At 40.8% G+C, this 57,671-nt stretch carries 51 protein-coding genes, 1 pseudogene and 1 riboswitch (1 of these 53 only partly in view); of the genes and pseudogenes, 23 read left to right on the top strand and 29 right to left on the bottom strand.

Translation table 11 applies throughout. The features are described from left to right. The first annotated feature begins 262 nt into the window (after positions 1-262). The 3 genes and pseudogenes from FTU22_RS13450 (at position 263) to FTU22_RS13440 (ending at position 2,385) form a co-directional block, all read left to right on the top strand. Positions 263-898, top strand: a complete 636-nt coding sequence (locus FTU22_RS13450; protein ID WP_180094933.1) for a peroxiredoxin — start codon at positions 263-265, stop codon at positions 896-898. A 310-nt stretch (positions 899-1,208) separates the two neighbouring features. Continuing rightward, a pseudogene (locus FTU22_RS13445) lies at positions 1,209-1,802 on the top strand (MBL fold metallo-hydrolase); the annotation flags it as partial. Next, complete coding sequence (locus FTU22_RS13440; protein ID WP_180094928.1) at positions 1,792-2,385, top strand: dual specificity protein phosphatase family protein; 594 nt, start codon at positions 1,792-1,794, stop codon at positions 2,383-2,385. The pseudogene FTU22_RS13445 and the gene FTU22_RS13440, both read left to right, overlap by 11 nt. A 20-nt stretch (positions 2,386-2,405) precedes the next feature. Here FTU22_RS13440 and FTU22_RS13435 read toward each other — a convergent pair whose 3' ends face one another. From FTU22_RS13435 to trpA, 4 genes are read right to left on the bottom strand one after another with little or no spacing between them, the layout of a single operon-like run. Then, entirely contained in the window at positions 2,406-3,389 is a 984-nt protein-coding gene (locus tag FTU22_RS13435) for an SPOR domain-containing protein (RefSeq protein ID WP_180094926.1), read from the bottom strand. Continuing rightward, positions 3,386-4,669 carry a bifunctional tetrahydrofolate synthase/dihydrofolate synthase gene (gene folC, locus FTU22_RS13430; protein WP_180094925.1) on the bottom strand — a complete coding sequence of 428 codons (1,284 nt, stop codon included), beginning with the start codon at positions 4,667-4,669 and terminating at the stop codon, positions 3,386-3,388. Before folC ends, FTU22_RS13435 begins: the two co-directional genes overlap by 4 nt. After that, on the bottom strand, positions 4,666-5,562 hold the full coding sequence (gene accD, locus FTU22_RS13425) for an acetyl-CoA carboxylase, carboxyltransferase subunit beta (protein ID WP_111885388.1): 897 nt from the start codon (positions 5,560-5,562) through the stop codon (positions 4,666-4,668). Before accD ends, folC begins: the two co-directional genes overlap by 4 nt. Continuing rightward, positions 5,559-6,362, bottom strand: a complete 804-nt coding sequence (gene trpA, locus FTU22_RS13420; RefSeq protein ID WP_078191221.1) for a tryptophan synthase subunit alpha — start codon at positions 6,360-6,362, stop codon at positions 5,559-5,561. Before trpA ends, accD begins: the two co-directional genes overlap by 4 nt. A gap of 363 nt (positions 6,363-6,725) precedes the next feature. Here trpA and FTU22_RS13415 point away from each other — a divergent pair, with 363 nt between their 5' ends. Next, a complete protein-coding gene (locus tag FTU22_RS13415; RefSeq protein ID WP_180094923.1) occupies positions 6,726-8,060 on the top strand; it encodes a Na+/H+ antiporter NhaC family protein in 1,335 nt (444 codons plus the stop codon). A gap of 84 nt (positions 8,061-8,144) precedes the next feature. Here the strand turns inward: FTU22_RS13415 and FTU22_RS13410 are convergent, their stop codons facing one another. After that, positions 8,145-9,173 (bottom strand): AraC family transcriptional regulator, encoded by a 1,029-nt coding sequence (locus FTU22_RS13410; RefSeq protein ID WP_180094921.1) that lies wholly within the window; start codon positions 9,171-9,173, stop codon positions 8,145-8,147. A gap of 145 nt (positions 9,174-9,318) precedes the next feature. On the opposite strand from FTU22_RS13410, the gene FTU22_RS13405 reads away from it, so the two are divergent. Next, positions 9,319-10,194: a metal-dependent hydrolase gene (locus FTU22_RS13405; RefSeq protein WP_078191325.1), complete on the top strand. Its 876-nt coding sequence runs from the start codon at positions 9,319-9,321 to the stop codon at positions 10,192-10,194. Between the two features lie 51 nt (positions 10,195-10,245). On the opposite strand, the gene FTU22_RS13400 is transcribed toward FTU22_RS13405, so the two are convergent. From FTU22_RS13400 to FTU22_RS13375, 6 genes are all read right to left on the bottom strand, one after another. Then, complete coding sequence (locus FTU22_RS13400) at positions 10,246-11,238, bottom strand: DUF2804 domain-containing protein (protein ID WP_180094919.1); 993 nt, start codon at positions 11,236-11,238, stop codon at positions 10,246-10,248. Between the two features lie 145 nt (positions 11,239-11,383). Next, positions 11,384-11,902, bottom strand: coding sequence for a DUF1543 domain-containing protein (locus tag FTU22_RS13395; protein ID WP_078194137.1), 519 nt, complete (start codon positions 11,900-11,902; stop codon positions 11,384-11,386). 22 nt (positions 11,903-11,924) lie between these two features. Continuing rightward, a complete protein-coding gene (locus FTU22_RS13390) occupies positions 11,925-12,650 on the bottom strand; it encodes a CPBP family intramembrane glutamic endopeptidase (protein ID WP_078194138.1) in 726 nt (241 codons plus the stop codon). 194 nt (positions 12,651-12,844) lie between these two features. Further along, positions 12,845-14,071, bottom strand: coding sequence for a tryptophan synthase subunit beta (trpB, locus tag FTU22_RS13385; RefSeq protein ID WP_078194139.1), 1,227 nt, complete (start codon positions 14,069-14,071; stop codon positions 12,845-12,847). After that, complete coding sequence (locus FTU22_RS13380) at positions 14,055-14,696, bottom strand: phosphoribosylanthranilate isomerase (protein WP_180094917.1); 642 nt, start codon at positions 14,694-14,696, stop codon at positions 14,055-14,057. The genes trpB and FTU22_RS13380 overlap by 17 nt, the downstream gene beginning before the upstream one ends. A 159-nt stretch (positions 14,697-14,855) precedes the next feature. After that, a complete protein-coding gene (locus FTU22_RS13375) occupies positions 14,856-16,676 on the bottom strand; it encodes a TonB-dependent receptor domain-containing protein (protein ID WP_180094915.1) in 1,821 nt (606 codons plus the stop codon). A gap of 126 nt (positions 16,677-16,802) precedes the next feature. Continuing rightward, a riboswitch (cobalamin riboswitch) is annotated at positions 16,803-16,968 on the bottom strand. Positions 16,969-17,204: 236 nt separating this feature from the next. Here FTU22_RS13375 and FTU22_RS13370 point away from each other — a divergent pair. The 3 genes from FTU22_RS13370 to FTU22_RS13360 all read left to right on the top strand — a co-directional run bounded on the left by FTU22_RS13370 (position 17,205) and on the right by FTU22_RS13360 (position 20,589). Then, entirely contained in the window at positions 17,205-19,058 is a 1,854-nt protein-coding gene (locus FTU22_RS13370) for a TonB-dependent siderophore receptor (RefSeq protein WP_180094914.1), read from the top strand. Between the two features lie 47 nt (positions 19,059-19,105). Then, positions 19,106-19,690: a cob(I)yrinic acid a,c-diamide adenosyltransferase gene (locus FTU22_RS13365; protein ID WP_180094912.1), complete on the top strand. Its 585-nt coding sequence runs from the start codon at positions 19,106-19,108 to the stop codon at positions 19,688-19,690. A gap of 185 nt (positions 19,691-19,875) precedes the next feature. Then, positions 19,876-20,589, top strand: a complete 714-nt coding sequence (locus FTU22_RS13360) for a glycerophosphodiester phosphodiesterase (protein ID WP_180094910.1) — start codon at positions 19,876-19,878, stop codon at positions 20,587-20,589. A 66-nt stretch (positions 20,590-20,655) separates the two neighbouring features. On the opposite strand, the gene FTU22_RS13355 is transcribed toward FTU22_RS13360, so the two are convergent. After that, a complete protein-coding gene (locus FTU22_RS13355; RefSeq protein ID WP_180094908.1) occupies positions 20,656-21,189 on the bottom strand; it encodes an META domain-containing protein in 534 nt (177 codons plus the stop codon). Positions 21,190-21,379: 190 nt separating this feature from the next. Here FTU22_RS13355 and FTU22_RS13350 point away from each other — a divergent pair, with 190 nt between their 5' ends. The 5 genes from FTU22_RS13350 (at position 21,380) to FTU22_RS13330 (ending at position 25,818) form a co-directional block, all read left to right on the top strand. Then, positions 21,380-22,540, top strand: a complete 1,161-nt coding sequence (locus FTU22_RS13350; protein WP_180078779.1) for an acyl-CoA desaturase — start codon at positions 21,380-21,382, stop codon at positions 22,538-22,540. A gap of 121 nt (positions 22,541-22,661) precedes the next feature. Further along, positions 22,662-24,107, top strand: coding sequence for a YdiU family protein (locus tag FTU22_RS13345; RefSeq protein ID WP_180094906.1), 1,446 nt, complete (start codon positions 22,662-22,664; stop codon positions 24,105-24,107). Between the two features lie 111 nt (positions 24,108-24,218). Next, positions 24,219-24,824 carry a murein L,D-transpeptidase family protein gene (locus FTU22_RS13340; protein WP_180094904.1) on the top strand — a complete coding sequence of 202 codons (606 nt, stop codon included), beginning with the start codon at positions 24,219-24,221 and terminating at the stop codon, positions 24,822-24,824. Positions 24,825-24,860: 36 nt separating this feature from the next. Further along, the gene (locus FTU22_RS13335) at positions 24,861-25,232 is read left to right on the top strand and encodes an MmcQ/YjbR family DNA-binding protein (RefSeq protein ID WP_218955030.1); all 372 of its coding nucleotides are present in this window, start codon (positions 24,861-24,863) and stop codon (positions 25,230-25,232) included. Positions 25,233-25,374: 142 nt separating this feature from the next. Continuing rightward, positions 25,375-25,818 carry a hypothetical protein gene (locus FTU22_RS13330; RefSeq protein ID WP_218951584.1) on the top strand — a complete coding sequence of 148 codons (444 nt, stop codon included), beginning with the start codon at positions 25,375-25,377 and terminating at the stop codon, positions 25,816-25,818. Positions 25,819-26,108: 290 nt separating this feature from the next. Here FTU22_RS13330 and FTU22_RS13325 read toward each other — a convergent pair whose 3' ends face one another. The 4 genes from FTU22_RS13325 to baeS form a co-directional block, all read right to left on the bottom strand. Beyond that, a complete protein-coding gene (locus FTU22_RS13325) occupies positions 26,109-27,464 on the bottom strand; it encodes an amino acid permease (RefSeq protein ID WP_180094901.1) in 1,356 nt (451 codons plus the stop codon). Positions 27,465-28,112: 648 nt separating this feature from the next. Beyond that, positions 28,113-29,807, bottom strand: a complete 1,695-nt coding sequence (locus tag FTU22_RS13320) for a carboxypeptidase regulatory-like domain-containing protein (protein WP_180094900.1) — start codon at positions 29,805-29,807, stop codon at positions 28,113-28,115. Between the two features lie 244 nt (positions 29,808-30,051). After that, on the bottom strand, positions 30,052-30,738 hold the full coding sequence (locus tag FTU22_RS13315) for a response regulator (RefSeq protein ID WP_111885370.1): 687 nt from the start codon (positions 30,736-30,738) through the stop codon (positions 30,052-30,054). A gap of 12 nt (positions 30,739-30,750) precedes the next feature. Beyond that, a complete protein-coding gene (gene baeS / locus FTU22_RS13310; protein ID WP_180094898.1) occupies positions 30,751-32,421 on the bottom strand; it encodes a sensor histidine kinase efflux regulator BaeS in 1,671 nt (556 codons plus the stop codon). A 133-nt stretch (positions 32,422-32,554) separates the two neighbouring features. Here baeS and FTU22_RS13305 point away from each other — a divergent pair, with 133 nt between their 5' ends. The 3 genes from FTU22_RS13305 (at position 32,555) to FTU22_RS13295 (ending at position 37,278) form a co-directional block, all read left to right on the top strand. Next, positions 32,555-33,184: a hypothetical protein gene (locus FTU22_RS13305; protein WP_180094896.1), complete on the top strand. Its 630-nt coding sequence runs from the start codon at positions 32,555-32,557 to the stop codon at positions 33,182-33,184. Positions 33,185-33,500: 316 nt separating this feature from the next. Next, the gene (locus tag FTU22_RS13300; protein WP_078194152.1) at positions 33,501-35,303 is read left to right on the top strand and encodes an acyl-CoA dehydrogenase C-terminal domain-containing protein; all 1,803 of its coding nucleotides are present in this window, start codon (positions 33,501-33,503) and stop codon (positions 35,301-35,303) included. Between the two features lie 193 nt (positions 35,304-35,496). Beyond that, positions 35,497-37,278 (top strand): acyl-CoA dehydrogenase C-terminal domain-containing protein, encoded by a 1,782-nt coding sequence (locus tag FTU22_RS13295; protein ID WP_078194153.1) that lies wholly within the window; start codon positions 35,497-35,499, stop codon positions 37,276-37,278. A gap of 113 nt (positions 37,279-37,391) precedes the next feature. On the opposite strand, the gene FTU22_RS13290 is transcribed toward FTU22_RS13295, so the two are convergent. Continuing rightward, complete coding sequence (locus tag FTU22_RS13290; RefSeq protein ID WP_180094894.1) at positions 37,392-37,937, bottom strand: GNAT family N-acetyltransferase; 546 nt, start codon at positions 37,935-37,937, stop codon at positions 37,392-37,394. 14 nt (positions 37,938-37,951) lie between these two features. After that, positions 37,952-38,584, bottom strand: coding sequence for an FMN-binding negative transcriptional regulator (locus FTU22_RS13285; RefSeq protein ID WP_180094947.1), 633 nt, complete (start codon positions 38,582-38,584; stop codon positions 37,952-37,954). Between the two features lie 170 nt (positions 38,585-38,754). On the opposite strand from FTU22_RS13285, the gene FTU22_RS13280 reads away from it, so the two are divergent. Next, positions 38,755-39,252 (top strand): phosphate-starvation-inducible protein PsiE, encoded by a 498-nt coding sequence (locus FTU22_RS13280; RefSeq protein WP_180094892.1) that lies wholly within the window; start codon positions 38,755-38,757, stop codon positions 39,250-39,252. Positions 39,253-39,320: 68 nt separating this feature from the next. On the opposite strand, the gene FTU22_RS13275 is transcribed toward FTU22_RS13280, so the two are convergent. Next, positions 39,321-39,785, bottom strand: a complete 465-nt coding sequence (locus FTU22_RS13275) for an RcnB family protein (protein ID WP_373886258.1) — start codon at positions 39,783-39,785, stop codon at positions 39,321-39,323. A 183-nt stretch (positions 39,786-39,968) separates the two neighbouring features. On the opposite strand from FTU22_RS13275, the gene FTU22_RS13270 reads away from it, so the two are divergent. Beyond that, entirely contained in the window at positions 39,969-40,427 is a 459-nt protein-coding gene (locus FTU22_RS13270) for a hypothetical protein (RefSeq protein ID WP_078194213.1), read from the top strand. Between the two features lie 87 nt (positions 40,428-40,514). On the opposite strand, the gene FTU22_RS13265 is transcribed toward FTU22_RS13270, so the two are convergent. Next, the gene (locus FTU22_RS13265; protein WP_180094890.1) at positions 40,515-41,981 is read right to left on the bottom strand and encodes a phospholipase D family protein; all 1,467 of its coding nucleotides are present in this window, start codon (positions 41,979-41,981) and stop codon (positions 40,515-40,517) included. 109 nt (positions 41,982-42,090) lie between these two features. Next, positions 42,091-44,172: a zinc piracy TonB-dependent receptor ZnuD gene (znuD, locus tag FTU22_RS13260; RefSeq protein ID WP_180094888.1), complete on the bottom strand. Its 2,082-nt coding sequence runs from the start codon at positions 44,170-44,172 to the stop codon at positions 42,091-42,093. A gap of 146 nt (positions 44,173-44,318) precedes the next feature. Between znuD and FTU22_RS13255 the strand changes: the two genes are divergently transcribed. From FTU22_RS13255 to FTU22_RS13240, 4 genes are all read left to right on the top strand, one after another. After that, a complete protein-coding gene (locus FTU22_RS13255; RefSeq protein ID WP_180094886.1) occupies positions 44,319-45,098 on the top strand; it encodes a DUF4184 family protein in 780 nt (259 codons plus the stop codon). A 160-nt stretch (positions 45,099-45,258) separates the two neighbouring features. After that, positions 45,259-47,043, top strand: a complete 1,785-nt coding sequence (aspS, locus tag FTU22_RS13250) for an aspartate--tRNA ligase (protein WP_180094884.1) — start codon at positions 45,259-45,261, stop codon at positions 47,041-47,043. Positions 47,044-47,357: 314 nt separating this feature from the next. Then, positions 47,358-48,224: a lysophospholipid acyltransferase family protein gene (locus FTU22_RS13245; RefSeq protein ID WP_180024548.1), complete on the top strand. Its 867-nt coding sequence runs from the start codon at positions 47,358-47,360 to the stop codon at positions 48,222-48,224. 125 nt (positions 48,225-48,349) lie between these two features. Beyond that, positions 48,350-48,571, top strand: a complete 222-nt coding sequence (locus FTU22_RS13240) for a hypothetical protein (protein WP_180022426.1) — start codon at positions 48,350-48,352, stop codon at positions 48,569-48,571. A 154-nt stretch (positions 48,572-48,725) separates the two neighbouring features. On the opposite strand, the gene FTU22_RS13235 is transcribed toward FTU22_RS13240, so the two are convergent. Further along, on the bottom strand, positions 48,726-49,481 hold the full coding sequence (locus tag FTU22_RS13235) for a glycosyltransferase family 25 protein (RefSeq protein ID WP_180024549.1): 756 nt from the start codon (positions 49,479-49,481) through the stop codon (positions 48,726-48,728). A gap of 101 nt (positions 49,482-49,582) precedes the next feature. Between FTU22_RS13235 and FTU22_RS13230 the strand changes: the two genes are divergently transcribed. Then, positions 49,583-50,467 carry a hypothetical protein gene (locus tag FTU22_RS13230; protein WP_180024550.1) on the top strand — a complete coding sequence of 295 codons (885 nt, stop codon included), beginning with the start codon at positions 49,583-49,585 and terminating at the stop codon, positions 50,465-50,467. Position 50,468: 1 nt separating this feature from the next. Here the strand turns inward: FTU22_RS13230 and FTU22_RS13225 are convergent, their stop codons facing one another. The 7 genes from FTU22_RS13225 to glnE all read right to left on the bottom strand — a co-directional run. Then, positions 50,469-51,461 (bottom strand): glycosyltransferase, encoded by a 993-nt coding sequence (locus FTU22_RS13225; protein ID WP_180024551.1) that lies wholly within the window; start codon positions 51,459-51,461, stop codon positions 50,469-50,471. An 11-nt stretch (positions 51,462-51,472) separates the two neighbouring features. After that, entirely contained in the window at positions 51,473-52,117 is a 645-nt protein-coding gene (locus FTU22_RS13220) for a YrbL family protein (RefSeq protein ID WP_180024552.1), read from the bottom strand. Then, positions 52,101-53,120, bottom strand: coding sequence for a glycosyltransferase (locus FTU22_RS13215; protein ID WP_180094882.1), 1,020 nt, complete (start codon positions 53,118-53,120; stop codon positions 52,101-52,103). The genes FTU22_RS13220 and FTU22_RS13215 overlap by 17 nt, the downstream gene beginning before the upstream one ends. Positions 53,121-53,301: 181 nt before the next feature. After that, entirely contained in the window at positions 53,302-54,780 is a 1,479-nt protein-coding gene (locus tag FTU22_RS13210; RefSeq protein ID WP_180094880.1) for a phosphoethanolamine transferase, read from the bottom strand. Positions 54,781-54,867: 87 nt separating this feature from the next. Next, complete coding sequence (locus FTU22_RS13205) at positions 54,868-55,761, bottom strand: mitochondrial fission ELM1 family protein (RefSeq protein WP_180094878.1); 894 nt, start codon at positions 55,759-55,761, stop codon at positions 54,868-54,870. An 83-nt stretch (positions 55,762-55,844) separates the two neighbouring features. Next, positions 55,845-56,771, bottom strand: coding sequence for a branched-chain amino acid transaminase (locus FTU22_RS13200; protein ID WP_078191262.1), 927 nt, complete (start codon positions 56,769-56,771; stop codon positions 55,845-55,847). Positions 56,772-56,789: 18 nt separating this feature from the next. Then, a protein-coding gene (glnE, locus tag FTU22_RS13195) for a bifunctional [glutamate--ammonia ligase]-adenylyl-L-tyrosine phosphorylase/[glutamate--ammonia-ligase] adenylyltransferase (protein ID WP_180094876.1) crosses the window boundary here: on the bottom strand, positions 56,790-57,671 show its 3' end. Its footprint extends 1,878 nt past the window's final position; 882 of the gene's 2,760 nt are visible here — the last part of the coding sequence; the start codon falls outside the window, past its right edge; it ends in the stop codon at positions 56,790-56,792.

Raw genomic sequence — 57,671 nt, 5'->3', positions numbered from 1 at the left:
TACAAGGGTTTTGCACAAAAATCCCCTTAAATATTCTGCGCTCGGGTTCTAGCCCCGGAGACTTAAGGCAAGCTAATGTAACAAATTTTCTGCAGACAACATAGTGACTCTGTCCTGAGATATTTCGCATTTATCCCCCAATAAAACTGTTTTATATGAAATATATTCATAAAGAAATGAAAAAACACTATTTTTAATCATAAAAAAAATCCTTCATATTTATTTTTGAGTTAAACAAATTCAATAAATACGGGGATATTCCATGACGATTCGTTTAGGTGATACTGCACCAGACTTTACTCAAGACTCAAGCGAAGGCAGCATTCATTTTTATGACTTTTTAGGTGACAGTTGGGGCATTTTATTTTCGCATCCTGCCGATTACACCCCAGTCTGCACCACAGAACTTGGATTTACCGCAAAACTAAAAGATGAATTTATCAAACGTGGTGTCAAGGCCATTGCCCTGTCTGTTGACGATGTTGAGTCGCATCATGGTTGGATTAACGACATTAATAATACTCAAAATACCACGGTCAACTTCCCGATCATTGCAGACAAAGACCGTAAAGTGTCCGCCCTTTATGATTTCATTCACCCCAATGCAAGCGAAACATTAACTGTTCGCTCTTTGGTGATCATCGATCCACATAAAAAAGTCCGTTTAATCATTACTTATCCTGCATCTACAGGGCGTAACTTCCATGAAATTTTACGTGTCATTGACTCTTTGCAACTGACAGACAACCATAAAGTTGCAACACCGGCCAACTGGCAACAAGGTGAAGATGTGGTGATTGTGCCGTCATTAAAAGATGAAGAGGAAATCAAACAACGCTTTCCTCAAGGGTATAACGCAGTTACGCCTTACCTTCGTTTAACGCCTCAACCTAAGTGAGGATAAAACGGAGCATTACGCTGTCCGAGCGCAAGATAAGAAGCTCTGCTGTGAGTGACCAAAGCGAAGGTACAAATTTAACTATTTTTAAGTGCAGCACCTGACCCAACTCAGAATCATAACCATAGTTACTTATAGTTACTTATAGTTACTTATAGTTTTCCCCTCAGAACGAATGACGAGCCCGTTCTGGCATTCTCCAACCTGCTCATCTTCGGATGAGCTTTTTTTGATTACAAATTCCTCTCTGGGATTAGATTGGTTAAACATCACAATTCCGTTATAACTAAGAAAAACTTGAAAACAACAAACCGTGATTCATCAAATTCAAAAATTAGGCTTTAGGGCTCAAGATGTTAAACACATTTTGTTGTCACACTTAGATTTTGATCATGCTGGCGGGATCTCTGATTTTCCGCAGGCGACCGTGCATGTACTAGCCAGTGAATATAACGCCACTCAAAACCTTCATAGCTTAAAATCACGACTGCGCTATCGATCACAGCAATTCCAACTGCATCGTTATTGGAATTTTATCGAAAGCATCGGGACGCAAGCATGGTTTAACTTAGAACACACTGCCGGTCTGTCTATTTTTCAAGATGACATTTTAATGCTTCCACTTTTGGGACATACCGCGGGTCATGCCGGTATTGCGATTAAAAATAACCAGCGCTGGTTGTTATATTGTGGCGATGCTTATTACTCACAGCATCAATTAAATCCAAATTTTCATTCGCGGGCCTTAAATCAGCTTGAGCGTTTATTTGCCACCGACAATACACAGCGACTGCACTCCCTTCATAAGATTCAGCAGTTAGCGTAGCATCCAGACATCGATCTCATCTGTGTACATGACCCATTCGAATTCTCTCGCTATCAGAATACAAGCTATGACCGCTAAAATCCTACCAATGATCCTCCTTAGTGTTAGCTTCACGGGTTGCATGACATCAAATCCATTACCGTTAAATGAACGTCCTCAGCATTGGGGAAAAGTCGTTCATCAACAGCATAATTTTTATCAGATCAGCCCAACATTATTTCGCAGTGAACAACCTGATGCAGATCTCGCCCCTGTTCTACGAGAACAGCAAATCTATGTGATCATAAATTTACGTTCGCGGCATCATGATCCAGAACGCTTAAAAAATGCTATTGATATGCAAAAGATTAAATTTGTACATATTCCGATACACACGTGGCAAATCGTTCGTGAAGATTTACTGGCGGTGATGAAAACCATAAAAGAAGCTGAACAACAGCAGCAAAAAGTATTAATCCATTGCTACCACGGCTCAGACCGTACAGGAGCGAGTGTGGCCATGTACCGTATTATTTTTCAACATTGGTCCATTGAGGAAGCAAAACGTGAAATGAAACAAGGTGGCTATGGCTTCCACCCTATTTGGAAAAATATCGACCGATTATTCAGCCCTGAAAATGTAAAATGGATTCAGCAGCAACTACTGAATCCATCTTATTAAAGGTCATTCCTCAAATAAACTTAGCGTTTATCGAGTGGTACCCAATCAATCACCCACGCCGATTTCATATTCAAACTTGCATCTGAATTGATCTTTTTACGTGTTGCGTCCGCAGCATCACGGTCCTTCGAAGGGCCAACCATAATACGAATGCCTTTAGATGTCGGACTCTTTGTCACTTTATAGCCTTTTGCACGTAATTTTGCAGCGACGGCATCGGCATTGGCTTCATTGGCAGCCAGCGCAACTTGTACCATCCATTGCTTATCGCCATTTTCCAACAGATCACGTGCTTTTTCAGCTTCAGCTTTTTTCTTGGCTTCGGCTTTACGCTTTTCTTCTGCCTTGTGTTTTTCTTCAGCTTTACGCTTTTCTTCAGCTTGTTGCTTAGCTTCGGCTGCTTTCTTATCCGCTGCTTTTTTCTCAGCTTCAGCATGTGCTTTAGCTTTACGTTCAGCTTCTTTTTGAGCATCCGCTTTACGTTTTGCTTCGGCTTTTTGTTTATCTGCTGCGATACGTGCCTGATCAGCCTTTTGCTGCGCCGACTGAGTCTCTAACTTTTTTTGAGCCGCCAACTTATCCTCAGCTAAACGCTTTTGCTTGGCTTTTTCATCTTCAACCAATTCGGGCGGAATATTATCCGAACTTTGTTGAGCTGAACGATGTGCGTTTAATGCCGCATATTCTTCTGCTGCTTTACGTGCTGCATCAGCTTCCGCTTGTTGTTGCATCGCTAAAAATTCTGCTGCGCGTGCTTCTTGCTCCGCAACCGATTTTTCACGGGTACGTCGTTGTTCTTCGAGCAGACGCTTTTCAGTTTCAACATCAACAGTCAATGATGACATTTTACCCGCACCCTGACCTTGTTGCTCAACTTGAGCCATTTCAGGGGTTTGGCTTTGATTTTGATGTATTTCTTCTTTGCCTTTAAGTAAAAGTGCGGCCAGCAGTACACCACCACCTAATAAAACAACACCACCCATCCAGCGTTGTTTGTTATTCATTGACATTCTTCCAGATACTCCCATACCGCTTCTAAGGTATGAAATGAACCACATACCAGAATCAGCTGATTATTCTTTGTTTCTTCCAGCGCGGACTTAAAAGCTAATTGCACATTGTCATAATGTTCTACGACTTGATGCTGCAGTGCGCTACCCAATTGTGTGATAGATGCCGCACGTGGCACATTTAATTGTGCAATTTTCCACATTCTTACCGTATCTTTCAATAAGTTAACGACAGAATTTATGTCTTTATCAGTCAGCATGGAGAAAACGCTGATCACTTCTGTGTATTGTTTATTGTACTGGAGAAAATTTCGCAATTGCTTTAACAAAAATTCAACACCATGCGGGTTATGTCCCGCATCGAAAATCACCGTTTTTCCTGCAATTTCTCTAACTTCAAAACGGCCTTGTAACTTGGCATTGATAATCCCCTGAGCGATCGACTGCTGAGAGACCACCAAACCACTGGCCAATATTGCTGCTACAGCCGTAGAGATATTTTCGAGTGCCAAAGAACCCACGGGGAGTTTTAAGGTTGAACCTGATGAGGCAAACATCCAAGATTGTCCATTATCACTGTACTGATAAAAATAATCACGATTGAGTACATGTAAAGCGGCTTGGCAATCTTCTGCTTTTTGACGAATGGCTTCAGGCAAAACTTGCTGCCCACCAAAAATTACGGGAATATTCGGACGAATAATTCCTGCTTTCTCAAAAGCAATTTTTTCAATGGTGTCGCCCAACCAATCGGTATGGTCTAAACCAATATTGGTAATCACTGCAACATCTGGATCGACAACATTGACTACATCAAGTCGACCACCTAGGCCTACTTCAAGTACCCATACATCACAATGTTGTTGTTTAAAAATAACAAAAGCGGCCAAAGTGGTCGCTTCAAAAAAAGATAAACTTAATTCACATTCACGACGCGCCTGATCAACAGCTACAAAAGCATCAATCAGGGTTTGGTCGGCTACTTCAACACCTTGAAGCTTTACACGTTCATTGAATCGATAGATATGCGGTGATTGGTATAGCCCCACGTTATAACCTTGGGCATTTAAAATCGCAGCCAAAGTGGTCGTGGTTGAACCTTTACCGTTTGTTCCCGCGACCGTCAGCACTTTCGCATCAGGCTGGGTTACACCGAGTCGTTCCGCAACAGGAATTACCCGCTCCAGTCCTAAATCAATACCCGTAACATGAACATGGCTCCAATAATCGAGCCATGTGTTTAAAGAATCAGTTGCAAGTGGTGCTGTGTTCAAGGCAAGTTCATCAATTTCGCTACAATACGATAAACTGTATCACGTAATGCATGACGGTGGACAATTTGATCGACTACACCATGATCAAGCAAATATTCCGCACGTTGGAACGGTTCTTCCAATTTTTCACGTACAGTTTGCTCAATTACACGCTTACCAGCAAAACCAATCATGGCTTTCGGCTCAGCCAAATGAACATCACCGAGCATTGCCAATGATGCAGTCACACCACCATAGACTGGATGTGTCAACACCACTAGATAAGGCAAGCCTGCATCTTTCATTTTTTGGATGGCAGCTGAAGTACGCGCCATTTGCATGAGTGACAACATGCCTTCTTGCATACGCGCACCACCAGAGGCAGCGAAGCAAATAAGTGGTTGTTTGGATTTAATTGCAAGTTCAGCCGCTTGAACAAAGCGGTCACCTACAACAGTACCCATTGAACCGCCCATGAAATCAAATTCAAATGCGGTTGCAATCATTGGAATGCCTTTCAGCGTTCCTTGCATCACCACTAAAGCTTCTGTTTCACCGGTTTTCTTCTGCGCTTCAGACATACGGTCTGGATACGCTTTGCTATCTACAAATTTAAGTGGATCTTTGGCTTTAAATTCTTGACCCAATTCTTTTTGTACTTGGTCAAAGAACCAGTTCAAACGATCACGCGCTTTCATTCGCAAGTGTTCATCACACTGCGGACAAACGTAGGCATTAAATGACATTGCAGTACGAGTCACAAGTGCATGACACTCAGGACATTCAATCGTCGGCTCAGTAAATGTCGCCTTTAATGCTTGCTGTTCATCAGGTACATGAATACCTGGTACCGCACGCTCTGTCCATGGCGTAGATGCGCTCAGAATTTTGCCTGTTTTTGCGTCTTGACTCATACTAACTCATCGAGCGCAGCTCGAAGCTCCTTCACTTTATTCACTGTTTCGATTACAGCTTGTTCTGGCGCTAAGTTTGCAAATTGTTTAACAAAAGCACTACCTACAATCACCGCATCTGCAGCAACACCCATGGCTTTCGCCGATGCTGCATCACTAATACCAAAGCCAACGCCGACAGGTACCTGAGTATACGATTTGATTTTTTGAATACGTGCCGCAGCTTCAGCAACGTCTAAAGTCGCTGCACCTGTCACACCTTTCAAAGAAACATAGTAGATAAATCCACTGGCTTGTTTCACCACATGCTGAATACGTTCATCAGTGGATGTTGGCGCAAGTAAGAAGATTTGATCCATGTCGTATTTTTTCAATACTGCATCTAGATCTTTTGCTTCTTCTGGTGGAAGGTCCACCAAGAGCACGCCATCTACACCGCATTCATGTGCATAGGCAACAAACTTTTCATAGCCGATTACTTCAACAGGGTTTAAATAGCCCATCAGTACTACTGGTGTTTCTGTATCGTTTTTACGGAACTCTTTCACCATGTTCAAGGCATCTAGAGTATTGGTTCCTGCAGCAAGCGCACGCTCCGCGGCAAGTGCAATAACAGGACCATCCGCCATTGGGTCTGAAAATGGAAGACCCAATTCGATCACATCTACACCTGCCTCAACCATTTGATGTAACAAAGGTACCGTTACTTGTGGATGAGGGTCACCAGCCATAACATAAGAAACCAAGGCCTTACGCTGTTGAGATTTAAGCGTTCCAAATCGAGTGGCTAAACGTGACATAGGGTTATACTTTCCTTGAATGAATCAAAACTATGATGTGGGTTTTGTCGAAATACAAGACATCGCATTGTAACGCTATTTTTTACCCATTGAACAGGGCATACAATCCTCAGTCGGCATTTCTCATGCAAACATAATTTTCCAGAACAACCCGAAAGCATCATTTACCGATATTTCAGTTTTTTTCACAATGATCAAAGATGCCTAATTTTAGGATCTGGCAAAATTATAAGGTTTTAGATTAACTTAATTTTATCATCAAAAAAATGTTAAAAATAACAGGCTTAGCATTTACATTTTAATTTTCCTTAAATTGCAAAACCTGCTTTATACTAGCCGCATACTTTTATTTTTTTATCTCCTATGTCCTCCGATTCACAAGTGAAAGTGCCTGCTCGGGCATTTGCACTGCTCCCGCTTATTGTTTTTCTGACCATTTTTTTGGGCAGTGGTATTTACCATTCCATCATTGGAACTGAGTTTGCGTTCTATCAAGTGAAAGCCCCAGTCGCTGCTCTTCCTGCAATTGTATTGGCAATTTTGCTCTATCGCGGCAAGATAAATGACGCGATTGATACATTTATGAAAGGTGCTAGCCACCCGAATTTGATCTTAATGTTCATGGTCTTTATGCTCGCTGGTGCTTTTGCCAGTGTCAGCAGTGCCATCGGTAGTGTCGATGCAACAGTGCAGTTGGGACTATCGATGATTGCGCCTGAGTTCGTGCTGCCCATGCTGTTTATTATTGCGGCCTTTATTGCCACAGCGATGGGAACCTCCATGGGCACTATTGCAGCCTGTGCACCAATTGCCTTTGGTTTTGCTCAAGTCACCGAAATTGAAGTGGTGTATGCCATTGGTGCTGTGGTCGGCGGTGCTATGTTTGGTGATAATCTGTCGATGATTTCAGATACCACCATTGCTGCAACGAACAGTCAAAAAGTTCAGCTTCGCGATAAATTTAGAGTCAATGTTTGGATTGCTGTTCCTGCATCGATTGTCAGCATCTGTATCTATTTATTCATGAGTCAAGGCTCACAAGCGATTGAACACAAAGCTTATAATGCGTGGCTGATCTTGCCGTATTTAGCCGTATTTATTTTGGCCTTTTCACGTTTGCACGTGCTTGCTGTACTGACCATTGGTGTCTTACTGTCTGGCTTGATTGGTATGGTGATTCAACCTGAATTTAATTTCTTAAGCTTAAATAATTCTATTTATGACGGCTTTACCGGCATGTTTGAAGTTGCCCTGCTTTCTATTTTCTTGGGTGGTATTTCTGCCATTATGCAAAAAGAAGGCGGTTTAGAATGGCTAATTCAACGCATTTACAGCATGACACGCTACTTTAAAGTTGGTGCTGAACGCGCAGGTGAAATTGGTATCAGTTTCTTGGTGATTTTCTCCAACCTATTTGTGGCAAACAACACTGTCGCAATTATTTTATCTGGTGACATGGCACGTGAAGTCGCGAAAGAATATGGTGTAGACCCTAAACGTGCTGCTGCGCTCTTGGACATTTTCTCTTGCGTAGTCCAAGGTCTCATTCCTTATGGTGCACAGCTGTTACTGGCTTGTTCGATCGCAAAACTTTCGCCTGTGGAACTGATTGGTAGTGTGTATTACTGTTGGGTCTTGGCAATCTTTGCCATCCTTGCCATTTTACTTCGGTATCCAAAATTAAAAGCTGCGGCATAAGCTTGGCTTTAAAGAAAAGCGGTCGTTTGACCGCTTTTTTTAATGTTGTTTAAAAGGCTTTTCTTAACGAGCAATCTGCAAGTTTTATTCTAATCTCAAGGTTTTTTTTCGCGCTAATAATGTCTCTCCACTATATGCCTTAAAAGCACGTGCCAAAGCAGACTGATCTGAATATCCTAACTGCAACGCGATATCCGTCAAATGGGTTTGTTGTGAAAGTAGATATTCACAGCGTTTCATCCGTTCAAGCTCCAAAAGCCGTTTAAACGAGGTGTCTTTCTCCTTTAACTGTCGTTGCAAGGTTCTGACTGACAGATGTAACTCCTCTGCTAACCACTCTATTTTAGGGGCTTGCTGTTTTTGTTTGAGATGATCAGCGATGCATTGTTGCATCTGTAGAATTGGATCTGCATGTTGCGGACGAGCGGCTATCGCCTCTTCGGCCTGACGTAATAACAATTGCATCAGTGACGGATCAGCAAGTTCTGACTTTAAATCCAAACTATCGGCATGAATCACAAATGAATATTTAAGGGTCGAAAATTCCATTTGGCAGCCATAAAACTTTTCATAGTGATAACGTGCCATCCGCGGCGCATGGGCAAAATGAATGCGGAGTAACTTTAAAGAATCTGGAAAAATTTGCTTGGCCAAATGTGCCATACAGGCCATGGTCAACTCATTCACCAAAGCATATTCATCATCATGCTGTGGCCAAGACAGAATAATTTGATGATCTTGATGGCTCATATTCATTGGCACAATTTGCGCCCCATCAATCACCAAACGACTAAATCGCATCACATATTGCAAAGCATCTGCAACGCTATTACTCAGTGTCGCCATATAGCCTAACACCCCAAAATGCTCCGCACGAATATACTTGGCCATTTCAAAAACCAATTGCGGACAATCCAGATGCTGCTGAGTCAGTTGCATGATGCTGTTAAAAAAAGAATTCGGCGATTGAGAGTCGATCGGCAAAGACAGCACATGCTGAATTTGCGCAGCATACGGCGCAATCCATTCGAGCTGTGTATAGTTTAATTCACGCTCAATTAAGACCATATTCCACAGTTGGAAGTAACCATTTGGGATCTGAATTTCAGCCATCTCGCCCCTCTTTCTGACCTGCCAATTTTGACATTTTATATTTTCATCATGGCGTAAAATGTATAAAAATTGGCAATATCTGTCAAAACAAAGTGCAATTTCTCCGACATACTGCAATCAATACGACTCGCACAGAAAAAATATCATGAATGCTATCGTCAAATATCAAGTCGAACCCATTGTTCGCACAAAGCTGAATTTTAAGTTAGAAGAAATCCCGCGCTATTGGTTTGGCGGAGACCCCTTTTTAACACGTATGTTTGATGCCTTGAGCCTGACCTTTCCTGATGGCGAGCGCTATTTCATTGAATCTGTACGTCTGTTCCGTAGTCAAATTCAAGACCCTGATTTACAGCAACGTGTCGCTGACTTTATTCGTCAAGAAGCACAGCACGGTATGGCGCATGACAAAATGAACATGTTAATGAAACAACAAGGCATGCCTGTCGATGCGTTCATTAAACGTCTAAATAAAATTTTTAAATTTGAACTGAGCAAGCGCTCACCAGAATACAACATTGCCATGACGGCTTCCGCCGAGCATTTAACTGCGCTGATGGCTGAAACGTTCTGTAGCCAAAAGTCCGTCTTAGAATCTGCGCATCCTTATGTCCGTGCATTATTTATTTGGCATGCGATAGAAGAAATGGAACATCGCGATGTGGCTTTTGATGTGATGAAAGATGTGGCGAAGGTCGATGAAAATCTAAAGAAATTTACTTTGGTCTGGACCAGTGGATTGATGCTTGGCTTTACCTTATACCGTGCTAATGTGATGCTGAAACATGACGGTTTCAGCTTCACTGAACGTTTAAAATTAAATATGAAAGGCTTACCGTGGTTCTTTGGTAAAAATGGCACCCTCACCCGAATGAGCAAACCATATCGAGATTGGTTTAAAAAAGACTTCCATCCGAGTCAGCATCCCATTGTGCAAAATTATGATCTTTGGTTAAAAACTTATGAAGAAACCAATGATCCGATACAAGCAGCTGAAGTGTTTTGGCAAGCTGCAAAATAAAAATTGAATAAAAAAAGCCGCATCGATTGCGGCTTTTTTATAGGCTTACACTCACCATTTGGCATAGTGCTGCTCAAGTAAACCATATTCATTTAAGAATACAATTTCTTCGCCATCACGTTGAATTGTACCGCTAATTTTTGCCTGCCATTGACTGAACTGACTACCGACCAATCTTAAATTCAGGTTTTCATAGCGCCGCCAACCTGTGGTGACGATCAAATTTAAGCTGTTGTCTAATGAACTAATATTCCATTGATTATCGCCTTGTTGCTGAAACAGCACATCAGACATGGCATACAAATGTCCATTGACCCATAGGCAATTTTCATTACCAAAGCTTTCATTTACCCCAGAGGCAAGATTGATCCCAACGCGTCGATTTTGGCTATCCCAAAAGTTACACGACAGCCAAAACCATGCGGTTTCAGGACGAAGAAAACCACAGGTATCATCTAAAGACACCAATGTCCGGTCATGGAATTGAATGGTCTTGCCTTGCTTATTGATAAAAAAACCTTCACACCCTAACGTCGTCAATTTTTGAGTATAGGTCCAACCATTAATCCCTGTAGGGCTACACATACTCAGAGGATCTGTCCCTGCGCAAAACACTCGAGCGCTCAGTTTGAGTTCGCCATGTTTCGACATTTGAATGTATCGCACACCATTGGCATGCTGAATGTCCAGTTGAATCCCTGACTTAATAAAATGACTCTGATTAAATAAAGGTTGTTCATCTAAAACGGTATTGCGTGACAGGAAATTAATCGAATTCCATTCCAATACTTCATTCGAAATATGATCATACATATAGACAAAACCGTGCCCCGCCCACGCGATATCGGCGATCGCTAGACCAATCGTATAATGTTCATGCTGAATACAACAAAATTTAAATTTTTTATATTTTAAACGCTTACGCCAACCTTCAAGTCGTTTTCCATACGGTGTCTTATATTCATACTTACTTAAATCGATGCGATTGGGAAGTTCACTAAAACGCCCATAATGCGGCTGTCCATTCGGCCGTATTAAATCCATATACGCCATTCCATTGAGGTTTAAGGTCTAAATCCTGAATGTTATTATGCCTATTATTTAACGCCTGAAAAGACAATCCATCTGATTTCAGGCGAATATCACAAAAAAATATAAAAGCTGACATTTCAGCTCTTAATCATCACAATTATTCATTTATTAAGATGTAATCATTTTTCCATGAATTTTGCTGGCTATGCGGGGTTTCAACCAATTCGATATAGCGCCCATAGACATGATCAATCGCAATACAATCATCAACATCTAGGGTTCGGTCGGTATGTTGTTTTTGCCAATGTGACTCAAAAAAAGCCTTGCCCCGTTGTTTTGCAACGCTGGCATTTTGTCCCGTCACCAAAACATAACGATGTAATTCACCAAATTCGCGAGCATCATATCCCCCGAGATTAATCAGCCATAATTTTTCATCTTCAGCTCGGGGCGCAGCATCACAAAATTGGATACGATAATGCCGATTTTCAGTGCTGACTGTATGTACCTGTGCCCAAGCATCAATATGTAAGCCTTTTTGCTCACCAAACCATGCCGTTCTCAGTTGTGGATAAACCTCTTCTAATGCGTTACCCACTGCAAGAATGACATCATGCACTTCAATATTTGCTCTTGGATGGCGTCCGCCGAGCATCACCATAAATAAACTGGACACAATCTTCCCCCTATTTTTGACTTCAACTGCCCACATAGGGCTGAAGCAATTTCAATAAAATCACGCCGCCTAGCGATAGTACTGCATTGTTAACGAAATGAATGAGTAAGACATGCCAAATGTTACGCGTCCACAAATAGATGAGGTTGAGAAATAGACCTGCCGCCATAAAACTAATGGTCGCAATCAAATCGCCATTAAAATTATGATAATGAATCAAGCCGAATAAGATTGAGTTCAGCAAGACCAAAATCACTCGCCACAGCCAAGGCTGTACAAATAGCTTTTGTAACAAGGTATAGCGGAAAATAATATCTTCGAGCAAAGCGGTAAATAATGGCCCAAGACTGATGATCAGCAAACTAAAAAAGGCAATCGTATTGGGATCAATGGTCGATTCTTTTTCAATGCTCTCGCCCACTGGCAACAGACTGCGTGTAAAAGAAATCACCACTTGTAATACGACTGCACCGACAACCACCAACAGGCTTGAGCGCCAAAAGGCCTGTTTATACTTTTGCCAGTGCGTATACAGCATCGTTTTATAGAGCCAGCACACGGCAATAAATAAAATGCCGCGAAAGATCGAATCACCCAAAGCAACCTGAGCTGAAACACCAAAAAATTGGTCTAAGACATAACTGTTGAACAAGATCAGCGGAAGAATGCACAGCGCAAAAGTATCACGCCATTGCCAATAAATATGGGTTGGAAAGGATTCTGCACGAACCAATTGGGTAAACGTCATTGTTATAAAGTCTTTCTAAAGCAATAAAATTTACACAGCATTGTGATTTATTTCACACTTTTATTCTGCATCAGTTTTGTAGTGATTTGCCTTAATAAAATTTTCAGCCAAAAAAAAATCGCGCGGAATTGCTTCTGCGCGATTTTTAATTCACCCTCTCCAAACCTCTCCCAAAGGGAGAGGCTTAAAGGAGTTTACATCTCAACCATTTCCACGCCATCAATGCGGGCAACGGTCATTAAGTCTTTATCACCACGGCCTGATACAGTCGCAATAATGATTTGGTCTTTGTCCATGGTCGGCGCAAGTTTCGTCACATAAGCCATCGCATGTGAGCTTTCCAATGCAGGGATAATACCTTCAATTTGGGTTAAATCACGGAAGCCTTGTAGCGCTTCAGTGTCATTGATTGGCACATAGTTCACACGGTGCATATCTTTTAAGAAGCTGTGCTCAGGGCCTACACCTGGGTAGTCCAGGCCTGCAGAGATTGAATGTGTTTCAATGATTTGACCTTGATCATCCGACATCAAGTACGTACGGTTACCGTGAAGTACACCGACATGACCTGCGTTTAATGGTGCAGAATGCTTGCCCGTTTCAATGCCGTAGCCTGCAGCTTCAACACCGTACATTTTCACATCTTCATCATTTAAAAATGGATAGAACAAGCCCATCGCATTTGAACCGCCACCCACACATGCAACAAGAGCATCTGGCAGACGGCCTGCTTGTTCTTGAATCTGTTTACGCGCTTCACGGCCAATGATCGATTGGAAATCACGTACCAATTGCGGATATGGATGTGGACCTGCAACTGTACCAATCACGTAATAAGTTGAATCAACATTGGTTACCCAGTCACGCATCGCTTCGTTCATGGCATCTTTCAATGTTTTTGAACCGCTTTCCACAGGTACAACAGTCGCACCCAATAAACGCATACGGTACACGTTCATGGCTTGACGTTTTACGTCTTCCGCCCCCATAAACACCACACACTCAAGGCCTAAACGCGCTGCAATCGTTGCCGTTGCTACACCGTGCTGACCCGCACCTGTTTCGGCAATAATACGTTTTTTACCTGAAAGCTTAGCCAGTAAAGCCTGACCAATGGTGTTATTCACTTTATGTGAACCTGTATGGTTCAGGTCTTCACGTTTTAAGTAAATTTGCGCACCACCCAACTCTTTCGACCATCGCTCAGCATAATACAAAGGACTTGGACGACCGACGTAATACGCCAAGTCACGGTCGAATTCTGCCAAAAACTGTGCATCATCTTTCATGCGGAAATAGAGTTTTTCTAAGTCCTCAAGTGCTGCCATAAGAGTTTCTGACACAAAACGCCCGCCATGAATACCGAAATGCCCTAGTGCGTCAGGGAATTGGGTATAGTCAATCTTATTTTGCTGATCCACGATGGACTCCTTGCATAAAGCGTTCTATGAGTTGTTGGTCTTTAATACCTTTTGCCGATTCTACACCACCACTCACATCTACGGCGTAAGCACCAGTGATTTGAATCGCTTCTTCAATATTGTCAGGCTTTAAACCGCCCGCCAAAATTAAAGGAATATCGAGTTTTGGGAACTGTGCCCAGTCAAAGCTATGCCCTGTACCGCCTTTCAGCTCAGGATGCCATGCATCTAACAGTACGGCACTTGCCCCTGCTTCTTGAAAGGCTTGAATCTTGCTAATCACATCTAAATCAGGCTTGACCTGAATGGCTTTGTACCAGCGGCGTCCAACGGTCTGCGCAATTATTTGGCACTGTTCAGGGCTTTCATCACCATGAAATTGCAGGATGTCTACAGGTGAAATTTTTAAAATATTCTGTATGTCTGCAGCCAATGCATTCACGAATAAACCCACTGTCTGCACATACGGCGGCACATGCTGAATCAGCTCAGCAGCTTGCGCTGCCGTTACACTGCGCGGGCTTGGCGCAAAGAATACAAATCCGATCGCATCTGCGCCAGCTTGGACGACAGATTGAATATCTTGAATACGTGTAATTCCGCAGATTTTGGCACGGGTTCGCATGTTGTTTTGGCTCTGACTCCGCCCTATTCATAGCCTATCTATGAATATGAAGGCGAATCATTGTAATGCAATTTTCATGCATTGCGTGGATTTTCAGCATGATTCCACTGCAAAAATAAAAAGCCCTGAATGATCAGGGCCTTTTGACATTTTAATGAATTATTTCATTGCATAACGTAATGTTACCCAAGCAGTACGGCCTTCTTGACGGTAGTAATAATCACTCCAAGAGTCATACACCGTGTAATATTCTTTATCAAACATATTAGCAAGCTTCGCTTGTACAGAAAATTCAGGAGTCGCTTGATAGGTTAAACGTACATCTGCTGTCGCAAAACTGCCAAAGCTTGTTGTATTAGCGGCATCCTTATAACGCTGGTCTTCTGCGTGTACAGAGCCACCTAGCGTCCATTTATCCATCGTATAATCTGCAGATACATTCAATAATTGGCCTGCACGACCCGCGATTTGATTGCCTTTTGTCGCCCCCGAATTATATTCAGGCTCTTGATAAGTATAGTTTAAGTTCCACGTGAAGTTATCCAGTGACTGTCCGAACTCAGCCTCCACACCCTTAATTTTTGCTTTTGCAATATTGGTTCCGCCTGAAATCATATTATCAATTTCATTATGGAAGGCAGAAACAGACCAATTCAGCCATTGCGACCCTTTGAATCCAATTTCAATGTTTTCAGACTCTTCAGGGACTAAGTTTGGATTTGACCAACCCGGATAATATAAGTCATTAAATGTTGGTGAGCGGAAAGCGGTACCGTAAGAAACATAAGTGCTGTAGTTGTCGTTAAATGAATAACCAACAGCGGCATTGCCTGTGCTGTGATCACCAAACTGTTCGTTATCATCTAAGCGAATAGCAGCTTGCAGGTTCACTCGACCAAAATCACCAAGATATTGCGCATAGTAACCGACATTATCACGCTCTTTTTCATCGTAATTGGTGGTGCTGTCGACTTGATCATTTAAGTAATCTACACCTACCAATAGTGTGTTGTTTGCATTGAAAGATAATGTGTTTAACCAGCTGATGCTGTCTTTTGTGGTATCAAATACACCAGTTGATTTATCTGCACTAAAGGTTTCGTATTTATCTTCTGAACGGCCAAATTTAAGCTGCGTTTTCCAAAGATCTACAGGAGAATAGCTAAAGCCAACGCCATACACATTTTGTTCAACCTTGTTATAAGGATTTAGGTTATATGGACTATCGTAATTTGTTTCGCCATTTACATAGAGAACATTAAAATCAGCTGCAAATTGATCATTAAACTGATGACCCGCTTTAATTGACGCAGAATAGTTTTCATAACCATCTTTATCTGTTTCAGTCGGCAAAGTTGTTACATCTAAACCTTGTGTTTTCAAGCCTGCCAAACTCAGCGTCGCCCAAGAATTATCCTGACGAATATTCACACCGACATTTGCATCGTAAGTTTCATGTGAACCATACTTGAGCGAAGCAAATGGTTTTACGCCATTTTGCGTCCCTTTACGGGTGAAGATTTGAATCACACCGCCTACAGCTTCAGAACCATATAAACTTGAGCGCGGACCTTTGACCACTTCTACACGTTCAATTTGATCAACTGGCAAATGCTCAAATGAAGTTTGGCCTGAAGTTGCTGAACCCAGTTTTTGACCATCCACCAATACCAATACCGCAGTAGAGCCTGTACCACGAATGGAAATACTTGTTGGCTGACCTAAACCACCAGAGTTGGTATACGTTACGCCCGGCACTGTACGAAGCAATTCTTGTAAAGAAGTAAATTGCTTACGTTCAATTTCTTCACGGTCAATTACAGTCACTGCTGCCAAAGTTTTTTGTGCGTCTTGCTCAACAATATTGGCAACCGTGTTGGTAATGACTGGAAGTTGATAAACTTGGTCTGCTGCCATCGCAGCAGAAAGTGGAGATAAAACAAAAAGCGACCCGATAAGAGTCTTAGAGAAAGAATGCATGCTGTATTCCCCGATCGCACCGCCCGTGCGAAATAAAAGTTGGATAACGCGAGGCGGATTCAGGGTCAGCAATGCAAGGCCAATATTGGCGCAATGATGCAATCCCGCTATAACGCCCGCCGCATTATGTATAGGTCTGCATCAGGCCGGTCTCCGGACTTAAGGATTTATCAAAATAAAGCCTATTCACCGTTGCGGGGGCAGTGTCAGATTCAAATCACTTTTCAATGTTTAGACTGACTTCCCAGTTTCACTTTTCAATTAAGAAAGCACCTGAAGCGCTGGCAGATTAATTTCTGCTCCAAAGCAAGTCAAGCTGTATATGTACCTATCTTCAAATACCCCATAGTTTCGATTGTTCGATAAATCGGAGTTCTCTATACTTAAGCCATTCACAACAGTTGGCATGGGAAGTTTCCACAACACTGCCCCCGCAACGGTGTGCAAGCAATGCCTTGCCAGTCCGATACCTGCTCACTGTGTTCTATCACTCAATCATTTACGTGGGGTAAATGCATGGAGCATTGTATGCCTTTTCCTTTTCAGCCGACTGTTCTTGCAGCTGGCATATCTGCCCTTTGTATTTTTAGCTCCCAAATATCTGTTGCAGCAGATTCCATTGCACAACCTAAATTGGACACCATTGTCGTCACGGCAACACGCTCACAAGAAAAATTAGAAAATGTGCCTGCGCGTATTTCCATTATTGATGAGTCGCTCATAGATCAATCACCAATTGCATCATTTCCACATTTATTAATGAGTGATGCTTCTATCAATATGGTGCAGCTGGGTGGCTATGGACAACAAGCTTCATTTTTTTTACGTGGCACAGAGTCAGACCACACTTTGGTATTGCGTGACGGTGTCCGTTTAAATAATGATGCCAGCGGTTTAGCGCCAAATAATTTTATAGATACCACAGACATTAAGCAGATTGAGGTTTTAAAAGGCCCAGCATCTGTCCTTTATGGCACCAATGCCATTGGTGGTGTGGTACAAATCATTAGCAAAACCCCTGAAAAAAATGCAGCTTTTATCAGCGCTGAAATAGGTGAAAATCAAACCTATAAAAGTACTGTCGGGGTAGACCTAGCCAAGCAAGGTTTTTATGCGCAAATTCGTGGACAGCGTTTAGAAACCGACGGCACACTGATTCATGAACATGAAAATGCCAGAGCTTCTAGCTTTAATCAAAAAGGCGTGTCTGCCAAATTTGGCTATGAAGAAACACGCTTTGGCACTTCATTGGATTATTCTGAAAACCAAGGTAATGCTCAATATGAGCAATACAGCTGGAATTCACTGCAATATGAGCAAAAGTCGCAAGATTTTAAAAATCAAATTGCAACCCTGAAGTCACGCTTCAACCCCACAGATCAGCTGACCCTGAATGCTCGCGTGTCTTATTTTAAAGATGAGTTGGAACAGCTCAAAATCTTTGAACAGACCCATTATGAATCCACTGAATATGAACTGACCGCAAAACAGCAAATGACGCCGTCTCAGAACATCATTGCAGGCATCACCCATCGGCAGCTAGAAACATCAACGCTAAAAACTGCAGAGTCTTTTCATCAAGACTTAAACAGTACGGGTTATTATCTACAGCACCAATATCAAACTGATAAATTAAAAACTCAAGCGGGTATTCGTCGTGAAGACCATGAAAAATATGGTCAACACACGGTCGGACAAGTTGCTGCGCGTTATTTTTTCACGCCGTTGTTTAGTAGCTATGCCAATATTGGTACAGCATTTAAAGCGCCAACCATGAACGACTTATATTATGGCGACTATGCAAACCCTGACTTAAAACCCGAAGAAAGTCAATCCTATGAAATTGGGCTAGACCTACAAATGACACCACAACTAAAAACTGGTATGTCTATCTACAGAACTGAAATTGATAACCTTATTGATTCTGATCCCAACAATAACTGGAAGTTTGCCAATATTGATGCAGTGACCATTCAAGGTTCAGAAGTCTATGTGAATTGGAGCAATGAGGCATTTTTTACAAAGGCCAGTTATAGCTACAATCAAGCAAAAAATGATAAAACAGGTTTGGATTTGAGCCGCCGCCCACGTCAAAAACTGGCATTGTCAGCTGGTTGGGCTGATGAACATTATGGGCTGTCAACAACGCTGAGTGCGAACAGCCATTCAGACAGCAGTAATTATGATGAGGATGTGATCCCTGGACATGCTCAGATTGATTTCAATAGTTATTACCAACCCAACGAGCAACTGCGCTTCTTTGCCAATATTCAAAATGTCGGCGATGTTCAATATAAAACGGCTTCTGCTGGCAATTTCGACGGCAAATTCTATTTAAATGGCGGCCGTTTGGCTTCCTTTGGCATCACAGTTAGATATTAATTTCACACTGATTTATTCAACTTTTAATCAAAAAATGGACAATTAAAATGGGCCACCGCTTAAGTAAAATTTATACCCGCACAGGCGATTCAGGTACGACAGGTCTTGGCGACGGATCACGCGTAGCCAAAGATGATTTACGTATTGAAGCCTTAGGAGATGTCGATGAACTCAATTCAAGCATTGGTATTCTGCGTTCGCACATCGCACTTAGCAGTATTGAAGACAAAGCGGCTTGGGATAAATCCCTCAGCCTGATTCAGCATTGGTTATTCGACCTTGGCGGTGAAGTCTGCATTCCAAACTTCAACTTGGTACAACCTGTGTCAATTGAGTTTTTGGAAAATGACATCGACCGCATGAATGAAGCACTTCCGATGCTGAAAGACTTTATCCTGCCTTCAGGCACTTTAGTATGTAGCTTTGCCCATCAGGCTCGTAGCGTATGCCGCCGCGCAGAACGCCGTTTAATGGCTGTACATAACCGTGACCAAAACATTCAAGCGCCGTCATTGCAGCTTTTGAACCGCCTTTCAGACTGGTTATTTGTCGCATCGCGTACATTACAACGTGCAGAAGGTGGCTCTGAAGTGCTGTGGCAGAAAAATATTAACGACACGATTGATCAATAAGTTTTGGATTCAAAAATTGCTCAAATCCTTTGACCAATTAAAAGTCTATTTTACATTGAAATAAATCGAAACATTTCGTCCGATCATTCTTGTATTTCAGGATGATCGGATCAAAATAAGAGTGTCATCTCCCTGTCATTCTTACAGGACACTATGTTTTTATCTTTCAATTTTGCAGGCCCTTTATGCGCATAATCGGACACCGTGGCGCTCGTGGCGAAGCACCTGAAAACACCCTTGGCGGTTTTCAATATATTCAAGATTTAGGGATTCGTGCTGTCGAATTTGACGTTCGGCAACTGAAAGATCGTGCCCTAGTGATCATGCATGATGACCAATTTATGCGAACGGCAGGTCAAGATAAACATCTATATGAATGTAGTTCAAAAGAGTTAGAACCCTATAACCATGCTGTGACTTGGTCAGAATGGAACAAAGTTGAACCGACGCCACTGCTCGAACAAACGCTCAAAATTATTCATAACTTCGATCATATTGAAGTCGAAGTGAAAGCAGTGAAGACACAGACTGAAGCTGAAGCACTGACTGAAACCTTGGAACAACAGCTCCAAGGTTTCGAACATTCCGCGGTGATCACCAGTTTTGACCCTAAAATTCATCTTGCTTTGCAACAAAAAAAATCCGGCTTCAAACGCGGGCTTTTGGTTGAAACAGACGTAAAATTTAAAGCGATTGAACAAGCACTTGAATTAGGTTGTATCCAAATCGGTTGGATGAACCAACTCGCCAATTCAGACATTATTCAGGCCACACAGCAGGCAAAATTAAATGTAAGTGTATGGACTGTCAACGACGTTGATCGTGCTAAACAGCTTAAAGATTGGGGCATTAACGGCTTAATTACCGACTATCCTAAATTAATGATGCAGCATTTTTAATGCTGCTTTATTCACCTAGATTTGTGTAATTCACTTCTCGATCAACACGTCGATATTTCAATCGGTCTATTTTCTTTCTAAAACCAATACATTTTGTCCCCGACTGTTTTGCATCGTCATGTGTTTCTCTTTTATTTGGAATTGTGTTGCGGCTTGCAAGGCATCTGAAAGTTCAGCCTCTTGAGCCAAAGCCGAATCACAGCTGAAATAGCCTGCTCGCGCATTCAAATCAATGCTGTGTTTTAAGGTATCGATCACATAAGTGCCATTGATATTGTTACATCCCGTATTTCCCTGAATTTGTCGAAATTGCGAATTGAACTGAAGATAAGGTTGATGATGAAAGAACTTAGCTTTTTGTACAGCGATTTTCACAATCGTCCATGGAATATCTTGTATCCCATCATTTACGCGAATAAGTTTTAATGGCTGCTCAATACTGTTGCCCAGTGATTTTCCGTGTGACTTTGTAGTCACTGTCTGTGTAGGAGAATTTTGACAAGCCATCAGTCCAAGACAACTGATCAGAAAGCCGCCACAGATACAGTGTTTGACAAAAAATTGCGGATTATTTTGACGATTTTGCTGTTTTTTTAGCATCTTTTTTACCCCACAAAAAGTCAAATAACTTCAGTCGTATTATGTTACTGTTTAGAACAATACAACTGTACAATAACAGTGGTGAAAACGGGTTTTCCCGTGCTACTATTCTGTACGTTTAAAATCCCTTAAAAATTTAATGGGATTCGTCCTATCTATACCTCCCAAGGTTTCAGGAGTGCTGTTGGAGATGAATGCTCCCCTACCCAAAGCCCCAATGAACTGGATTGCTATTTTTGCATTGGTGTTTTTACCTATTGTCGCAGTTATTGCAATTCCGTTATATGCCATTAATCATGATTTTAGTGCCGCTGCTTGGATCAGTATGTTTGTTTTACTGGGTGTCAGCAGTTTAGGTATTACCGCAGGTTATCACCGCTTATGGGCACACCGTGCTTATGAAGCAACCTTGCCTTTAAAAATCATTTTAATGCTCATGGGTACTTTTGCTGTTCAGAACAGTATTTTGTTCTGGGCTTCAGGCCACCGTACACATCACCGTCATGTTGATGATGTGGATCAAGATCCATACTCAATCAACCGTGGTTTTTGGTATGCACACATTGGTTGGATGCTTCGTGATTATCCAGCAGCAGCACCAAACTATAAAAATGCACCTGACTTATTAAAAGATAAAGTCGTGATGTTCCAAGACAAATATTACATCCCTCTAGTGATTGCCGTTCACGCAGCTATTTTGTTGCCAATTGGTTGGGCTGTAGGCGACATGTGGGGCGTTCTATTATTGGGCGGTTTAATGCGTTTAATCTTAAGCCATCACGTAACTTTCTTTATTAACTCACTTTGCCATATGTGGGGCAAACGTCCGTATACTGATGAAAATACGGCACGCGATAACTTTGTTCTAGCTATTGCTACTTGGGGTGAGGGTTATCATAACTATCACCACATTTTCCAATACGACTACCGTAATGGTGTGAAATGGTGGCAATATGACCCAACTAAATGGCTAATTTGGTCATGTTCTAAATTAGGTTTGGCAAAGAACTTACGCCGTATTCCAAGCTTTAATATTAAAAAAGCTGAGTTGGCAATGAAGTTTAAATATGCTGAACAAGACCTTGCGATTTATGGTCTGAATATGACCGATGACATTGCAACAGCAAAACAACGTATTTCTCAAGAATATGATGCGTTTTCGCAAACTTTGAATGACTGGGCAAAATTAAAAGAACAGGAAATTCAAGCGAAGAAAACAGCAGTTGCTGAAAAAATTCATCAAATGGATGACAAACTCAAACTTGAATTCCTACAAGTTGAACAGCGTTTGTCACAGCACCGTGAAACACTGAATCAATTGATGCGTAACTTGAAAAAGAAAACCGCTTAATTCTTTTAAGCCTCTCAAATGATAAAGCCTCCCTTGTGGAGGCTTTATTGATTTTAAGCTACAGTTTTTCTATCTGGTCTTTGCTATAGTTTCAACATAGTTTGAATTTTTAAAGATCATTATGCTGTTCAATGCCCGCTATAACACCCTGCCACCTCGCCTGTACCATCATCAGCAGCCTGTACCTTTAAAAGGCGCAAAAGCTGGACATTTTAATGCGGCTCTTGCAGATGAGCTGCAATGGTCGGCAGAAGATCAAGCTGCGTGGGTTGAAATCTGCAGTGGTCAAAAAACCTTTGCTGAATTTGAACCTTTGGCCATGGTCTATGCAGGTCACCAGTTTGGACAATGGGCAGGCCAATTGGGCGATGGACGCGGCTTATTGATTGGGCAAATCATCGATAAACATGGGCAAACCATTGACCTGCACCTTAAAGGCGCCGGCTCGACCCCTTACTCACGCATGGGCGATGGTCGTGCAGTATTGCGCTCGACTATTCGTGAATATTTGGCAGGACATGCGCTGAACAGCTTAGGTGTTGCATCGAGTAATGCAGTGGGTTTTACCAGTTCCGAGCAAGGCGTGCAGCGTGAGAAGCTCGAGCTCGGCGCGATGATGCTGCGTACATCTGACTGTCATATCCGTTTGGGGCACTTTGAATGGATCAATCAGTATCAGGGTGATTTACTGCCTGAATTCACGCAGAAATGTATTGAGTGGCACTACCCTGAATGCTTGGATGCCGAACAACCTATTTTAGCTTTTGCCACTCAAGTTATTCAGCGTACCGCAGTGATGATTGCCAAATGGCAGCTGATTGGCTTTGCACATGGCGTGATGAATACCGACAACCTGAATATTACCGGTTCAACTTTGGACTTCGGCCCTTATGGCTTTATGGAGCGCTTCCGTCCAAACTGGATCAACAACCATTCGGATTACCAAGGCCGCTATACCTATCAGCAGCAGCCAAGTATCGGGCATTGGAATCTCTGGCAATGGCTGAATAATTTAGTGCCGCTCTGCCCTACGGACTATGACAAAGAACAGTGGAAAGAAGATTTAGCTAAGTGCTTAGAGCATTTTGAACTGACCTTCTTGGAACATTATAAATTGGGCTTAGCTCAGAAAATGGGTTTGCCAAGTTTCCATAAAGACAGCTTTGACTGCGCCATGGCCTTTTTGCGTATTCTGCAAAGTGAACAGCTGGACTACACGCAAAGCTTTATTCGTCTGCAAAATCATGAATATGAAGCCATTAAAGATGACTGCTTAGACCGCCGCGCCTTTGAAGGTTTCTTGGCACAATATGAAAGTATCCGTGAGCATCAGGACACCGATGCTTTAGATGCGGAAATGGCACAGGCCAATCCGCAATATATCTTGCGTAACCATATGGCGCAAAAGGCGATTGAGCTTGCTGAACGTAATGATTTTTCAGAAGTTGAGCGTTTGTTTACATTATTGAGCCAACCATTTACTAAACAACCTGACCTAGAAAAAACTGAAGATTTAGGCCCCTTGCCAAGTGATGTGCCTCAAGTGATGGTCAGCTGCTCGTCTTAAAAAATTACCCACAAATCCACATTTCACTCGAATCAAAATTATGGATAATTTAAACATTATCCACAATACCGAAATGGATGGACTGTAATGCCGTCCATCCTCTAAAAAATAATGACAAGAAAACGTATCGCTATTTTTAGTTTCGCTATCCTCGTCTGTTTTGTCGCTGCCAGCTTTGCCTATCAGAAATTTGAAAAATATCTACCTACACCTGCCAATGTACTGGCCTTTCCACCTAAATTAAGTGATTTGCAAATTCAAAAAATTCGCACAGAAACGCCGATCGACAGTATTCAAGTACATAAAGCTGAGCGTTATTTAGAGTTAAAACATCAGGATCAGGTCATTCGGCGTTACCCGATGCGTCTGGGTTTTCAACCGCTTGGACATAAAGTTCAAGAAGGTGATGGCAAGACGCCAGAAGGCAGCTATATGATTGATTGGCGCAATCAGCAAAGCGCATTTTATAAGTCGCTGCATATCTCTTACCCCAATGCGGCCGATAAACAGAAGGCTAAAAATCTAGGGGTTTCTGCAGGTGGTGACATTATGATTCATGGTTCGGCGACCAGTTTACAAATGAAAGCTGCACCACAACTGATGACGTATTTCCCACAAAAAGATTGGACTTGGGGCTGTATTGCAGTGCGCAATATTGATATGGATGAAATTTGGCAATTGGTAAATAATGATACCGTTATTCATATTCATCCTTAGGCTTTAACGTTCAAGCTTATTTTTAGGTTATTTCTTATGATTGCATTACACGCTGCAGCAGCTAAGTCGGCCTTAGCCTTGCCTGAAACCACATGCAGCCAGCCTTTTGGTGAAGGCTGTGATGTATTTAAAGTGATGGATAAGGTTTTTTTGCTGAGTTTTCACTTAGAAGGCAAAGCAGCGATCAATTTGAAAGTGCTGCCAGACAATGGCGCAATGCTTAAAGATATTTATCCCTTTATTCGTGCGGGCTGGCATATGAATAAGAAGCATTGGATTTCTGTTTTTACAGATGAAGAATTGGAAGAAGAACTGCTGCAGGATTTGGTGCTAAATTCTTATGAATTAGTTGTATCGAAGTTAAATAAAGGACAGCGGCAAAGGATTGAGTTGCTGAGGAGTGTTTAGATAACACTTCCCTTTCGATCTGGTTGATTTTGCAAATTTAGTATAATCGCAATTATGTTTAATCGGTGTATTATTAACAGACTGGAATATTATTTTTCTATATAATTCTTAATCTCTTACTTTAGTTAAACCAATAATCAAAATGAAACTACTAATAATCATTGGCATTACTTTAAGCTTCAATTCATTAGCATGGTCTGCATTACCTGAAAATAATCAAATTTCTTCAATTCTCAAAAACCAACTCAGCGATAAAATATTAACTGAATCTGAAATTATGGAAGGTGCTGCACAAACCCAAGGTCTATATCAATATTGCATCCAAGATACTGTAAGCAAACTTAAGCTTATGTATCCTGATGCAGATCAAGCAATGACAATGGATACCGTTAATAATGCTTGTATATATCCTGAAGATCGCTTTAATCTATATAGCATATTATTAGCTGCTTCTAGCATGAAAAAACCTATGTCAGAGAAAGAAGCGGCCATATTTATAGAACAAAATTATCTTAACAATGGTCGTAATCAAACAAATGCTACTCAGCGTGAGAAAGTTTATACAAACCTAGGTTTATTAAAGTAAAAAATCATCGAAGACTTTTGAAAAATTAAATAATTTTTTATTGAATTAATATTCCAAGCTTCTGTCATATAACATAGATTAAGTTTTCTAAAATCAGCATAATACACGTTATACGAAATAATTTGTTTTATCCAATATAAATCATAATCTTATATAAATTCGCCCTAGAATTGAGTGCACTAGAGCAGTTTTTATATGAATATTCACTCAATTTGCGTATTTTGTCAGAATTTTTCAAAATCATTTTTTAGTGACAGTGAACAAAGGCTCATCCCTAAGCCTTCATGGTATTAAACCTTCTTCGCTTGCATCACTTTAAACAGCACATACAGCAGTAAAATCCATACGGGCTGCATCAGCACCGACAGCATAAAGCCCTGATTCCACATGATGTACAAAATCATCAGCATGAACACCAAAACAAAATAGTTGGTGAACGGTGCAAATAATGCAGGAAACTTGGTCAGTATGCCCTGCTGATGCATCGCTTTTCTAAACTTTAAATGAATTAAGCTAATCAGCATCCAATTCAGCACCGCAGCGCTCACCACGATATAAATCAAATAACTCAATGCTTTTTCAGGCAAGAAATAATTCAGCAGTACACAGCCAAAAATCAGCAAAGCAGAAAATAAAACTGCAGCAATCGGCGTACCGTATTTATTCACATGTTTAAATGCTTTTGGCGCATTGCCTTGTTCTGCCAAGCCCAGCAGCATGCGGCTATTGGCATACATGCCGCTATTACAGACCGAAACGGATGCAGTCAAAATAATAAAGTTCAGCAAATGTGCCGCCCAATCAATCCCCATCTGATTAAAAATCATCACAAAAGGACTATGATCCAAACCGCCAAGTTTCAACTGATTCCACGGCACCAGCGACAGCAGTACCGCCAAGGAACAGATATAAAATAAGAACACGCGGATCACGGTCTGATTCACCGCTTTGGGAATATTTTGATCAGGATTTTCAGTTTCAGCCGCCGCCATGCTGATTAATTCAATACCGCCAAAAGCAAACATCATAAAGGCTAGCATGTAGAATAAGCCTTCAAAACCGTGCGGGAAGAAGCCGCCATGTACCCATAAATTACTAATCGAAGCGGTAGAGTCTGCGCCTGCTGTAAGTAGCAGGTATATACCAAAAATAATCATGGCAACAATCGCCACAACCTTAATCATCGACAGCCAAAATTCAGATTCTGCATACAGTTTGACATTGGCTAAATTGGCTAGCGTAATCACAGCAAAAAACACCAGAACTGAAACCCAAGCAGGCACATGCGGCCACCAGTAATTGACATATTTGCCTATCGCAGTCAGCTCGGTCATCACCACTAAAATGTAGAGAATCCAGTAGTTCCAGCCCGTTAAAAAGCCAGCAAACTTGCCCCAATATTTAAAAGCAAAATGACTGAATGAACCTGTGACTGGCTCTTGTACAATCATCTCGCCCAACTGGCGCATAATCAGAAAAGCAATCAAGCCACCAATCAAATAGCCCAGAATTATCGATGGTCCAGCCGACTCAATAATATGCGCAGAACCTAAAAATAGCCCTGTACCAATCGCCCCGCCCATAGCAATCAGCTGAATATGGCGGTTCTTTAATCGGCGCTGTAGTTGAGGCATTTCGCTGCTCACAACATGTTCTCATCTTATAAAAAAGTGGATTGTAGCCTGTGCATCCGCTAAGAACTACATCTTGATATCCAACAATTTTAACTTAAAGGTATTTTTACAGATCAGATGAGCATCAAATGTAAAGTTTTATTGATTGGTTTAAATAACTTAGGTCAAGACAATCTTTTGCCTATTTTTTTCAAATTTATACTTTTATTGAATATTTTTGAGGCTTCATCACACAGCAATATGCCCTACATCATAAAAACAGCGCCCAATTGAGCGCTGTTTTAAAAGCGAATCCGCAGTGATTGATCACTTATATGTAACTTACTGATGTTACGCAGTAACACCAGAAGTGCAATTTGATTCAAATAAAACAGCGATACGCGGTAACGTCATCCGCAAGTGTTTGAGACAGGACTACTTCTAATCAAAAATGTTTTTGCGATGCTTTGAATAATTTGACGGTAGTGAACGAGTTTTGCGGATGACAATGGTTTTGGGTACTTTTGCCGAAACAAAAGTACCTCCAGCCGAAGGCTAATCCCTTTATTCAATCCTTAGATGTAAGACTCCGTCGAATAGACTTAAAAATCATTTTAAAAGTGCATAAGTACTTTTACGTGCGTAACATCAGTAACTTAGATAATTAACATCTATAAGTGCTTATTTACGCTGTGGCTCGTCAGCCCACCGTGCATAACTCTTCGTGCTTTTCAACAAAACGCCCGCTTGTTTTGCAGCGACGCCAGTATAGTCCTGAGAGAAACTATCTGAATTTTCATCAAAACTCGCTCCATCAAATAATGGGAAAGTTCCGGCTTTTTTCTGAATCACCACATCATCAATCATCCATCCGCGGAAACCGTTATAAAGTTGATCGACCGTTTTGAATTGGAATTTCAGTTGAACATTGGCCTTGCCTGCATATTCATCCAATGAAATTGCTTCTTGCTGAACAGCAGCCGGCGCGAGGTTAAAGCCTAAATTACTGTATGGAATCGGCGCGCGCTCATATGCAGAGGACGGATCTGCCAGCGGGTTTAATCGAGCCAAGGTCTTAAAGCTGTTGCCACCGTCGGTAGAAACTAAAATATTCATCAAATCGAACCCTTGATTATTTGGATTGACCGACTCAATTTCCCACCATGTTTTAAAGCTTAAACTCAAAGGCGCTTGATACTGGCTTAGATTAATGGCAGGTGAGATTAACTCACCCATATTATGGGTATTAGATGTTCCGCCATCAAACTCTGGAGCCATAGATGAATCACTTAAAGCGCCAATAAAGTTGCCATTTACTTTGTCACCATACCAATACGCAGTATTGCCTTGCAGTGGCTCAGGCACCTTGCCTTGACTTTGGTCATTTGGTGCTAAGCGTACACGCTGATTCACTTGATTATTACGGATGTTGTGACCTTTGTTTAGCAACTGCCAATCAACATTGGCCACACTTGGCTGCGACCTTGTCCATGCATTGCGGGTTGCTGAGTCCACTTCAAAAGTTTCACGCCAAACTGCATCTGCAGACACTGTTTCAGGTAGCACTTCAAATTGATAGCCCGATGCAGAAGAAGCAATGACCGTAACTTTTTTCGTAATAGTATTAATTCCTGCACCGTTAATGGTGAGCGTGGCATTTTTCAATGCTTCAAGCAGCGCACTGGATACATTAAATGAAAGCGTGAAATATCCATTGGCATCAGTCAAAGCACTAACAAATGCGCCATTGGTCGCTGTACCGCCAGACAATGACACTTGCGCATTCGCCAAAGGTTTCCCTTTAAAAATCACTTGACCAGAGAATGTTCCGACCACTGCATCATTGACTGGTGCATCACTTAGTGTCTGACAGTCTTGGTCTAAGCAGTTGAGAACCACATTCAACACAATGCTCTTATTGGTATTTTTAGGATGGATCAAGAATGCCGAAACTGCAGACTGTCCATTTTTAGTGACCAAAACATAATATGTGCCTGCAGCCAATTTAGGCAGTTTAACGATGCCTTGAGCATTGGCAAGATAACTTTGACCTTTAAAATGAGTCGCTGTCGGTAAACTGTTGATCGGTGGAAATAACTGTTCAGAATCATCTGCTGTGATTGTATTTGTTGCTGTTTTCAGACTGCCTGCTTGTACTTTTTGCCATTCTTCATCACTTAAAATCTGAATCGACGCAGCATTTAAAGCAAGATTATTCACATCTAATAAAGTCAGCTCTTCTACACTTTTTTGTACCATAGCATCGGCAACTGGCTCTGGCGGTACACTCCCTGTCTCATCACGATCACTACCCCCACATGCCGTTAAACCCAAGACACCCGTGACCATTATTATTGCAAATGCGCTATTTTTCATCTGTTCTGCCCTCTGGCTGTTCCATTTTTAAAAATTGTTATGTCTACATTGAACTCTGCCAGCTCAAACATACTGGTGAATATTCCAGCACAATAATAACCAATTTTCACAAAATGCGCAAATTTCGCATTTTATATCTTTATGGCTTTCGGTTCTTCTTGTATTTAAAATTAATGCAACTAGCTATACACGTAGCAAAAAAAAAACAGGCCGAAGCCTGTCCTTTTAGTATTTACAATCTATTTTAATCTTCTGGATATTCAAAACGGTAGCCGACGCCATACACGGCTTGAATCCACTCATGACGGTTGCCGGTTTCCGCTGCATCTGAAATCTTACGACGTAAATTTTTAATATGACTATCAATCACACGGTCAGCCACTTCAAAACTGTCTGGGTTAATATGATCAAGCAATTGCGCACGTGAATACACCTGCCCTACATGCTCTAAAAACAACTCAAGTAAACGAAACTCAGTTGGTGTTAAGCTCAACGCTTTTTGTTGATACCAAATACGTTGCTGTGCTTTGTCCATACGGAATAAATCATTCACCTCTGGCTCTGCTTTACGTTCTAAACGACGTAATACCGCTTGCACACGTGCCACCAATTCTTTCGGACTAAACGGTTTGCAGACATAATCGTCAGCACCCATATTGAGCCCCAATACACGGTCAATTTCTTCAGTGCGTGCAGTCACCATAATAATTGGCAGATCAGACTGCTCACGGACTTTACGGCAAATGGTTAAGCCATCCATACGTGGCACCATTAGGTCCAAAATCATTAGACTCGGCTTACGCTGCGTGAAGCTCTCATAGGCTTCTTGACCATCATGAAACATGCTGACTTCAAAGCCTGCAGCCTCTAGATAATCACGCACTAGCTGTGCAAGTTCCACTTCATCTTCAACCAACATGATATGTTTCATGCATGCTTCCTTTTAATATTTCATCTGTTTGGGAAATGTCAATTTGCAACGCAAACCGCCCAATGGAGAATGATCAAAACTCAACTCTCCACCCAATGCTCTAGCTATTTTTACGGATAACGCCAATCCTAATCCTGTACCACCAGTTGCACGCGTACGTGAATCATCCACACGATAGAAACGCTCACCTAAACGTGCCAACTGTTCATCAGTTAAACCATATGGGCTGTCATCAACATACACGGTCCACTGGGTTTCATCTTGCTCAGTATGAACATGCACTTCACCACCAGCTTCCGTATAACGAATACTGTTACCCAATAAGTTGACCATAATCTGTTTAAAACGGTCTATATCTAATTGTAATGAAGTGCCATCGCCCGTTGCTGTAATTTTCAAATCGGCTTGTTCAAACTTCGGTTTAAAGCTTTCAACTTCCTGCACAACGACATCCCACGGATTAATCGTAGTGAGATAACAATTTAATTGCTGTGCATCAGCTTGCGCCAAATCAGCCAAATCTTTGGTCAATTTTTTCAGACTACTGACTTGATTCAACATCGAAGTAAAATGCTCTGGCGTTGGCTTACGAATACCGTCCTGCATCGCCTCAATTTGAGCCTGTAACACGGCCAATGGCGTTTTCAATTCATGTGAAGTATCAGCCACCCATTGACGACGTGACGTTTCATGCTGATCGAGAATTACGGCCAACTGATTCAATTCATTCGATAAATCACCAAGCTCATCATTACGGTTCACCGCAACTTGATGTTGATAATTGCCCTTGGTTAATTCACGTGTTCCCATTAACAAACGCTGAATCGGTTTTTTAAAGTATGTTGCCAATAACAATGCTGCAATCAAACTTGCAATAAACGTAAGCGCATAAACCAATAATAAATAACGTTTTTGCTTACTAAAGAAGTTAATACTGATCGCATCATCTTGATCGAGGACAGGTTTGAGCCCCAAATATCCCACGATTTGATTATTCACCATAATCGGACGATAAGAGATTTGTTCATCTGTCGGCTCACCCACAACAAATTGGCGATGTGCATCATATAAAGATAAACGCGAACTCAAGCCCAAGCGGTCAGGCATTTGGATAAATTGTTTCTTACCACCATTATTACTGTTACTTTGTGAGGATTGATCTGCATCTTTTTCATCTGTGTTCGACTCTTTTGGACGGAATACATTTTGGTTCGTACTTAAAGGAAATTTTAAACCTTCAAAGGGTTGGAACTCAGATGGTAAGTTTTGTTCCAGCCATTTCAGCTCTTCAATTTTTTGCTCTGCCGTATGCTGTGGTGTTGCCAGCATCGATGCTGCATTTAAACTATGATCCTGAAAATAGCGCTGCTGCAATGCAATGTCATATTGACGACGTAACCACCACCGAGAGAGACGATCATAGTCATCTGGTGCTGCCTGCCCTTCAATTTGCAGAATCTGTGCCTGAATCGCATTGCCCCAATCATGATAGACCGTATACACATCGGCTAAATTTTCAATGACATGGTCAAGCTTTTGCATCTCGACATCGGCCACATATTTTGTGAAATTACGCTGCATATTCCAATGCAAAACGCCAAGACTTACCGTTGTGATGACGAGCGTCGTCAACAGCACAGTCAGAAACAAGCGTAGGGCAATCGGGATACGACGTATTTTCAAAAGAGAACTCTCATTTTTCTTCTATTTCATTATTGTAGCGAACACGCAACTAAAAAACTCTCCATTGTTTCTACATCTTTATTATTTAATCTTTAACCATCGGAAAAATATCTAATCTGGTGGGGTAGAGACTATGAAACAAATGACCAAAATGGCTTTAATCGGTGCAAGCGTACTGAGCATGGGTGCATTAACTGCCTGTCAATCGACAACCGCACCAAAAGATAACAATCATGGCCGTATAATGAAACAACATCATGGTGATCACGATCGTCGTATGTCACCTGAGCAACGTGAACATTTTAAACAAATGCGTGCCGAGCAACGTCAAGTGTTTGCTGATATGCAAAAAGCCTGCGATGGTAAGGCTACAGGTTCAACAGTTCAAGTAAAAGCTGGCGATAAAAATATTGATGGTACATGTACCATGGTGTTCAAAGCAGACCGTCAAGACATGAAAAAAGCACGTGGTGAACACAAACCAATGCGCGGTGAACATCATCCAATGCGTGGCGACATGCGTGGTCAGATGCAACGCGATGAGCCACTGACTGATGCAAAACGTGCAGAGCTGACTAAACAGTTTGATCAGCGTTTAGCGGAACGCCAAGCCAAACAACAAGCGATTATGAAAGCATGCCAAGGCAAAACCGATGGCAGCGGGGTTGTGATTAAAGTTGGCGAACAGCAGATCAATGGTAAATGTGAAGTTCGCTTCCAACCTAAAGCCCCTGTTGCCCCGACGCCAGCACCAGTGAAATAATCCAAACTTAGATCGCAATATCATTGCGTAAAAAAGGCACTCCCATGAGTGCCTTTTTTATTGGACATATCTTTTTACGCTTTTTGACTATTTGTGTCATTCATTTTCATCTAAAAGCATTTACACTCAAAGCACTTAGCTTTTTCAAGGGATATTTCTTTGACTTTACAGTCACCAACAAATCACCCTGAAATGCTTGTACCCAATAAGAAGATGTTGCACGATTAGAACCATTCCAATACGTGTCATTGAAGACACGTTCAAATGTTATTTAGGATTACTAACGCTGGTAGAAACCAGTATTGAGGAAAACGATATGCCACAATACAAAGCGCCCTTACGTGATATGCAATTTGTTCTGCATGAACTTTTAAAAGCAGAAGATCACTATGCACAACTGCCTGCATTTTCTGACACCGTAAGTCGTGAGTTGGTTGACCAATATCTAGAAGCGGCTGCTGACTTCTGTGAAAATGAACTTTCTCCTCTTAACCAAGTCGGCGACCGTGAAGGTTGTACTTGGAATGATGGCGTTGTAACAACACCAACTGGTTTTAAAGAAGCGTATCAAAAATATATCGAACTCGGTTTCCCGTCTTTGTCTGCTGAAGAACAGTATGGCGGTCAAGGTCTACCAGTTTCACTAGGTAACATCATTTCAGAAATGGTGGGTACGTCGAACTGGGCTTGGGGTATGTATCCTGGTCTATCTCATGGTGCTGTACGTACTTTAGAACACCACGGTTCTCAAGAGCAAAAAGACACTTACCTGCCTAAACTTGTTTCAGGTGAATGGACAGGTACGATGTGCTTAACAGAATCTCATGCAGGTTCTGACTTAGGTATCATCCGCTCTAAAGCTGAACCGCAAGCGGATGGCAGCTATGCAATTTCTGGCGAGAAAATCTTTATCTCTGCTGGTGAACACGACATGGCTGAAAACATCATCCATATCGTCCTTGCTCGTCTTCCAGGTGCACCAAAAGGCACGAAAGGTATTTCATTATTCATCGTACCTAAATTCAATGTAAATGCTGATGGCTCAATTGGTGAGCGCAATGCGGTACGTTGTGGTTCGATTGAACACAAAATGGGTATCCATGGTAACGCGACTTGTGTCATCAACTTTGATAACGCAAAAGGCTTCTTGATTGGCCCTGAAAACCGCGGTCTAAACTGCATGTTCACATTCATGAACACTGCACGTATCGGTACTGCTGTACAAGGTCTTTCAGCTTCTGAAGGCGCTTTCCAAGGTGCGCTTGCTTATGCAAAAGACCGTTTGGCAATGCGTTCACTTTCAGGCCCTAAAGCACCTGAAAAAGAAGCAGATCCAATTATCGTGCACCCTGCAGTACGCAACATGCTGCTTACGCAAAAATCATTTGCTGAAGCTGGTCGTGCTCTGGTTTACTTATTATCTTTCCATGCCGATATCGTGGAACAAGGTGCAACGGAAGAAGAACGTAAATTCTCTGACAACATTTTGTCTCTACTAACTCCAATTGCTAAAGCATTCTTAACTGAAACAGGTTCTGAATCTGCAAAACACGGTGTTCAAGTATTTGGTGGCCACGGCTTCATTTCTGAACATGGTATGGAACAAATCGTACGTGATACACGTATCTCTTGCTTGTACGAAGGTACGACTGAAATTCAAGCAATTGACTTGTTAGGTCGTAAAGTATTGGGTACTCAAGGTGCAATGTTGAAAGACTTCACCAAGATCATCCATAAATTTGTTGAAGCTAACAAAGACAACGCTGCCATGAAAGAATTTGTTGAGCCGCTTGCTGCGCTAAACAAAGAATGGGGCGACTTAACCATGCAGATTGGTATGAAAGCAATGCAAAACCCTGAAGAAGTGGGTGCTGCTGCAGTCGACTACCTCTACTTCTCTGGTTATGTAACGCTTGCTTATTTATGGGCTCGCATGGCCTTAGTTGCACAAGAAACTTTAGCTGCAGGAACAACTGATGTTGATTTCTACAATGCAAAAGTGACGACTGCTCGCTTCTACTTCAAGAAAATCTTACCGCGCGTTCGCTCTCATGTAGAAGTGATCGCAGGTGGCCTAGATCCTCTTATGGCATTGGATGCAGAACACTTTGCATTCTAATGTGAATATATAAAACATATTCAAAAAATTGTACTCTTGAGTGCAGAAATAGAGAAAGGACGGTCATAGCATTGGCAGTCCTTTTTCTTTATAAATAGTCTCATAATTTTACTTTGGTCAATTTTCTCCACGCTTTATGTCGATACAAATTGCCCCAAGTCCACAGATTCAAACAATAAACAGGTGAACGAACATGCCAATTTATAATGCGCCGCTTGCAGATATGAAATTCATCTTAAATGATGTTTTTAAAGCAGAACAATTCTGGCAAAACAACGAAAATCTTGCTCACGTTGATGCTGCAACTGCAGAAGCCATTCTTGAAGAAATGGCAAAATTTGCGCAAAACGTCACTCATCCTTTAAACCGCACAGGTGATGAAGAAGGCGCAACCTATAGCAATGGCAATGTCACGACTCCTGCTGGTTTCAAAGAAGCATTTAAACAATATGCAGAAGGCGGCTGGATTGGTCTAGGCGCAGATGAAGAATGGGGCGGTCAAGGCATGCCAAAAATGCTGACTGTTCTGTCTGACGAAATGCTGTTTGCAACCAACCCATCATTCATGCTCTACCCGCTTCTTTCTGTAGGTGCAGGCATGGCATTAAACAGCTATGCATCACAAGAGCAAAAAGAAACTTATTTGCCAAAAATGTATACAGGCGAATGGTCAGGCACCATGTGCTTAACTGAACCGCATGCAGGTACAGATTTAGGTATTATCAAAACTAAAGCTGAACGTAATGAAGACGGTACTTATAACATTACTGGTACGAAAATCTTCATCACTGGCGGTGACCACGACCTTTCTGAAAATATCATCCACTTAGTTTTAGCAAAAACCCCTGATGCGCCTGCGGGCTCACGCGGAATTTCACTATTCATCGTACCTAAATTCTTGGTGAATGCAGATGGTTCATTGGGTGAGCGTAATGCTGTAGGCCCTGGTTCTATTGAACATAAAATGGGGATCAAAGCGTCTGCAACATGTGTGATGAACTTTGATGGCGCGAAAGGCTACCTGGTTGGTAAAGAAAATGAAGGCCTTGCAGCGATGTTCGTCATGATGAACTACGAACGTCTGTCTATGGGTATTCAAGGCCTAGGTGCTTCTGAATTTGCCTATCAAAATGCAGCGCAATATGCGACTGATCGTTTACAAGGCCGTAGCGCTTCTGGCGTGCAATCCCCTGCAAAACCAGCAGACAGCATCTTAGTTCATGGTGATGTACGTCGTATGTTGCTGAACGCACGTGCCAACAATGAAGCATCTCGTGCATTTGCGGTTTATGTGGGTCAACAACTAGACATTACCAAGTTCTCTACTGACCCAGAAGCAGTCAAAGCTGCCAATAACCGTGTTGCGCTGTTAACACCAATTGCGAAAGCGTATTTAACAGATACAGCTTTCCAAGCAACACTTGATGCTCAAATGGTGTTTGGTGGTCATGGCTTTATTCGTGAATGGGGTATGGAACAATGTATTCGTGACCTCCGTATTGCACAGATTTACGAAGGGACCAACGGTGTTCAATCTCAAGACTTAATTGGTCGTAAAACCATTAAATGCAATGGTGAATTCATTGCTGAATATATCCAAGAAATTCGTGATTTTGCCAACAACTTAGATGCCAGCTTGAACTACATCAAAGATGCAACATTAGATGCAGCAGCTGAAGTTGAAGCGGTGACTCAATATGTACTTGAAGCTGCTCGTGAAAACATTGAGTTCCCGAACTCAGCAGCAGTTGATTACCTACATGCTGTAGGCCTACTCAGCTTTGCCTATATGTTTGCCCGCATTGCAGATGCAGCAAAAGACAAAGATGGTGAGTTCTACCAAAACAAACTTGCACTGACTCTTTACTTCACGCAGCGTATTTTACCTGAATTGGCATTACGCATTGCTAAAGTAAAAGCAGGTTCTGAAGTGATCATGAACTTCTCTGAAGATTACTTTACCAACCAAGCTTAATTAGCCGTACAAAATCAAAAGTGCCCGATTTATCGGGCATTTTTTTTTATTTTACTGCTCTTATTACATAAACACTGAGTGCAACTTTTTCAAAAAATCATAAGCATACTTACTTATTCACAATCTCCTAATTCCATTCGATATGTAAAACAAGGATGGAACTGATCGTCTAGCATTGGAAATTTCGCCCAATGCGTTTTATCTTTATCTTGTTTAAATCCTACCTTCATTAAGACATTTTGTGATGCTAGATGTTCCTCAGCACAAAACGATGAAACAACCTTCGTGACATGATTCTGCTTTAAATACTTAATTACCCCAATTAAGGCCTCAGTCATATAACCACAACCATGAAAATTCACCCCTAACCCAAAATGTATTTCTCCATGGTTTTTTTGATTGAAGAAATACAGTAAGCCCATCGCTAACTGCGTATTCTTATCACTAATCACCCATGCAAGATCAGGATTATGTGTCGACCAACAATGATCTTCCCACTTTTCTAAAACACTCTTCGTCTGTTGAATCGTTAAATGTGGTAACCGCTGCAGATAACGAGTTGCTTCTATATTCGAAAAATATGTATCAAATAATGAAATTTCATCTCCTAACTGATACTTTCTCAGGCATAAACGTTCAGTTTCAATCATATTGGGCATGATTCTTTAGCCTGTTATTTCATGGGATAAAATTTTTTGATCGACTCCGCCATTTCAGCATTCGACCTTTCCAAAGCTTTTGCCACATTCATTGCATCTACAACGCTGCGATTTTGACTCACTTTAAACTTACCCAAAATTGAGTCTATTTCGATTTCAATCGCCACAATTTTTTCCAGTTGTTCCGCGATAAAATCATGAGGCGCATCGCCCATTTTCCATGGCACAGGTTGGCTAGCTTCATGTTGTCGAGTCAGCCGAGCCAAAACTCCTCGTAAATATTTTTCATCGTCAACTTTACGAATTGTGCCTTTGACATGTACCACGCGATAGTTCCATGTCGGCACAACGCGATGATGTTTCTGCTTTCCTTCATACCAGCTTGGCGAAATATATGCTTCGTCGGCATGAAAAATCACATAGGCTTGTGCTGACTGATTTAGCAATTCAAACATTGGATTGGCCTTGGCAATATGACCGCGCAATATGCCCAATTCGCCTGACTCAGCGTCATATTCTAGTGGTAAATGATTCACTTCCAACTCACCATTGGGTGCAGTCAGTATTACTGTCGCCAAAGCATACTTACGCATAAGATCAATCAGATCAGGGAGTTCATCATGTTTAAAATGCGTTGGTTGATACATCGTCGCTTCATTCTTATAGGACAAAATTTAAGCTCAAACTTAACATTAAAAACTTTATTAAACCTAAAAAATATTTTTGTCATATTCGCTTCATGTGCATGAAATTTGCTTGGTATTTAATGACTCGTTCTTCATTGAATATTTACGCAATTTACACAGGAGGAATATATATGACACACCGTGATCCCAAAGTAGAAAAAATCGAAGCCCTCCTCGACCGACTTGGCAATATTGCTGTAGAAGGTTTTCATTATCTTGCACTGTTTGTCATCGGCTGTATGATTTTATGGTCCGCGGGTCATACCATTTTTGAAATTATTACGGTTAAACAATTCGCCACGATTGACGATATTTTATTATTGTTTATTTACCTTGAACTCGGTGCCATGGTCGGAATTTACTTTAAGACCAACCATATGCCTGTACGCTTTTTAATTTATATTGCTATTACTGCCCTAACCCGCTTGCTCATTGCGGATATTCAACATGACCATAAAGCAGATATGGGTTTGGTCATTACCACAGGTTCGATTCTAATTTTAGCTGTGGCCATTTTGATTGTGCGCTATGCCTCTTGGACTTACCCTTCGGTTATTCGAGATAAGCATTCCGAGAAGCCACTGCCTGAAGGTAAAACCCCGCGCCCGCAAGATGATGAATTGGCCTAAACACTAAATCGTTCCCTCTCCTTTTAGGAGATGAGTAGCACTGCTACGCAAGGGAGAGGTTATAAACCTTATCTATTTGGCACCAATACATAGCGACCATTTTCAAAAATCCAATACATTCCATTGGGTGGTGCTGGTAAACCTAAACGCTGCCAATCACTAATAAAAGTATAGGTTGAACTGGAAATACTCGCGCTGGCAGGATCACCATTCACCCAACTATAGCTCTGCGAATTTTGAGTAATGGTGGTCGGCGCATTGTATTGAATACTAATACCACTTTGTGGATACTGCGGATAAGGTCGATTTGGATATTGCTGATAAACCGGCGGGCGACTTGGATAATGAGGATAATGTTGAGGATAATTCGGCGCATGCTGCGGATAGCCAGGCCGATTCATCGACGGTGGGCGGTGTTGTGGTTTTGATGTATCCACACCTTGGTAGTTTGCCCATTTGTTTTCCGCAAAAGTACTGGCTGAAGCACTGATCAGCATCACACCTGCAATCGCATAGAATAATGTGGTTTTCACTTAAGCTCTCCTCGACGGTTTATACGCTCAGTATAAATTCCATTGTAGGAGAAAAAATGAATAAAAATCCATCAAGTGCAAGAATTTGTTAATTTTCCGACCAAGCTGATCGCACCTTCAGGCTAGCCTGTTTTTCATTGGATTATGCTAAGATTGATTTTATTTCGTAGTGGATCAAACGCTGTGTCTGAATTAAGTTTTGACCGACTTCATCAATTTTTTTCTAAAGTTCCAAGTATTCAAGAACAACTGATTGACTCGTACGGAACCGATGGTAAAACTGCTTGGTGGTTTAAATTTCAAATTAATGTAGATCACCCTTTAGCATGGCAAACTGTTCAAGAATTGGGCCATGTATTGAACTATATTTCTAAAAATGAACGCTTACCGACTCAATTTTTACCGGTTTCTCCGCCACCATATATGAATGGCGAAGCAAAACAATTCTTGTCTTGGGTGATTCAATGTAACCACGCCGATTTTCCACCAGATGTCATCTGTGACTGGTTAGAAGCTCGTTTGCCACAACCAGTAGATGATGCCGATAAATGGAAAATCAAAACCGATATTAAAGAATTGGATCAAATGACAGATAAAGATTTAGATCAAATCGTTCCGCCGAATCCTGTACCGAAGAATTAAAACTGATTTAGTTCCTCCTAACCTCCCTTTAAAAAAGGGAGGAAAGCCCCTCTTTAAAAAAGAGGGATTTGGGAGATTAAGACAATTCTAAAAAGTAGATATTCCGCTCCATTCCATAAAGCGATACAACACATATTTCAAGGTCGATTCATCCGCATATTTACTATAATCGACACTCATTTGTTTACCATCCAGATTTGACCAAGCGGTATTAAAGTACTGTGATGCATCTTTAAAAACTTGAACATCTTTCACACCGATCACGCGTAAATCAGTTTCTAAATTATAATTTTTCAAGTTACGTGCCGTAAAATTGGCAGAACCTAAAATCATATCGGCTTGATAAGCAGTACGTTTTAAAATCATCTTGCTATGGCACTGCTCACCTTGGGTATTACACCAACGTACATCAATACCCGCCTCATGTAATTCGGATGCTACAGGTCGATTTGGAATGCCATTTTTGGTACGTCCAAAAGCATCCTTATTCGGATCGAGTAATACACGAACTTTCACGCCACGTTCATGTGCAGCAATGAGTGCTTTGATAATTTTACGTTCTGACAAGTAGAACATCGCGATATCAATTTCAGTTCCAGCTTTCTTCGCACTATCAATTAAGTCGAGTGTGGCATCATAAATGGCTTTTTCAGTCAGCACTTGAACCTGTGGCTGAGTTTTCGCGGCTTCAACATCTTTAATCACTACAAATGGAATATTAGCTTTAGACATCATGCCTACGGCTTGCTCGGTCTTTAGCAGATCAATCGCGGTCATGCCTTTGACGGTTAAGGCCACATTAGAATGTCGTGAGCTACCATCATGTGGATTCATAGAGGTGACCAAACCTTTCCAACCGTCAACGGTATCGACCACCAAGGTTTTTCGGTGATTCGCTTTAAAGTTAAACAGATCCATATAACTACGAATCGTCACTTTATCGGTTCCCAATGGGTTCGGTAACCAGCCTCGTTCAGGATTATTGCCAATATCTTGACAGCAGATATACCAAAAGCCTGACCATGCAGGATTGGAAGCACGAAGCGGTACCAAATTGGTTTCCATCAACTCAATGCCCCCTTGTCGTAATTGACGATAATGCTCGGGTTGAATGCCGCCATAGACCGAATTGACGGGGTCAGTAATCACAAAAATTTCCACTTGAGGAGATAGTCGACGCTTCAAAATCAGCGCATCGGTCAACTCCTGTGTTAATTGTTCATGTTTTAATTGAGAGTCACCAACTTGCGGATTAAAGAGAAACATATCCAACACAATGGTCGACTGTGCTTCCTCAATCATTTTCAGCATTTCTTTAAAAATGCGATGTTCCTGTTGCTGCTTTCCTTGCGCATCGATATAGGTTTCATCCACTAAAAAGTTCACTTCAGCATGGCGAAGTTTTCCCGTGTAGTTCACCCCTTCTGGGAGTGGCTTTAGCGTGTGATAAGTTGCCGATGCCAAATAACCTAAAACCAATAAACCCATGACCACGCCCACATAGCGACGACGTGACCAATTGAGCTTGTGATGTATTCGTTGAATGATGCGCATAAGAAAAAACCTAGTCTAATGCGCTCAGACTAGGTTTTATTCATTGATTTTTCAAGAGGATTACTGTGACTTTACCTAGACTTACTTAGAAAAGTCTGTGCAAATTCAATTAGAATCCAAATTCAAGACCAACTGTAAAATTACGACCGACTTGTGGAATATTGGCAAGGAATGACGTGTGAGAATAAACATCTTCATCCAATAAATTATTGGCTTTGAAATAGACTCGATAATCATTTTGATCTTTCAATTGACCACTATAGGCCACACCCAAATTCACCATGTTGTAGCCATCTGTTTCACGCTCAAATGCAGTGATTTTGTCTTGTTTGAATACATGTGAATATTCTGCAAGACCTGACCAACCATCGGCAAAGTCAACATCGACCTTGGTTCCTAAGCGCCCTGCAGGCACACGTGGCGCATTTTCACCATCAATTTTGCCGCGAACATAATCACCAAAGACACTGAGTTTATACATGTCATTTACTGCATAACCCACTTGAGCTTCCGCACCATAGAACTTGGCTTTGTCTTGGGTGTAATCAACTAAGCGGAAGTTTTCAAAATTATCTTTGGTTGCAGCATAAATGTAGTTGTCATACCAGTTGTGGTAAACATGAACGTGATAATCCAACTGATCTTTTTCGTAATGGAAACCCAGTTCTAGATTATTGGATTTTTCCACATCCAGATTTTCATTTCCGCGTTCATAGGTATTGGTCGCAAAGTGCTTACCGTTGGCATAAAGCTCTTGCGCCAATGGCAAACGCTCTTGATGAGAACCCACCAAGGACAATTTATAATTTGGCGCAAACGCCCAATTCACAGCACCTGAATAAGAGATGCCATAATCATCATAATCTTTTTGTGCAGAATCGATTTGAATTTTCTGCTGATCGACACGGGCGCCCAGCTCGACATGAAAATCACCAAATTGTTTATGTTCTAAACCAAATATACTCCATTTTTGGGTTTTATTTGGGTTCATCAATGACTCTTCGCCACTGATATTGAGCTTTTGCTGATTGTATTGTGCGCCTATCACCCCTTCCCAATCCGCAATCGGGTTATGCACCAACTCTAAACGACCATCGTAACCTTTACTTTTGAAGGTCGTTGCTGCGATATTGCCTTCAATTTCATCATGTTTATAGTCCGTATAACTCGCATGCGCACGTAATTTTTGGAACCCAGCAAACGGCTCAGCCAGTTCAGTACGGAAATCATAACGTTCAGATTTTAAATCGACCCACGGACCAGCATCATGGTCGTGATCGTGGTCGTCATGCACTGAATGGTCATGTTCATCGCTGTGATCATGATTGTCGTGACCATCACAATGTAAATGATCATCATGTGGATGGCAGCTTTCATATTCATGGTTATGACCTGGCAAGCCATATTGATCCTGACGATTCGTATAAGACAGACCCGCAAAACCGCGCTCATGAATCCATGAAGCACCAATCGTTACATTTTCGCCTTCAGCAAAAGTATTACCCACACGACGTTCTTTTTCTAACTCACCCTCATGGTCATGGAAATAATCGGGTGCAATATAGTCATTGGCTTTACGCTTTGATCCCTCAACTCGCAGTGCAAAATTTTCTCCTAGCGCAGTAGTGACACCTGCACTCGCTAATTTTTCGTCACTACCTGAGTTATAACGTAGCCCAACCTGCCCCTCTAAACCATTTTCAGGCATCTGCGTTGGAATTTTTTGATCGGTAACATTCACCAACCCACCAACCGTCCCAGCTGCATACAATAAAGTGGATGGCCCACGAATCACTTCTACTTGTTTCGCTAAAATTGGATCAACCGTCACTGCATGGTCAGGGGATAAAGTTGAAACATCTGCTGTTTCAGATGCATGCTCCAACACTTTGACACGTGGCCCATCTTGCCCACGTATTACAGGTCGACTTGAGCCTGCACCAAACTGATTTGAATACACTCCAGGTTGTCCGGCAATGGCGTCACCAATAGTGACTCCACCTTGTGCCAAATCTTTATGCTTAATAATGTTATCTGCAACCGCAAAATCTGCAGCACTTTGATTTAAAGGATGAACCCGAACATTAATCGCCTCTAAAGTTTGTACCTGTTGTTGCTGATTATCAGCATAAATATTGGGTGCAATCACTGCAAAAATTGAGATTGTGATTAAATTCTTATGAAAAGACATTTGGAGAGACTCAAATCTGGCTAATTTTGAATAATGTTATAATATAACATTTCATTACTTTTGCAATAAAAAACATTCTAATCTGCCCAAATCATATACACTCACCGATACCACATTGTATTTATTCATATATTTATTTTAGTTCAATGCCTTTTACCATATCCCATGCTGTACTCGCACCGCCTATTTCCAAATTAAGCGGAAATCGCCTGCCTATTGCAGCACTCGCAATTGGTAGCATGGTGCCAGATTTATTCCGTTTATTTACCAATGCTGACTATGCAGGTTCACATCAATGGTCGGGGTTAATTTTTCCAAACTTAATCCTAGGTTTGCTGTTTTGTGTGCTGTGGTATGTGCTCTATCGCCCGATGTTATTTGCTTTTTTTGGTTTAAATAAGCCGCTGAATCTACAGAATTTCAATCAATGCTGTGGGTTTATGCTCAGTCTCATCCTCGCACTCATCGTTGGAACATCGACGCATATTGTTTGGGATGGCTTGACCCATGTTGACTTTCGTACCTTTGCATTTAAGGATCTATTGAGTCTACCGATTCAATTTTTTGGTCATTCATATCCCCTACATCGCGTGTTGCAAATTGGATTATCTGGCTTGGCACTCCCCGTTTTGGTATGGATGATTTATCGTCATCATCTTCACTATCGAAGTACAGTAAGCATCCCCACATCCATCAAAGTCTATGTATATGGTTTAGCGGCCCTGTCTTTAGCTGCGGGCATCGCAAGTTATTTTTATTTTGCTGACAGTATTTATTCTGATGCCTTTGTACACGACTTGTATGCCTATGTCGGCAAAGCCATTAATTATTTTTTCCGTGCATTTTTAGCCACGTTTAGCTTCGGTAGTCTGATATTTCTGATCTTAAGCAAGAGCACCAATATTTTTTCAACGTCATCGGCTTAAGCCCATCATTGACCGAAAATTTGCTGTAAATTTGGCAGTTTTAGCAATAAGTCCTTGTGACAAAACAGCCAAAAAGAGGCATAATCCCCTATTCGAATAAAAGCGGTGCGCTGTTTACGCATTCGCTGACCTTAACCCATATAGTTGGATTTCTAACGCTATGATGCGAACTCATTACTGCGGTTCTTTAACCGAAGCTCAAATTGACCAAACCGTTACATTATGCGGTTGGGTTCACCGTCGCCGTGACCACGGTGGTGTAATCTTCCTTGACATGCGTGACCGTGATGGTCTTGTTCAAGTGGTTATTGACCCAGATACTCCTGAAGCATTCGCAACTGCGGACAAAGCACGTTCAGAATTCGTATTAAAAATTACAGGCCGTGTACGTCGTCGTTACGCAGGTACTGAAAACGCGAATATGACTAGCGGTCAAATCGAAGTTCTTGGTAAAGAAATCGAAGTGCTTGCTGGTTCAGAAACTCCGCCATTCCCATTGAATGACGACAACACAAATATTTCTGAAGAAGTACGTTTGAAATATCGTTTCTTGGATATCCGTCGTCCAGAAATGTTAGATCGTCTTCGTTTCCGTTCTAAATTGACTAACCTAATTCGTAACTACTTCGAAGAAAATGGTTTCTTAGACGTGGAAACACCGATTTTGACTCGTGCGACTCCTGAAGGTGCGCGTGACTATTTAGTACCAAGTCGTGTTTCTAACGGTAGCTTCTACGCACTTCCACAATCTCCACAATTGTTCAAACAGTTGTTAATGGTTGGCGGTATCGATCGTTACTACCAAATTGCTAAATGTTTCCGTGATGAAGACTTACGTGCTGACCGTCAGCCTGAATTCACACAAATCGACGTTGAAACATCGTTCATGACTGACGATGACATCATGGATTTAATGGAACGTTTAACGGTTAAGATGTTCAAAGAACTTCTAAACGTTCAGTTCGACAAGTTCCCACGTATGACGTATGCAGATGCAATGCGTGACTATGCATCTGATAAACCTGACTTACGTATTCCTTTGAAATTGGTTGACGTTGCAGACATGATGCAAGACGTTGAGTTCAAAGTATTCGCAGGTCCTGCTAAAGATCCTAAAGGCCGTATTGTTGCGCTTCGCGTACCAGGTGCTGGCGCGCTTCCACGCAGCCAAATTGACGAATACACTAAATTCGTGGGTATCTATGGCGCGAAAGGTTTGGCTTACATCAAAGTCAACGAGCTTGAAAAAGGTATTGAAGGTCTTCAATCTCCAATCGTTAAATTTATCGAGCCTATCGTACTTGATCTATTGAAACGCGTTGGTGCTGAAAATGGCGACATCGTATTCTTTGGTGCGGACAAAGCGAAAATCGTAAATGATGCGATGGGTGCTTTACGTATTAAAGTCGGTCACGACATGAAACTTGCAACTTGCGAGTGGGCGCCACTTTGGGTTGTTGACTTCCCAATGTTCGAAGAAACTGATGACGGTAAATGGACGTCTGTTCATCACCCATTCACGCTGCCAAAATCAAGCGTTGAAGAAGTGAAGAACAATCCAGGTGCGGCATTGTCTGTTGCTTACGATATGGTATTGAACGGTACTGAAATCGGTGGTGGTTCACTTCGTATTTATAACCTAGAAATGCAAAAAGCGATCTTTGAAGCGCTTGGTATTTCTGAAGAAGAAGCAGAAGAGAAATTCAGCTTCTTGCTTAACGCCTTGAAATTCGGTGCGCCTCCTCACGGTGGTTTAGCATTCGGTCTTGACCGTTTAGTGATGTTGATGACTGGTGCATCTTCTATCCGTGACGTGATTGCATTCCCGAAAACTAAGACTGCGGAATGTCCTTTAACTCAAGCGCCTGCGCCAGTTGAAGCGAACCAATTACGTGACTTAGGTATTCGCTTACGTGAAAAACCAAAAGCTGAAGAATCTAAATAATCTTACATTTTAAGATTTAGATTTTAAGTTTCAAAAAACCCTGCGCTATGCAGGGTTTTTTATGTCAACCTACAAAAGGTGGTAGAAAACCTACAAAACATAAATTAAAGATTTGATTTACTTTGCTAATATCAAAACGCTTCAAGTACGTTATGATGTTGCACTACATCCTTTGAGCAATGGATAGCTCAATTTTCCACTTCCGATTATTTTGTTTTTAGATTCAGATCTTTTTGTACTTTTCACTGAATAAGTCCGGTCTCTTGGCAAAATTTATTTTATCCCATGCTGTCAATTTTGAGACCTTGTGATTCATGTACTTTCTATTCAAAATCATCGCGTTATTGCCACTTTGGCTGTTACAAAATTTGGCTTTGATGATCGCGTTTATTCTTAATCTATTTAATTCATCGATCAAACGTATCACTAGCATCAATATTCAACTGGCCTACCCAGATTTGTCAGCGACAGCGCAGAGACAGCTCGTCAGCCAAAGTATCCGCAGCCAATGCCTGACCTATATTGAATTTATTAAATGTTGGGGTATGCCGCCGAGTTATAGCTTGAGCTTACTGAAAAATATTTATGGTGAAAATATCCTCACGGAAGCGCTTGCGAATAAAAAAGGTGTGATCGTTGTGGTTCCGCATTTTGGCTGTTGGGAATTACTGAACGCATGGCTCAACTTATATACAGAACCAATGATTATGTATAAACCGAATAAAAATAAAGGGATCAATCGGTATCTGTTAGAAGCACGAGAGAAGTTTAATGCAACCTTAGTCCCGACAGATGAAACAGGGATCCGTGCCATTTTTAAGCATTTAAAACAAGGTGGCCTAACGGTCATTTTACCTGACCATTTACCGAAGCCTTCAGGCGGTATTTATTCCAATTTTTTTGGGCAAAATACTTTATCAATTACACTGGTTTCAAAACTTGCTGCAAAAACCCAATGCAATGTCATTGGCTTAAGTTGTATCCGACAACCCAACTTAAGGCACTTTGATGTGCATTGCCAAACCTTATCAGACGAGATTTTATCTAAAGACTTACAATCCTCTGTCGACACCCTCAACATCGCGATGCAAGACATCATTAACCAAGCACCAGAACAATATATCTGGTCTTACAAACGCTTTCGTGTGTGCTTTGGTAATATCAATACGTACCGCAAATAAAGGTGATCTGAGAACATCTCAACCTTTAGAGTTGTGTTCCGCAGGCTTGGATTAATCTTATTGAATTGAGATCGATTATCGACAGTGGCATAATAGCCTCAATTTCCACTTTAAGTGATTCTCCTATGGCTATGCGTCCTGAAGTCCGTCGTCGTGCAATCGTGTTGATTGTTTTTTCTGTCGTACAATGGTTGTTCATGCGCTACATTTTAGCCAATGAATTATTCAACTTAACCACCTATAACCGAATCGTTTTATTCTGTGTCAGCAGCCTTGCAGGTGCATTATTAATCTTTGTCGGTTTGATTTATATGGTGTTGAAAGGTAATGCGGAAAAGGACTCTTAAAACACTCTAAAGTCTCTTTTATAAAATTAAATAGTTTAGAAATTTTATAAACTGTTAACTAAAAATTTGACCTACTTTATATTTACATGAAATTTTATTTAGAAATAAAGTAGGATATAATTTTATAAAAACAGAATAAATTATTCGTATTCAATTATTTATACTTACTTAAGAATATTTTCATAATTTTCTTTTTATATTTATTTATATATCTTTTTTTCTTACGTATTGTTAATTGTATTTGCTGTCTTTCTTTTTGCAAGTGACTATCTTTATCTACATCTAATATAGGAGGATGTTCAAAAAGATAAGATGCATAAAAATTTACTTGAGGGTATTCAACAATTAAGTCTGCCCATTGATCAGAGAGGTTCGGCGATTCATGATATTTAACTAAAACTTCTGCCATTGCTCTATCTATAACATAAGCATATGCGGACGCCATATTTTCAATAAAAAAAGGATGAATCTTCAATATATTGCGCCCAAATATTTTTTGCTCAATAAATCTACCATAGACATTTTTAGAACAACTGAGCTGAATACCACCTAAACTAAGAAAAAATGTAGATTTTAAGCTCAATTTTTTAATATGTGAATAAAACTCATCAAAATCAATCTCACTTAATAGTGAAATTGCATCATCTTCAAATACAAATGCCAATTTAGCATCTGTATCTAAAAAGTCTTGATAAGCTTTTAAATGAGAAAGTGTACAACCTAATTCACCTGGCGTTAAAGGTCTGGTTTTTCCTAATACCCCCAAATGAAAATACTCATCAACTGTTAATTTTTTACCAGCAACGCCAATTTTATTAAATGAACTTGAATTTCTAAATATTCTTTGCTGAAAAAAGCCCACTAGTCGTTCACTATTTTCTTTCTCAATAGAAATCACATATTTTTTCATGAACTGTTTCAAAATAAATGCTAAATTTATAGCTAAATCATATCATTTGTCTGTTTAATTATTCAATTGTTCGAGAATCTTAATTAAAAATAGAGTTATATATGCGGTTTATTGTAAAAAAATGGTTTTCATTTCTACAAAAAAAAAGAGAGTTAAAATTTAACTCTAGATGGTATCTCCGCTTTGGCAAACTACACCAGCCTTTTAAACCACAGCAAATTCCATCCTTACATGAAATTCATGCACCAGAAGGGCACGTTTATGCCGATCCATTTATCGTAGAAGAAAATGGACGTACATATATTTTTATTGAAGAAATTTCACCTGAGCATCCTGTTGGTTATTTATCTGTCATGGAAGTTTTTCAGGATGGTCAATACAGTCCACCTATTCCAATTATTCAATGTTCTTATCATCTCTCTTATCCCTGTGTATTCAAACACGAAGATACGTGGTATATGATTCCTGAAAGTGCAGCCAATAAAAGTATCGAGTTATGGAAATGTACAAATTTTCCATTTTCATGGGAATTTGATCGCATATTAGTAAATGATGTAAACGCTGCGGATACTACCCCTTATTATCAAAATGGAATGTGGTATCTATTTACTGCAATCAAAAATAAATATTCAAAAAAGTATGGCAATGAACTCCATATTTTTTATAGTGACCATCTACTGAGCAGCGATTGGAAATCACATCCCCAAAACCCTGTTAAAAAAGGAATTGTGCAATATCGCCCAGGGGGTCACTTGACCACAATTAATGATAAGTTAGTCCGTCCATCACAGGATTCTCTCAAGCGCTATGGTGGGAGTTTAGACCTCAACGAGATTACCAAACTTTCCCCAGAGCACTATGAAGAAAAATTTTGGATAAAATTAGATAGTGAATGGCATCCAAATGATAATGGCTGTCATACCTTTAATATTTTTAACCAGCATATGGTGATAGACGCAATTCGTGAAACGCCTAAAGATTTGTAACTTAGTTTCGATACAGATTTTCAGTTTGTGCCAACATTGACTCAAATTTTAGGTTCTGTTCTGCTTTTATAAATGCTTTCTCAAATAGAGGAAGCATTTGTGCTTTTGGTTTTAACGCGATAGAAATTAAACTCGCCATCTGTTCAACAGAGTCCGGTTCACATATAAACTGCTCATCAATAAAGTCGGCAACCATTCCCACATTAGAAGATAACACCGGTGTATGACTCAATAATGCTTCGGCCAGTGTAATCGGCCCCCCTTCTTTCAAAGAAGAAATCACTAAACAGTCTGCTTGCGTTAATAGCTTTGGAATGTCTGAACGAAAACCCAGTAATTTCACGCGGTCATTTAAATTAAGCTGAGCAATTTGAGTTTTTAAAACTTGATATTGAGTTCCGTCCCCCACTATCCATAGTTCGCTATTGATGTTTCTCCATGCTTCAATCAGGATATGAAACCCTTTGACCTTTTCTAAACGTCCAATCGCTAAAGCAATAATAGGCTTATTTTTCTTTATAACTATATCTTTGACTGGGCTAAGGAGTTGATTCCCGCCATTCCAAATCACTTGAACCGACTGTGAAGCAGGAAACTCCTCTTTAATTTTTCCACTTACAGCAATGATCTGATCAAAGGCCATAAAAGGTTTTAAATTGCTCTTCATACCATGCACGGTCACAATTTTTTTACATGAAAATTGCTTCAGCCAAGGGGCTAAAATGCTTGCTGCTTTACTTGCCTGCACATGCAAAATATCGGGTTGCAGCTGTTTTATTTTTTTAACTAACTCATAAATAAGAAATGGATTCCATCGGCTTCTTGAAAAATCAACAGCGTGCAATGTGATATTCGAACTGAGCTTTTGCTGATAAGATTGATCTGCAATTAAATGAACTTCATGATGTTGTGCTAATCCATGACATAAATCCAGGGTATGTTTTTCAAGCCCCCCCATACCACCACTTGTTGCCATAACTTGTACAATTTTCATGGTTACCCCGACTACATAGTTTTTCGTATTAACTGTTTAAGACGCTCTGCACGACGACGAATTTTCTTATGCATCAATACTCTAGACCAGTAAGATAATGGAATAATTTCTTTGCTCTTGAATGTGGATTTCACATCAATACACTTTAATCGAATGCCTTCATGATGGTGTTGGACAACTAAATTACCCGAATTTAAGTCAAACAGAGGAATATTATATTGAATCAGCCAATCGGTTAATTGATCTATCGATTGAGATACGCCATCTATATTTAAAGGCATTTTATGCTTTAAATAATGATGTAGGCTCAAAGAAATTTCCCCGTGTTCATCTCGAATTAATTCACAACTTAAAATCAGTTGATCTTCAATAACCTCCAGTTTTAAACACGCTGCAATAAATCTATTTAATTCTTTCTGATCAATGCGAGCTTGTAAACGTTGATAAGCACACCATTCAATATAATTTTCATTAAACCGATAAAACTGAGTACTTAAAAAACGCTGTAGCTTTTGACGCCAATTTTTAATTTGACGGCGTTCTTTAGGCAAATCTATTTTCAAACATATCTTGGGGTCAGATGGAGAAACGACACAATAACGATTTGCACCTTCGCCCAGATAATGTGCAGATTCCAACTCAGCAATTGAAAACATGTGCCTTCCATTCATAGTCTTCAGTATAAGGCTGCTTAAAAATTGTCTCTAACATAAACTTTGTTACGCGTTTAGAGTTATAACTAGAATGTGTCCGGCTCCAACCTGCTTTTGCAACTTCTTGAGCTTCTGCCGGATGATGTGCAAAATAATTGATTTGATCTGCCAATTCATCAACATGACTAAAGTAGACCACTTCTTTATCCGAAAATAAAGTTTCAAATCCTGGAATGCGAGGTGTAAAGGTCAACAGACCATTACCTGTAAGTTGCGTGATACGGTCTGAAGTATATAAGTCTAATGAATTAGCCCGTGAATAATTTAATCCCATACGAGACTGACTGAGGACTTTAAAATAGCCCGCCCCAAAAACCTTTGGATCTTGGTCAAATCCACAATAACGCGCCGGAATATGTTTAATTTTCGCTTGCAAACTACGGATAAACTTGGTTCGCTCTTGATCAGATGATGAACCGCAGAATACCAGCTCATTTTCAAATTCATTTTTTTCAAAATTTTTTAGGCTATCGATAGTATCTAGACTCATATTTGGCATATAAGCCACTGTATTTCCATGACCCAACGTTTTGAGGAGTTCACCACTTGTTGTCACAAAAATAGTATCTAAATATGGCGACCATTCTTTAATAAAATTCGCTTTCTTTTCCACACAAATCCAGTCCACATACCAAAATGCAATTTTAGTTTGTGGATAAACCGATTTGATTGTTTTTAATGTTTCACAGTTCAATAAAGAAGAATGTCCAATTAAAATTAAATCTGGCTCAAAGTTTTCAACAATTTTTATAACTTCTTCATTCGCCCACTTTTTCCCAACTTTTTTCGTTCTCCATACTGTTCCATAGTACGCCATATCATGAAAAGAGAAATCATAAACATGATGACCATTTAAAACCAAACCTGCCGAGATTTTTCGATCAGTATTGTAGAATTCTGCACCTGACTTTTTAAACGCAAAATTATTAATATGTAATATTTTCATAAATTAACTCAGTAATGATCTAACTGCATCGAACAACAGATTTCTAAAACTTACCAGCAATAAAAAACCTAGACTATTTTACAAAAAAATCTTTCAAACTTTAATAAAAATTTATGTGTAATTTTCCTACGATCTAAACAGTAAGATTTTAATTTTATTTATTTTTTTATTTAACTCCAAATCATCTCATTTCATTTTCATCTAAATCTTGATAAGAAACATACTCATCCCAATCAAAAACGGTGACATTTTGATTATCTTCGATATTCGCCAACGATTTTTTAGGATCTAATAATGGTGTTTTCACCCCCAATAAATCTGCATAAATATGCATATAATCATAGGCACTCACAGTCTTGTTATAGTGGTTTTTTGCCTGTGCATCGCTACGTAATACAAAAAATGGAACCTGATAATTATCTTTAAAATCATTATCTACATGATATGAATCTTCATCCACGGTCATACCATGATCTGAAAAATACGTCACACTGAAACTACGCTGATCAGCCTTCAATGAAGTATATATCTGTTCTATAAAGTGATCCAACTTATTGATAGAAGATAAATAACAATTAATCGTTTCAGGTTTATTCGCATACATACGTGGTGCCTTAAACAGACGTTCACACGCATCCGGATGTGAACCCATCATATGAATAAAAATTACATTTTTTTGATTGGCATATTTTTTTAACTGGGCCTGTAATATTTCGACCATTTTGTCGTCATCAATATTACTCGACATATAGTTACCACTTTTCAGGAAGAACTGATGATCGGCATGAATCGCAATTTTAGAAATCGCCGTATCATTTTTCCCCATAAATCCCTGATTTGAAATCCACATGGTGTTATAACCCGCTTGTTTTGCTAGCGTTACAACATTTTTTGCAATCTGCGGTTCACGATTTTGATCAACCAAAGTCAGCGTACGAGTCAGACTAGTTACCGTATTCGGTGCAGTTGCGATGTAATGATCTACAACATCCAGCGGCATCTGATTTAAAAAAGGTGTGGTATCGTCTTTCGAACCGTAGAGTGATAAATGGTCTCGCTGAACACTCTCACCAATGATAATCACTTGATTATCATAGCTAGCATTCACCTGCTGAATTTGCCAATCGACATCTTGCACATTATCTTCAAGGAGCTTGGCCTCTTCTTGTTTATATTTAACCGTCGCCAGTGCAGTTTGAACACCAAACACACTGACGCAGTTAGCAATAAAGATAAGTGCCAAAATCAGCTTGCGATAATTTCCCTGGTTAGCTTGATTAAAAAATAAAATATAAAAACAGAGACTTAAAAAAATAATTAAGGCAAAAACAATATATTTAGGATTAACTACAGATAAAAATTCAAAGGCTTCATTGGTATTACTTTGAAACATCGATGCCACGATTCCCAAAGACATATGCCCTTGTAAGAACCCCGTCCCACTTGCAATATACAGGCTAATGACAAAAAACAGCGCAAGGAAAATGTACTTAAAAATACGACTATGTAATTGTTTTACAGCAATGAAAAAAAACGTACTCGAAAGAACCAAAACAAAGAATAAAGGAGCATCTTTGATTTCAGATAAATAGTCCCAAAAACCTAAGCCAATACAAAACCCAATCGAAAGCAAAAGCGGAAACAAATAGGTTTTTAGCATGACCTGACAACCCTTTAATATTATTCAAACATTGTTTAGTTAGACTGAAATGTTGGTAGAAATTTTTCGTCGGGTATTATCTATACTTTAGGGACCGAGTACAATCTTTTTGGCGATACGGTCAGTTTCTTTAAATTCGCTAGCGAGATTCAAGTCAGTTAAAGTCGTCTGTAATGACACCAAACCTTGTCTTAAAATTTCATCTACAGACTTGGTAATCCGGTCTTCCTTCAAGCGATCCACTTCAATCACCCCGACTTTACAACCCGCGGTGAGTGCCTCGTAAATCATTGAAACACTATCTTCAGTTACCCAAACCGCTTCAGCTTTTTGCATTTCTTCGAAAATCCAACCTTGCGGAGTGACTTCAACTGGGAAAATCTGTACTTTTTCAATATTCTTTAACTGTTTTAATTCTGCTAAAAACGCTTGTGGTGTGCGCCGTGAAGTGGTCAAAATGATTTGTGAATTTGGATTCTGCTCGACTATTTGTTCAATCGCTTGGAGTACTTTAGCCGCATTCCACTGATGGCGTTTCGAAGAGCCACCCAAAGCGATCAGGATTCGACCATGCTGATGTCGCTCCTCATTCACAATAGGATTTAACGCACCCTGTGTGGTCAGTACTTTATTTGATGCCTGAATACCATCGTGCTGTGGAATCACAGCATAATCAAAGCATGCAAACGGCAAGCTTGGCTTCATTAAAATAATGGTTTTGGCTTTGTTATACACTTTGCCTAACAGCCATACTCGAAAATGCGTATGGCTGCCGACGCCAAAAATATAGGTTGGCACGTGTTCTACGGCATGAACTTGATGGCTAAACAGTGCAGAAATAAGTGTCGCTATAGGCAAATCATCAATTGAAATTTCTTGAAATGTGACTGCTTCCTGAGATTGGCGCTGCATGGCCTTAAATAAACCTAGAGCCTGTGAGCGATGTCCTGCTTTACCATCACTGACATAAACAATATGCATAGTCTCGTTCCAAAAAATTCAATATCTTCAAGCCAATAAAAAAGGCGAAACTTAGTTTCGCCTTTTCATCTTAACCGATCAGCTTATTTTACGTAAGTTAACCAGTGCGCATATTTAGGGTCTTTACCCTGAACCGCATTAAAGAATGCAGTTTGGATTTGCTCAGTGATTGGACCACGACAACCTTCACCAATTTGACGGTCATCATATTCACGGATTGGCGTCACTTCAGCAGCAGTACCTGTGAAGAATGCTTCATCTGCAATGTAGAATTCGTCACGTGTAATACGACGTTCAACCACTTCAAAACCAAGGTCTTTCGCAATCGTAATAATGGTTTGACGGGTAATACCATCAAGTGCACCACCCGCGATGTCAGGAGTATGAATCACGCCATCACGAACTAAGAATACGTTTTCGCCTGAACCTTGACATACATAACCTTGTGGGTCGAGTAACATTGCTTCGTCATAGCCAGCATGTGCCACTTCTTGGTGTGCAAGAATTGACAAAGTATAGTTACCAGATGCTTTTGCTTTACACATGGTCACGTTTGGATGATGGTGCGTAAATGAAGACGTTTTAACACGGATACCCTTCGCCATCGCTTCATCACCAAGGTAAGCACCCCAGCTCCATGCAGCAACAACGGCATGAATTGTATTGTCAGTTGCTGCAATACCTAATTTTTCTGAACCAATAAAAATAATTGGACGTAGGTAGCAAGAAGCCAATTTGTTTTCACGAACCACATCAATTTGAGCTTGTTCTAATGCTGCATGATCAAATGGGACTTTCATTTGATAAATTTTTGCAGAATTTAATAAACGCTTAGTGTGTTCTTTTAAACGGAAAATAGCCGTTCCATTCGGAGTTTCATAAGCACGGACGCCTTCAAACACACCCATGCTGTAATGCAATGTATGTGTTAATACGTGAGTTTTCGCCTCACGCCAGTCAACCAATTGTCCATCTTGCCAAATAAAACCATCACGATCAGCCAAGTTCATGGCACACACTCCAAATTTTTATACACAGTCATTTTTATCCAATGCAAACGTTGCAGTTGGATCAATTAATCTTTGCCATAGCTTGCAAACGACCACTCGGGTATCGTGCCAATCGTCAGCTGAAACTTGCATGGATTGATTCGCAAGTGCTAAACGGTGGCTCTCGGCTCGTTCACGGAGATAAGCTTGAATCAATGCTGTCGCATCGGCGCTGGATAAGCAATCCGTTCTTGCGGCATCCTCAAGGATTCGTACGTTGTCAGAGTAATGGGCGAGATCGGGATTCGACCCACTCCATGCTAATACTGCATACTGTGCCATAAATTCGATGTCAACGATACCACCTGCATCTTGTTTTAAATGAAAAATTCCATCTTTTTGCTGCTCTTTAGAAGAACCTAGATGGTCTTTCATTTTTTGGCGCATTTTGAGCACTTCTGCACGAACATTGTTCTCATCTCGTGGCTGCGTCAAAATATTGCAGCGCAAGTTTTCAATTTCAATCCGTAAACTGTGCTCGCCTGCAATGGTTCTGGCACGTACTAAAGCTTGATGCTCCCAGACCCAAGCATTTTTATGTTGATATTGCTCAAAGGCTTTTAAGCTGGTCACCAATAAACCCGCCTCTCCCGAAGGTCGTAAACGTGTATCCACCTCATACACTCGACCATCTAGGGTTTGCGTGGTCATTAAGGACATAAATTTTTGTGCAACCCGCATGGCAAATTCAAAGCCACTAATTGGTTTCTGTCCATCGGTATCGGCTTGTTCGTCCATATAGTGAATAAACACCAAATCCAAGTCCGAACCATAACCCAGCTCAATGCCACCCACCTTGCCATAGCCAATTACCGCGAAAGCCGTGTGATCAATCGAACAACGCTGCCCTTCTGCATCAAT

The organism is Acinetobacter sp. YH12076 (assembly GCF_013419525.1).
Classification (GTDB): Bacteria; Pseudomonadota; Gammaproteobacteria; order Pseudomonadales; family Moraxellaceae; genus Acinetobacter; species Acinetobacter amyesii.
This window is presented reverse-complemented; position numbering and strand designations above follow the sequence as displayed.

What these genes read in the sequence shown, in the direction of transcription:
- FTU22_RS13450 (WP_180094933.1), top strand. Translation starts at nt 263, where the DNA reads ATGACGATTCGTTTAGGTGATACTGCACCAGACTTTACTCAAGACTCA.
- FTU22_RS13205 (WP_180094878.1), bottom strand. Translation starts at nt 55,761, where the DNA reads ATGCATATTGTTTATGTCAGTGATGGTAAAGCAGGACATCGCTCACAG.
- FTU22_RS13370 (WP_180094914.1), top strand. Translation starts at nt 17,205, where the DNA reads ATGCCTTTTCCTTTTCAGCCGACTGTTCTTGCAGCTGGCATATCTGCC.
- FTU22_RS13230 (WP_180024550.1), top strand. Translation starts at nt 49,583, where the DNA reads ATGCGGTTTATTGTAAAAAAATGGTTTTCATTTCTACAAAAAAAAAGA.
- FTU22_RS13315 (WP_111885370.1), bottom strand. Translation starts at nt 30,738, where the DNA reads ATGAAACATATCATGTTGGTTGAAGATGAAGTGGAACTTGCACAGCTA.
- FTU22_RS13265 (WP_180094890.1), bottom strand. Translation starts at nt 41,981, where the DNA reads ATGCGCATCATTCAACGAATACATCACAAGCTCAATTGGTCACGTCGT.
- FTU22_RS13210 (WP_180094880.1), bottom strand. Translation starts at nt 54,780, where the DNA reads ATGCTAAAAACCTATTTGTTTCCGCTTTTGCTTTCGATTGGGTTTTGT.
- znuD (WP_180094888.1), bottom strand. Translation starts at nt 44,172, where the DNA reads ATGTCTTTTCATAAGAATTTAATCACAATCTCAATTTTTGCAGTGATT.
- FTU22_RS13220 (WP_180024552.1), bottom strand. Translation starts at nt 52,117, where the DNA reads ATGTTTTCAATTGCTGAGTTGGAATCTGCACATTATCTGGGCGAAGGT.
- FTU22_RS13360 (WP_180094910.1), top strand. Translation starts at nt 19,876, where the DNA reads ATGCGCATAATCGGACACCGTGGCGCTCGTGGCGAAGCACCTGAAAAC.
- FTU22_RS13215 (WP_180094882.1), bottom strand. Translation starts at nt 53,120, where the DNA reads ATGAAAATATTACATATTAATAATTTTGCGTTTAAAAAGTCAGGTGCA.
- FTU22_RS13435 (WP_180094926.1), bottom strand. Translation starts at nt 3,389, where the DNA reads ATGAATAACAAACAACGCTGGATGGGTGGTGTTGTTTTATTAGGTGGT.
- FTU22_RS13255 (WP_180094886.1), top strand. Translation starts at nt 44,319, where the DNA reads ATGCCTTTTACCATATCCCATGCTGTACTCGCACCGCCTATTTCCAAA.
- FTU22_RS13345 (WP_180094906.1), top strand. Translation starts at nt 22,662, where the DNA reads ATGCTGTTCAATGCCCGCTATAACACCCTGCCACCTCGCCTGTACCAT.
- FTU22_RS13400 (WP_180094919.1), bottom strand. Translation starts at nt 11,238, where the DNA reads ATGGATTTAATACGGCCGAATGGACAGCCGCATTATGGGCGTTTTAGT.
- FTU22_RS13290 (WP_180094894.1), bottom strand. Translation starts at nt 37,937, where the DNA reads ATGCCCAATATGATTGAAACTGAACGTTTATGCCTGAGAAAGTATCAG.
- FTU22_RS13305 (WP_180094896.1), top strand. Translation starts at nt 32,555, where the DNA reads ATGAAACAAATGACCAAAATGGCTTTAATCGGTGCAAGCGTACTGAGC.
- FTU22_RS13365 (WP_180094912.1), top strand. Translation starts at nt 19,106, where the DNA reads ATGGGCCACCGCTTAAGTAAAATTTATACCCGCACAGGCGATTCAGGT.
- FTU22_RS13225 (WP_180024551.1), bottom strand. Translation starts at nt 51,461, where the DNA reads ATGAAAATTGTACAAGTTATGGCAACAAGTGGTGGTATGGGGGGGCTT.
- accD (WP_111885388.1), bottom strand. Translation starts at nt 5,562, where the DNA reads ATGAGTCAAGACGCAAAAACAGGCAAAATTCTGAGCGCATCTACGCCA.
- FTU22_RS13340 (WP_180094904.1), top strand. Translation starts at nt 24,219, where the DNA reads ATGACAAGAAAACGTATCGCTATTTTTAGTTTCGCTATCCTCGTCTGT.
- FTU22_RS13410 (WP_180094921.1), bottom strand. Translation starts at nt 9,173, where the DNA reads ATGGCTGAAATTCAGATCCCAAATGGTTACTTCCAACTGTGGAATATG.
- FTU22_RS13375 (WP_180094915.1), bottom strand. Translation starts at nt 16,676, where the DNA reads ATGCATTCTTTCTCTAAGACTCTTATCGGGTCGCTTTTTGTTTTATCT.
- FTU22_RS13380 (WP_180094917.1), bottom strand. Translation starts at nt 14,696, where the DNA reads ATGCGAACCCGTGCCAAAATCTGCGGAATTACACGTATTCAAGATATT.
- FTU22_RS13200 (WP_078191262.1), bottom strand. Translation starts at nt 56,771, where the DNA reads ATGAACTTGGCTGATCGTGATGGTTTTATTTGGCAAGATGGACAATTG.
- FTU22_RS13355 (WP_180094908.1), bottom strand. Translation starts at nt 21,189, where the DNA reads ATGCTAAAAAAACAGCAAAATCGTCAAAATAATCCGCAATTTTTTGTC.
- FTU22_RS13245 (WP_180024548.1), top strand. Translation starts at nt 47,358, where the DNA reads ATGTACTTTCTATTCAAAATCATCGCGTTATTGCCACTTTGGCTGTTA.
- FTU22_RS13335 (WP_218955030.1), top strand. Translation starts at nt 24,861, where the DNA reads ATGATTGCATTACACGCTGCAGCAGCTAAGTCGGCCTTAGCCTTGCCT.
- FTU22_RS13240 (WP_180022426.1), top strand. Translation starts at nt 48,350, where the DNA reads ATGGCTATGCGTCCTGAAGTCCGTCGTCGTGCAATCGTGTTGATTGTT.
- trpA (WP_078191221.1), bottom strand. Translation starts at nt 6,362, where the DNA reads ATGTCACGTTTAGCCACTCGATTTGGAACGCTTAAATCTCAACAGCGT.
- FTU22_RS13280 (WP_180094892.1), top strand. Translation starts at nt 38,755, where the DNA reads ATGACACACCGTGATCCCAAAGTAGAAAAAATCGAAGCCCTCCTCGAC.
- FTU22_RS13320 (WP_180094900.1), bottom strand. Translation starts at nt 29,807, where the DNA reads ATGAAAAATAGCGCATTTGCAATAATAATGGTCACGGGTGTCTTGGGT.
- FTU22_RS13405 (WP_078191325.1), top strand. Translation starts at nt 9,319, where the DNA reads ATGAATGCTATCGTCAAATATCAAGTCGAACCCATTGTTCGCACAAAG.
- FTU22_RS13285 (WP_180094947.1), bottom strand. Translation starts at nt 38,584, where the DNA reads ATGTATCAACCAACGCATTTTAAACATGATGAACTCCCTGATCTGATT.
- aspS (WP_180094884.1), top strand. Translation starts at nt 45,259, where the DNA reads ATGATGCGAACTCATTACTGCGGTTCTTTAACCGAAGCTCAAATTGAC.
- FTU22_RS13390 (WP_078194138.1), bottom strand. Translation starts at nt 12,650, where the DNA reads ATGACGTTTACCCAATTGGTTCGTGCAGAATCCTTTCCAACCCATATT.
- FTU22_RS13235 (WP_180024549.1), bottom strand. Translation starts at nt 49,481, where the DNA reads ATGAAAAAATATGTGATTTCTATTGAGAAAGAAAATAGTGAACGACTA.
- FTU22_RS13440 (WP_180094928.1), top strand. Translation starts at nt 1,792, where the DNA reads ATGACCGCTAAAATCCTACCAATGATCCTCCTTAGTGTTAGCTTCACG.
- FTU22_RS13415 (WP_180094923.1), top strand. Translation starts at nt 6,726, where the DNA reads ATGTCCTCCGATTCACAAGTGAAAGTGCCTGCTCGGGCATTTGCACTG.
- FTU22_RS13300 (WP_078194152.1), top strand. Translation starts at nt 33,501, where the DNA reads ATGCCACAATACAAAGCGCCCTTACGTGATATGCAATTTGTTCTGCAT.
- FTU22_RS13350 (WP_180078779.1), top strand. Translation starts at nt 21,380, where the DNA reads ATGAATGCTCCCCTACCCAAAGCCCCAATGAACTGGATTGCTATTTTT.
- FTU22_RS13295 (WP_078194153.1), top strand. Translation starts at nt 35,497, where the DNA reads ATGCCAATTTATAATGCGCCGCTTGCAGATATGAAATTCATCTTAAAT.
- FTU22_RS13330 (WP_218951584.1), top strand. Translation starts at nt 25,375, where the DNA reads ATGAAACTACTAATAATCATTGGCATTACTTTAAGCTTCAATTCATTA.